This is a genomic window from Nannocystis sp. RBIL2, assembly GCF_026626745.1.
GTDB lineage: Bacteria > Myxococcota_A > Polyangia > Nannocystales > Nannocystaceae > Nannocystis.
Map to the genome: position 1 here is coordinate 114,416 of NZ_JAPNJW010000002.1, position 57,671 is coordinate 172,086.

The following is a 57,671-nucleotide window of genomic DNA, read 5'->3' on the forward strand; positions in this document are numbered from 1 at the left end:
GGCATGAACACGCTGCTGTTCCAGGAGATGCGCGAGGCCCGGGGGTTGGTCTACTACGCGTGGGGCGTGCTGTTCGCCGGCTCGCGGCCGACCGACGCGTGGGCGCTGCACGGCGGGCTCGGCACGCAGTCGGACAAGACCTCGGAGGCGCTCAAGGTGTTCTTCGAGCTGCTCGGCCGCCCGCTCGACGCGGTGCGCCTGGGCTCGACGCGGGCCGCCATCGAGCAGGAGTACCGCAGCAGCCGCGTCGACCCGCGCGCGAGCGCGTGGATGGTCCACGCCTGGGACGAGCTGGGCGAGAAGTCCGACCCGCGCCCGTGGGTGTGGCAGACGATCGGGGCGATGACGCAGGAGCAGCTGCAGGGCTTCGCCACGAGCTTCGCCACGGTGCCGCCGATCGTCGGCCTGGTCGGCAACCGCGAGCGCGTCGACCTCGAGGGGCTGAAGAAGATCGCCGACGTGGTCGAGGTCGCCCCGGCGGCGCTGTTCTCGTACGGCAGCTTCCCCAAGGCGCAGGCGGGCGCGGTCGCGGCGCGCTGAGTGTCCGCGAGGGCATGTCGCAGAGGGCATGTCGTGCCGGGCATGTCCTATCCGGCATGTCTCGGAGGACATGTCCGAAGGCACAGTAGTTTCAGCCGCGGCGGCCGAGCAGGGCCTGGACGCGGTGGCGGTGGCCCCGACTGGTGGTGAGGCTGGTGCCGTCGCGCAGGACGACCTCGTAGTCGCCGCCGAGCAGGCTGCGGACCTCGTGGATCCGCTCGACGCGGACGATCGTGGAGCGGTGGATCCGGGCGAAGCTGCGCGGGTCGAGCTCGGCCTCGAGGGTCGAGATCGACTCGCGCAGGACGTGGCTGGCCGCGCCGGCGTGGACGACCACGTACTTGCCGGCGGCCTCGATCCAGTCGATCTCGGCCAGCGGGACGAACAGGGCGCGGCCGCCGTCGTGGATCACCAGGCGCTCGGGACGGGCCGGGGCGCGCTCGGCCAGCAGGGCGGCGAGGCGCGCGTCGAGGCCGTCGCCGGCGGCGTCGAGGCGGGCGACCGCGCGAGCGAGGCGCCGGTCGTCGAACGGCTTGAGCAGGTAGTCGAGGGCGTGGACCTCGAAGGCCTGCACCGCGTAGCGATCGTGGGCAGTGACGAACACGACCCTCGGCATGCGTGCGGCGCCGACGGCGGCGACGACCTCGAAGCCGTTCATCTCCGGCATCTGCACGTCGAGGAAGACGACGTCGGGGGCGAGCCGGTCGATGGCGCGCACGGCCTCGGCGCCGCTGCGGCACTCGCCGACCACGGCAACTTGCGGGTGCGCGGCCAGCATCTCGCGCAGGAGGTCGCGCGCCAGCGGCTCGTCGTCGACGATCAGCGCCCGGATGGCCATGTGGGTCGGCATCGAGGTTACCCGCGGCGAAACGGCAGGTCGATGTCGACGAGCGTGCCGCCGTCCGGGTGCGGCGCGAGCGAGAAGTGGTGGTCGCCGGGGTAGGACTTCTCGAGCCGCGCGCGGGTGTTGCCGAGGCCGACGCCCTCACGCGCGCGCGGCGAGAGGCCGGCCCCGTCGTCGCGGAGGCGGAGCAGCAGGCGATCGCCGCGGCGGCGGGCCGCGAGGCCGACCGTGCCGCCGCCGGCCCGCGGCTCGACGCCGTGGCGGATCGCGTTCTCGACCAGCGGTTGCAGCAGCAACTTCGGTACGCGCGCGGCATGGGCCTCGGGATCGACGTCCAGGGTGATCGTGAGGCGATCGGCGAAGCGGGTCTTCTGGATGTCGAGGTAGAGGCCGAGGATCTCGAGCTCGCGCGCGAGCGGGACGTCGTCGTCGTCGTCGTCGAGGGAGACCCGCAAGAGCTCGCTGAGGCCGGCGATCATCCGCCGCGCGCCGGCGACGTCGCGGGTCATCAGCGCCGAGACCGCGTGCAGGGTGTTGAAGAGGAAGTGCGGGTGCAGCTGCATGCGCAGGCGGTCGCGCTCGGCGCGGACGAGCGCGGCCTCGAGGGCGGCGGCGCGGCGGTCGGCGTCGCGGCGGAAGGCCAGGGCGTGGGCGACGGCCACGAGGGCGGCGTAACCGACGAGGTGTGGGCCGACGGCCCGCGGGATGGTCTGGCGCACGCGTTCGAGCAGCTCGCCGAGAGGCGCCGCGTCGACGCTCACGAGCGCGGCGAGGACGACCCCGAGGAGGATGTGGGCCAGGGCCAGCGCGACGCCGACGCCGAGCAGGATGAGTACGTGACGCGCGCGGCCGGGGCCGACCAGCGGGAAGCGCCGCGCGGCGAGGAAGGCGAGCGGCGCGAGCGGGAGCCACGGGGCGAAGGTGAGCAGCTCGCCGGCGAGGATGTCGGCGAGCGGCGCGGCGCGATCGACGAGGCGCAGCGACAGCCAGGTCTTGGCGGCGAACACCGCGACGATGGCGAGCCACAGGCCGAGAGCGCGGAGCACGGGGCGCACGACGGCCATGTTACTTGCGCAGGAGCAGGCGGTCAGGGCTGTCGAAGCCGGTGAGGTAGAGATCGAGGTCGCCGTCGCCGTCGTAGTCGGCCGCCTCGACCTCGACGCCGGCGCCGATCGCGGTGGCGGGCAGGTGGGTCTCGGTGACGTCGGTGAACACGCCGGCGCCGTCGTTGAGGCGCAGTCGGTAGCGCTTGCCGGCAGGGATGATGGCCTGCACGAGGTCGAGGTCGCCGTCCTTGTCGATGTCGACGAGGTCGGTGTCCATGGTCCACCACTTCTCGACGCCGAGCCGCTCGAGGGTGGCGTCGGTGAAGGCGCCGGCGCCGTCGTTCAGCAGCAGCCGATCCTGCGGATCGCGGCCGGGGATGAAGCCGACGTTGGAGAAGTAGAGGTCGAGATCGCCGTCGCCGTCGAGGTCGCCGAGATCGGCGTTGCGGGTCTCCTCGGGCTTCTCCGGCGACGGGAGGCGGCCGTCGGTGGCGTCGGTGAAGTTGCCGGCGCCGTCGTTGAAGAACAGGCGGTTGCCGTCCTCGTTACCGAGCACGAGGTCGAGGTCATGGTCGCCGTCGAGGTCGGCGAGAGCGACGTCCTGGGTGACATCGGTGGCCGGGGCGATCCGCACCGCCGACTCGTCGCTGAACACTGCGGCGCCGTCGTTGACGAAGATCCGCTCGGCGCCGTCGCAGCCGAACACGAGGTCGAGGTCGCCGTCGCCGTCGATGTCGGCGGCGGCGACCGCGTTCGACTTGCCGAGCTGCGGCAGGCGATCGGAGGCGTCGACGAGCTGAGCGTGGCCGTCGTTGAGGTAGAGCTCCTTGGCGGCGTCGTCCTCGCTGGCGACGACGAGATCGAGGTCGCCGTCGCCGTCGAGGTCGGCGACTGCGATGCCCTCGTGATCGTGGACGGCTTGCGGGATCCGCTCGGAGGCGTCGGTGAAGTGACCTGTCCCATCGTTCAGGAGCAGGGCGTTGGGCTGCCACTCCTTGGCGAGCAAGAGATCGAGGTCGCCGTCGCCGTCGAGGTCGGCGGCCCGCGCCTCCATGGTCTGGCCGGTGGTGGAGGGACCGGGGAGAGTGGAACGACCGCGGCGGCGGCACGAATCGACGCGGGCGCGGAACGAGGCGCTACTAGCGAGGGCGCGCCCCGTCCTCGACGATCCGCTCGATCACGCGGCCGCGGCGCAGGGCGGCTTCCCACGAGGACCGCATGGGCTTGCGCTGATACAGCAAGTAACGCGGTTGGCCGGCCACCTGGAGCGCCACGGCCATCGGACCCTCGTCCTGATAGGGCTCCGAAGCGGCGGTGACCGAGAGCACCGGGACCCGGGCGAACGCCAGCCGATCCTGGGCGTCGGTGACTTGCGGCGAGAAGTGATGGGCGCCGCCGAGGCGAGCGACGCGATCGCCCGCGGCGAGCCGCGCTCCGAGGTCGCGCTCGAGCTCGGCGCGCGCCAGCAAGGGACGACGCGGGACGGCGAAGTGATCGCCGAGGTCGTCGAGCCAGGCGCTGGCGAACACGACGTGGCCGGTGTCCTGGCCGACGAACCCGCGCTGCGGAGCCCGCTCCAGATCGGGGTGCGTCAGCCACGAGGCCTGCTCGCCCGGAGCGATGCCCAGGATCAACTCGCCGAGGTGATCGGCAGCGAGCGGGCGGATCGGGTGCTCGGAGGGGGCGAACCGGCGATCGACGCGGACGAGCTCGCAGGTGTGCGCGACCGGGTGCCGATCTGTCCGTGGGGACAGGCGAACCTCGCCGCGCACGAGGTCGAGGTGGGCGAGGTCGCCCGGCGTCGCCAGCTCGCACGCGACGTACTCGGGCGCGGTGAGGGAGCGTCGCAAGCCGCGCCAGTACGGCTCGGTCGGCGCGCGCAGGACGAGCAGCTCGTCGGGCGAGGGATCGAGCGAGAATTCCGGCGCGGCAGGGCGCGCGGGAGCCTCGACCGCCGGCGTTCCGGGGTCCGCAGCGGCGGGAGGCTGGGGCTCAGGGTGCCGCGCCGGTTCCGGCGCAGAGGCAGGCGCAGCCGGCTCGGCGCGTTCCGGCGCGCAGCCGGCGAGGACGAGGAGCGCGAGTGCGAGGCGCATGCAAGGTCCGCTACGCGCTGCGACCGCGCGATGTTCCAGGGAGCTGCGCCTGCGTCCTCTGCCAGCGCGCCGAGGGGGCGACATGCCGCTCGCTGGACGTCACGAGCCCGCAGCGGCGGCGCTGCGGGCTCGGGCGAGTCAGCGGCTCGCGCCGATCACAGGGTGTTGCAGTGACCCTCGAAGCAGGCCTGACCGGCGCCGCAGTCGGCATGCTCGGCGCACTCGACTCCGGCGGAGCACAGGCCGAATACGCAGATCTGGCCGGTGTCGCAGTCCTTGTTCTTGACGCACATCTTCGGCGCGAAGCACTCGCCGAACAGGCAGAACTCGTTGGCGGCGCACTCGGCGTTGGTCGTGCATTGCGGCGAGCCGGTGCACACGCCGGCCTGGCAGGTCTGGCCGGTCGCGCAATGGGCGTCGGTCTGGCAGTCACCGATGAAGGTGCAGGTGCCGGCGATGCAGACCTCGTCGAGGGTGCATTCGTCGTTGCTGACGCACACGGGCGGCGGAGCGTCGACGCACTGCTGGTTGGCGTCGCAGATCTGGCCGACCGGGCAGTCGTCGTTGTCGATGCACTGCGGCGGCGGAGCGTCGACGCACTGCTGGTTGGCGTCGCAGATCTGGCCGACCGGGCAGTCGTCGTTGTCGATGCACTGCGGGACGATGGGGACGCACTGCTGGTTGGCGTCGCAGATCTGGCCGACCGGGCAGTCGTCGTTGTCGATGCACTGGGGGACGATGGGGACGCACTGCTGGTTGGCGTCGCAGATCTGGCCGACCGGGCAGTCATCGTTGTCGATGCACTGCGGAGGCGGAGCATCGACGCACTGCTGGTTGGCGTCGCAGATCTGGCCGACCGGGCAGTCATCGTTGTCGATGCACTGGGGGACGATGGGGACGCACTGCTGGTTGGCGTCGCAGATCTGGCCGACCGGGCAGTCGTCGTTGTCGATGCACTGCGGAGGCGGAGCGTCGACGCACTGCTGGTTGGCGTCGCAGATCTGGCCGACGGGGCAGTCGTCGTTGTCGATGCACTGCGGGGGCGGAGCGTCGACGCACTGCTGGTTGGCGTCGCAGATCTGGCCGACCGGGCAGTCATCGTTGTCGATGCACTGAGGGACGATGGGGACGCACTGCTGGTTGGCGTCGCAGATCTGGCCGACGGGGCAGTCGTCGTTGTCGATGCACTGGGGGACGATGGGGACGCACTGCTGGTTGGCGTCGCAGATCTGGCCGACCGGGCAGTCGTCGTTGTCGATGCACTGCGGCGGCGGGGCGTCGACGCACTGCTGGTTGGCGTCGCAGATCTGGCCGACCGGGCAGTCGTCGTTGTCGATGCACTGCGGCGGCGGGATCAGCTCGCACAGCTTGGTCTGCTGGTTGCAGAACTGTCCCGGAGGGCAGTCGACGTCGGCCATGCAGATGGGAGGCGGCGGGTCCTGGCAGTCGCCGTCGACGCACAGCTGACCGGGCGGGCAGTCGACGTCCTCGATGCACTCGGGCGGGAAGAAGCACACGCCGTTGATGCACTGCTCGCCGGGCGGGCAGTCGGCGTCGCTCATGCACAGCTGGCCGGGGATGCACACGCCGCCCTGGCACTGCTGCCCGGGCGGGCAGTCGAGGTCGGTGTTGCAGCCGGCGATCGGGACGCACTGGCCGTTCTCGCACTCGTTGCCGGGCGGGCAGTCGGCGTCGATCTGGCACATGCCCCCGGGGACGCACTGGAAGTCGATGCACTGCTCGCCGGGGTCGCAGTCGGTGCTGTCGAAGCAGAACTGGGCCTGGCAGAAGCCGTTCTCGCACACCTGGTTGGGCGGGCAGTCGGCGTCGATGCTGCACTCGCCCTGGACGCAGGCGCCGTCGATGCAGACCTCGCCGAACGGGCACTGGTCGTTGCTGAAGCACTCCGGCTGGCAGAAGTTGTCGACGCAGACCTGGCCGAAGGGGCAGTCGAAGTCGTTCTCGCACTGGCAGAAGTCGCAGCCGACCGGGACGCACTGGCCCTCGACGCACTGCTGCTCGAACGGGCACTCGAAGTCGAACTCGCACTCGCCGGCGGAGGAGCATTCGCCGTTGATGCAGACCTGGCCCTCGGGGCACTCGAAGTCGTTCTGGCAGGCGGGCGGGTCGACCGGGACGCACTGGCCGTTGCCGTCGCACTCGGTGCCGACCGGGCAGGGCGGGCAGGTCGGCGGCGGGCCCTGGCACACGCCCATGTCCTCGCCCTCGGGGATGACGCAGATCGTGCCCGGGGGGCACTCGAGGTTGTCGTCGCACACCTGGGGCCCGACGCACTCGTAGTTGAGGCACTTTTCGCCGTCGGGGCAGTCGTCGTCGACGACACACTCGCCGCCGACCTCGATGCACACGCCGTCCTGGGCGCAGATGTAGCCGGTGCCGCAGTCGGCGTCGCTGGCACAGGGGCCGAGATAATCGCTGCGGCCGCAGCCCACGGCCACCAGCAGGCCGAGGGTGAAGCCGCGGAGCCACTCGCTGACGGGCAGCGGTCGGGCCTGTGTCGTGCCGCCCGCCGACGCGAGCGCCTCCGACGAACCGTTCAAACCTTCCGCGCGCGCGACGCGGAACCATCGAGAAAGCGAAGTCATGGCGTAAGCTCCGGCGGGACCCGCCATGACGACTGTAGAGCCCGGCCCGGGCGGTGGGCAAGCTCGTGGCGGGAAACGGGGGGCAAACCCGCGCCGGACGCCGGGTGAGCGGCTGGCCCTGGTGCGGTGGGGAGAGGTCGGGCACTCTTCAGGCAGGCGGTGGCTGGCCCCAGAAGAGCGCGGTTGTCCAGTGGGCTGCTCGCGCCGTGGTTGGTCGGACTCGCGGTCGCGACGGCGACCCCGGCCGTGGAAGCCCACCCGTGGGCGGTCCGACGCGCGCCGTCTCTGTCGTCGTCGCCCGCGGGCGAGGGCGACGCTTCACATCCGTCGGACCTGTCTTCGCCGCAAGCTCACGCGCCGTCGGACCTGCCGACCGGACCGCCTTCGGACCCGCTGCCGACGGCCGCCCCGACGAGCAACGACCTCGCGGTGACGGCGGTCGAGGTCCGCCTGGAGGTGGTGCGCGGCGGAGAGCGGCTGCCGAACGGCAGACGGGTGCCGCTCTCGGGCGGCGCGGCCGTCGGCCACGCGACGTACAAGCTCAGCCGCCCGGCCCGCGCCGGCGAGCAGCTGGTGCTGCTGAACTTCGCCGAGGCGCTCGAGCGCGAGCCGTTCGAGCTCGACGAGGTGGCCAAGGCGACCTACCTCGACGGACCGTTCCGCCGCGGCCGGATGGTGGTCGGCGGGCACTCCGGCGCGACCGCGGTGCGGCAGGTCAACTCGCGCCGCGACGTCGAGGTGACCCTGTCCGAAGGGACAGACACGCTCACGCTCGAGTACACGGTCGAGGTGCCGCGCCGCTACTGGCCGTTCGGCTGCTCGCGCCGGCGCTGCAGCCTCAGCGGCGCGGTGGCGCCGTTGCCGAGCGCGAAGGCCCGCGGCGGCTCGCGCCTCGACCCGGACGCGCGGGTGGTGACGCCGGCGCGCTGGACGGTCGACGCGCGGTTCGCCGCGGTTCCGACATGGTCTCCGGGACATGTCCCGACAGACAGAGAGGCGAAGCTGCTGGGGCGCGACGAGCTGGTGGTCGCCAGCGGCGCGGTCGGGGCGGCCGAGGTGGCCTACCCGGAGGTGTTCTGGGGCCCGCGCTGGAAGCGGGCCCGCGAGACCTGGCGCGGGGTGGAGATCGAGGTGCTGCACATGTTCTGGCGGCCCGGCGACCAGGTGCCCGACGAGCGCAAGCTGCAGCTGTACCGCGACGTGCCCGGCCACATGCTGCGGATCGCCCGCGAGGCGATCGACGTGGCCACGCTCGCGGGCCTGGAGCCGCCGCCCGACAGCCGGATCACGGTGGTGCAGGGGCCGCTGCGGGCCGAGATCGCCCAGGCGCACCCGTCGGCGGTGCTGGTCAGCGACCAGTTCCTGCAGGTGTCGCCAGGCCGGCGGTTCCAGGGCTTCCATCAGGCGGCGGCGGCCCGGGCGATGCTCGACGAGATCATGTACGGGGCCTACGTCGGCCGCCACGACCCGTCGACCGATCTGTGGCTGTACGACGCGACCGCGACGGCGCTGCTCGACGTGTGGCGGGCCCGCCGCGCTCAGGGCGACGAGTTCGCCAGCGACATCCTGCGGCGGATCACGTTCGTGCCGATGGTGGACAACTTCCTCTACACCGGCCAGGCCGCGTTCGCGCAGAGCTACTTCCGCGGCAGCGAGGACGTGATGCCGCTGCGCCTGCACCCGCTGTACTTCTCGCACCCGCTGCCCACGGGGCGCCGGATCCACGAGAAGATGGTCGACCTGCTGACGCCGAGCCAGCGCGAGGCGTTCTACGAGAAGGTGGTCCGCGAGCGCACCGCCGATCCGGTGGCCGCGGCCGAGGCGGCCTACGGGCACTCGCTCGGGTGGTTCTTCGATCAGTGGCTGGCGACGTATCCGGAGGTCGACTACTCGGTGCACAAGGTCGACAGCGAGCAGCAGGGCGACGGCCGCTGGCGCCACACGATCACGATCCGCCGCGAGGGGGAGCACGCGGCGATCGAGCCGGTGCAGGTGCTGGCGACGGAGCGCGGCGGGCAGCGTCACTACCTGGTGTGGAACGGCTCGACCGGGTCGGGGACGAACATCGAGGTGTCTCCGGGGACAGGCACGATCGACCACGTGTTCACGCTCGAGACGCAGCACAAGCTGCGGTCGGTGATGGTGGACCCGCGCACGCGCCTGCTCGAGGAGCCGCAGGGGAAGCAGCGCAACGTCGACCCGCTGTACAACAACCGCTCGCCGCCGAGCTTCCGCTTCGTCTACACGGGGTTCGGCTTCGAGGTGTCGGCGTCGGAGTTCCTGGCCGGAAACACGCCGGCGGCCCGGCTGCAGGCGCTGTCGGGGCGAGTGCTGTTCGAGATGAGCCGGCGCCGCGATCTCAGGTCGATCGGGCACCTGCAGCTGCACCGCGACCGCGAGTCGGCGGCGGCGATCGGCGGCGGGGCGACGGTGTGGTTCGGCGAGAAGGTCAACCGCCGGCGCCGCCGCGGGCGGGTGCGCCTGTTCGGCGAGGTCCACTCGCTGACGGCCCGCGGGCTCGACGGGGTCGGAGGGGTGCGCTTCGCCCAGTCATTGTCGATCATCGACGACACGCGCAAGTTCAGCCTGTGGCCGGATCGCGGGCACCGGCTGGCGTTCGGGCTGTACGCGCAGGAGACGCTGCGCACGGGGGTGCCGGCGCCCGACCATCGCCACGGCCTGACTGCGTCGGCGTCGTGGGTGCACATCTGGCCGCTGGCGCACCAGCACACTCTGGCGAGCCGGCTCGAGCTGACGATGATGGTGCCGATCGTCGGCCGCCCGGAGTTCCGCAGCCTGGTCCGGGCGGGCGGGGTCGACGGGCTCGGGGCGTACGGCGGGAACGAGCTGTTCGGCCGCGGGGTGGCGCTGGCCCAGCTCGAGTACCGCCACATGTTCTGGTCGAACTTCAACGTGAACCTGGTGCACCTGTTCTGGCTGCGCGGGATCGGGGGGACGCTGTTCACGGGGGTGGCTTCGGTGTCCCCGTGCGACACGCTGCGCGGGTGGTTCGGGAAGGAGAGCTGGTACGGGCAGGTCGGCTACGGGGTGACTGCTTTCCTGCAGCTGCTCGGGGTGACGCCGCAGTTCGTCCGCTTCGATGTGGCGGTGCCGCTGGTCCGCCGCCGCACGACTTGCCTCGACGAGGTGCTGCCGGATTATCTGGCGGACTATCAGGGGGTCGCACCGGGGGACTTTCAGTTGCCGCGGGTCGGGGTGAACTTGACGTTCTTGCAGCCGTTTTGAGGATTCGATGGCCGGAGGCATGTCCTCGCGGGCATGTCTTCGGGGTCATGTCCTTTCGGTAATGGTGGATGGGACATGTCCTTGGATGATCGAGAGGTCGACGGGGCTCGACCTCGACGATTGCGGGGTGGCGCTTCGCATATTGCCGACTGCGCCTCGCGGGGGGTCCGGGGAAGGGCCGGCCGCGAGTTAACCGGCGGGATGGACGCTCGTTCCTCGCGCCCATCTCGCCTCTAATTCGCGGCCGGCCCTTCCCCGGACCCCTGGCACGGCTGCAGCCGTGAGAGGCGGCCTCGCCGTCGTGGGCTTCGATGCGGGATGTCCCCGGGAGCAGGTTGCGGGGCGCCTGTTCGACGGCCAGGACTGGCCGCCGAACAGACGCCTTCTCGCGTCCCTGACGGCGTGGCATCTTTGGCGGGGAGCTCTCAGGTGCTGGAGACGAGAGTCGCGGGGTGCTTGCGGTGAAGGTGGCGGGTCCCGACGGGGAAGGAGTCACGGATGCTGAGGGCGCGGCTAGCCGATGAGGGCCAGGGTGGCGGGTGCTGATGGCGAGGCTTGCGGGGCTGACAGCGAGGCTCGCCGGTGCTGACGGCGAGCCTCGCCGGTGCTGACAGCGAGGCTCGCGGTACTGAGGGCAAGGCTCGCCGGTGGTGACGAGGTGCGCTGACGGCGAGGCTAGCGAGGCTAGCTGAAGGCAGAGGTGCGGTGCTGCTCGGTGGCGCAGCGGCGCGCGGTGTCGCGGATGGACGGCCTTGGGATAAAATGGCCGGGTGACGCCGATGCGCTCGCGGTTCCGCTGTCCTCGCTGCGGCGAGGTGCTGACGCCGTGGTCGCGCGAGCTCGAGCTGGCGGAGGCGCTGAATCCGTTCGAGAGTCAGACGTGGCTGCTGCCGGCGCAGTGGTTCGTGCGCTGGGATCACCCGGGGCTTCGCGATTCGTACCTGGGGGGTCACCCCGCGAGCTATCCGTGGTTGTTTGCGCCGCTGACGAGGTGGTGGGTGCAGGTCCACCCGGACTCGCGGCGCACCGCGGGCTGCTGCGGCCTGGCCTACGGCGGCTCCGGCCCGCCCAACCTGGTGTGCGCGTGCGGCCTCGAGATCGGGGTCGGCCACCGCGATTGCAGTGGGCCTCACTGGTACGCGCTGCACGAGTCGGTGGTGCACGAGCAGGAGGTCGATGCGACGCCGCTACAGGCGACTGCGGGCCGGCTGGCCCGGCTGCGCTACCGCGTGGGGCGGCCGGTCGCGCGTCCGGGACATGACCCCGGCGGCGGGAACGTGTGGCACCACGAGCGCGCGACGTGGAACGAGGCGCTGCGGCTGCGAGAGTTGACGATCGACTGCGGCGGCGGGATCGAGGACCCGGCGCTGGTGATCGAGTCGCCGCAACTACCGCCGGGGGCGCAGCTGGTGGTGCCGCTGCCGTGGTGCCAGCTGGTGCGTCTGGCGGCGCTGGGCGAGCAGCCGTGGGGCGAAGCAGAGTCGCCGCTGACGTGGATGAGCGGGCTGCGCGAGGGGCCGCACGTGTGCGTGTCGCGGTACAGGCGGCGGGTGCTGCTGACGGCGTGGGGACCGGATCCGACGTCGTGGGCGGTGACGATCGAGGTGCGCGCCTGGGCCGATGCGTGGGCGTGGCTGTGATGGCTGAGGCTCGCGGGCCGAGGCGTGGGGAGCGATATGTCTCTCGGGGCAGGTCGTCCGTGGTCGGCGAGGGTCTGCCAGCGCTCGGTGGGGCCAGCTGTGCGGCCGAGGGCTCGCGGGTGGAGGCGTCGGGAGTGAGATGTCTCTGGGGACATGTCGCTCGCGGATGTCTCTCGGGTCAGGCGGCGGCGAGGGCGGCGACGTCGTGGACGATGGCCTGGAGGCGGGGGAGCGAGCTGCGGTAGTGGGTGCCGTGGAAGAGGGCGTTGATGCCGGTGCCGGCCTGGACCTGGACCTTGAGGCAGTGGACGTGACTGCTGAGGGCGGCGAGGCGGGCGGTGAAGTCGGGGCGGGCGAAGTCGGCGAGGTCGGCGTCGCGCGGGGCGTCGATCCGGCAGACGTCGAAGATCGGGTCGGGGCCGCGCCGGCCGCCGCCGCCGAACCACCGGGCGAGCTTGTCGGCGAAGCTGCGGGCGCGACACTCGCCCTCGAACTTGAGGTGGTTGCCGGTGACGAACACTTCGAGGACGTTGGGGATGTAGTGGTAGCCGCGGGCGGCGAGGAAATAGTGCGAGTGATACGAGACGACCACGGCCCGGCCGTCGAGCTTGCCGCGCGCGTGGACGGCCTGGCACTGGACCGTGCGGTTGTTACCCGTCTCGACCTCCGACTGATCCTCGTCGATGTGATCGTCGGTCAAGCTGCGGCTGAATTGGTACAGCGTTTCGTATACAGGCCCGCTCATCGTCGCAGCCTATCGCCGCGCATGGCGACTGTCACGGGCAGGCGAGGTCGAGGATCGCGGGGACGGGATCGTCGACGTGATCGAGCACTGCGACGACGGCCTCGAGATCGAGCAAGGGGCTGCAGTGGAGTTCGAAGAGGCCGCCGACGCGCGTCAAGGCGCCGTCCGGGCCGCCCAGGCCGGTGATGTCGGCGAGGGCCGGGTTCTCCTGCAAGATCAGGCTGCCCTCGACGGTGTGCAGGGCGGCGAAGGCGTCGAGGGCGACGAGAGCCTGGTTGCAGGCGATGGCGAGGGTGCCGTCGACGCGCTCGAGCGCGGACAGGCCGGTGAGGGCCGCGAGGCCGTCGTTACCGCCGGGCGCTTCGGGGTCGGTGCAGGGGAGGTCGAGGTCGCTGACCCGCCGGCGGCCGAGGACGAGGTCGCCGACGACGTGGCGCAGCTGCTCGAGGCCGGTCAGGTCGTGCAGGCCGTGGTTCTGCAGGATTGCGAGGCCGCCGGGGAGCGCCGCGAGGCTGGCCGGGTAGCCGGTGAGGCGCCCTAAGCCCTGGTTGTCGGCGACGACGAGGCTGAGACCGAGGCGATCGATGCCGAGCTGGAGGCCGTCGGGCAGGCCGGCGAGGTCGACGAGGCCGTGGTTCTGGCCGATCTCGAGGCTGCCGCCGATCTTCCGCAGGTCGCCGAAGAGCCCGGATAGATCGCTCAAGCCGGGGTTGCCGACGATGCGCGCGCTGCCGGCCAGGGCGGTGATGCCGGCGGGCAGGCCGGCGAGGTCGAGCAGGCCGTCGTTGGCCTGGATGCGCAAGCTGTCGCCGCTCTCGGAGTCGATGCCGAGCTGGAGGCCGGCGGGCAGGCCGGACAGATCGACGAGGCGATCGTCGTCGCGGATCTCGAGCACGCCGGCGACCTGCAAGCCTTCGGGCAAGCCGGACAGGTCGCGCAGGGCGGGGTTGCTGCTGATCTCGAGGTCACCGCCGACGATGAGGAGGGACTCGGGGAGGCCGTGGAGCTGCTCGAGGGCCGTGTTGCCGCGGATCTCGAGCGGGCCGTCGATGCGGTCGAGGCCCGGCGGGAGGCCGCCGAGATCGCGCAGGCCCAGGTTGTCGGCGACGACGAGGCCGCCGTCGCCGATGGCGGTCAGGCCCTCGGGCAGGCCCGCGAGCGAGTCGAGCGCGGGGTTGCCGGCGACCCGCAGGCCGCGGACGCGCGTGAGCTTGGGCGGCAGCGCGGACAGGCTGGCGAGGCGCGCGTTGCCGACGATCTGGAGGTCGCCCTTGAGCTCGCCGCCGCCGTCGGGCAGGCCGGCGAGGTCGACCAGCGCGTCGTTGTTCTCGATGACGATGCTGGACTCGTCGACGGCGACGCCGAGCGCGGCGTCGACAGGCAGGCCCGTGAGTGTCTCGAGCCTGGGGTTGCGGGCGACGACCAGGCCGCCGCCGATCGCCCGCACGCGCCCGAGGCCGCTCAGGTCGACGAGATCGGGGTTGTCGGTGATCTCGATCGACTGCGTCACGCCGCACAGACACGGCAGCTGGAGGTGCTGGATCCGCGTGCCGTGCACGATCAGCGCGTCGACCTCGACGCCGAGGGTGTAGGCGCTGCAAAACGAGTCCATGGTGGCGCCCGCGCCGTCGCCCGAGAGCTCGAGGGCCTCGCCGTCGACGGGCGCCTGGCAGTCGAAGGCGGGCTCGCAGCCGGGCGTGAAGGCGGCCGCGGCCGCGAGGGCGCCGGCGAGGAGCACGGCCGCGCGGGCGGGGACGAGCGAGCGGGCGGCGCGGATCACGAGGCCTCGCGGGCGCGCGGAGGCGCGGGACGGGGGCGTGCGAGCATGGCCGAGAGGACATGCTCGATGGGGCAGGTCGTGAGGGACATGGCGCGAGGGGCAGGTGCGGCGGGTCGGCGGCGGAGGCCGGGCGCACCCTCGGGCTGCGACATGGCCCGAGCGGGGGCGATCTGACGCGCCTGCTCGAAGGGGCAGGTCACGAAGGACATGGCGCGAGGGGCAGGTACGGACGCGCAGGTCGGGATGAGCATGTCCTGCAGGACATGTTCTTCGAGGCAGGCGCGTCGGCGGCGGGTGGGCATGCCGTTCAGCTCGGGCGGACGCGGACGGTGAAGCGGACGCTGGCCTGCTGCTCGCGCAGGCGGAAGCCGCGGGCCTCGTCCTCGACGCAGGTCTTGAAGGCGGCCAGGCGGGGCGCGGGGACGCGGGTCTTGGGCGGCTTGGGCTCGACGCCGGCGAGGCGGCCCTCCTCGAAGCGGAGCTCGACGTCGACGGCCTCGCCGGCGCGCAGGGGGGTCTCGAGCTCGGGCAGGCAGCGGACGAAGCCGAGGGCGAGCGCCTCGGCGCGCTTCTGGTCGCCCTCGGGCAGGAGCGGTTCGGCCGGGGCGCCGGGCGGCGGGGCGGGCAGGACCAGGCCGGCGCTGGCGGTCCGCGGGAACAGGTTGGCGCGGACGTCGAGCTTGCGGCGGGCCTCGGCCAGCGTCTTCTCGGGCAGGTCGGCGGGCGGCGGGGCGGCGGCCGGGGTCCAGGCGACGACGTCGAAGCGCCGCTGCGGGCCGCCGACCAGCGCGCGCAGCAGGTCCTGCAGCTGCTGGTAGAGCACGTCGTCGCCGAGAGTGAGGGTCACCATGCGCTCGCGCGGGTAGGCGCGATCGAGGCGGGCGAGCTGGGCGTCGAGGTCGGACGGGCCGGGCAGGAGGTCGAGCCAGCCGCCGTCGACGGCCAGCCGCGGGCCGCGGCCGCTGAGGTGGACCCGCACGCGGGCGCGCGAGAGGACCTGCGCGGCCGGGCCCTGGTCGCTCGGGCGCACGACCTCGAACGGGAGGGTGGCGACGATGTCACCTGTCCCTTCGGGCAGCCGGGGCTCGCGCACCGCCGACTCGATGCGGGCGACGCGGGCGTCCAGCAAGGTGCGGAGGATCGAATTGAGGGCGGGCGAGGGCAAGAGCGGCGGGGCGACCAGGAGCACGGCGCCGCGGCCGTCGCGGGCCAGGGCGGCCTCGACGGCGCGCACCAGCTCGGGCGCGCCGCGGGTGCTGCGGCGCGCGCCAGGGCGGCCGAGGTCGACCGTGACGTCCTCGCCGGCGATGCCGACGACGGGGGCGAGGCTGTCCTGGCGGCCAGTCCCGGCGGGCACGCGCTGGAGGTCCCACGCGGGGTCGCGGGCGGCCGGGAGCGCGGCGAGGAAGGTGTCCTGAAGGACAGCATCGTCGCGGTCGCGGCGGGCCAGGGCGCCGCGCCAGCGCGGCAGGGCGGCCAGGGCGTCGCGCTCGGCGCCGAGCAGGCCCCACAGCTCGGACGGCGGCGGCCACGGGGCCTGGGCGTGGACGGCCCGATCGTCGAGCCAGGCGGCGAGGCTGTCCTCGCGGACATAAAGGCCGTGGACCGCGACCTCGAGCCGTCGGTCGGGCACGGCCGCGGCGGCGCCGGCGAGACAGCCGCGCACGTGGTCGTAGAGCCGCCAGCGGGCGTTGTCGGCGGCGCGCGGGTGGCCGTCCTCGGCGATGTTGCGGTAGGCGGCGACCCGCACCGAGAGGTCCTCGCTGCCGGCGACGAGCCCGAGATCGGCGGACAACAGGGTGATCGCGCCGGCGACGAAGCCGCGCGCGTCGTCGTCGAGGTCGGGCTTGAGATCGAGGGCCAGGGCCTCGGTGAGCAGCCGCGTCTCGGCCTCGCGGGTGGCCTCGGGGCCGCGGCCCATGGCGGCGCCGCCGAGCGCGGTCCACAGGGCCTCGCGCGCGCCCTCGTCGCCGGTGAAGCGCGCGGCGTCGAGGAGGTCGAGCAGGCGATCGAGGCGCGCGACGGCGGCGCGCGAGGAGGCGTTGGCGGCCGGGATCTCGGCCGGCTTCAGCGGGTCGGCGTCGATCCACGCGACCGGGCCGGTGGCGTCGGGCGCGGTGGTCGACTGCGGCCGACAGGCGAAGAGCGCGAGGCCGAGGCCGAGAGCGCCGAGGCGGGCCCTGCGCCGCAGCGCGGGCGCGGCGGATCGCGTCGACGAGGTCGTGACGCCAGGGAGTACGAGCGGAGCGGCGGAGCCCAAAACAGCGCTGGAAGAGGGGCGGTCGGGAACTGCGAGCGGAACGGCGGATCCGGAGGGAGCCGCGGAGCGGGAGGTCGGCGCTGGGGCGCGCGAGCCGGAAGTCGCGAACCGGGACTCGGGCGCGGGTTCGCGGGCGGAGCCGGAGTCACGCGAAGATGAAGTCGCGGTCATCGTCGCCGGGATCGATGCGGGGAGCGGCGCAGAGACTCCGGCTGCGTGCGCAGGTCCGACGGCGGAGGGGTCCGTGCGCGCGGCGCCGGGTCGCAGCGCGGCGGCGGAGCGAGGGGAAGGCGCGGCGGACCTGGGTCGTGCGAGACGGGAGCGCGGCAAAGGGTGGCCCTGGGGCGAGTGGTGGTGACGGCGATCGGCCGAGACCGAGGGCCGGCGGATGGCTTAGCATACGAGCGATTGCTGCGGGCAGGGGGATCGATCGCGCACAGCGTCGCCGGCGCGCCGGGCCGGGGGCGCGTCCGGGCCCTGCCGCTCGCGCTGGCCGCGGTGATCGCTGCGACCCCCGACGAGGCCGCCGCGACCGAGGTGCGCGCGGTCGCCCGCACTCTCGGCGAAGGGTACATGGTCCAAGTGCCAGGTCCCGAAGGACAGCTGCTGTCGCGGCGCCGGCTGGTCCAGTACGTCAACCTCGGGGTCTACGAGCTGCTGCCGCCGCGCGCGGCCGACGAGAAGCGGCGCGCGTGGGAGGACGGCCAGCTGCGGATCGTGACGTCGATGCGGCTGCGCCACGACTTCGGCAGCTACGTGCGCCCGGGCGACGACCGGGCGGCGCGCCTGGTCAACGCGATCGACGGGCGCCAGATCGACGTGATGTTCGCTTACCTCGAGGGCGAGAACCTCGGCAACCGGGTCGACTTCAAGCTCGGGCGCCAGTTCGAGTTCAGCGGGCTCGACTGGTACGCGTTCGACGGCGGGTGGGCGCGGGTGCGGATCCCGGCCCACCTCGCGCTCGAGGCGTTCGGCGGGCTGCAGGTCGACGGCACCGCGGTGTTCGGCCTGCCGACGTTCGAGCTCGACGGCACCCAGGGGACCGCGGCCGACCGCGCGTTCTCGCCGATGTTCGGCGCCGGGGTGTCGCTGTGGGGGCTCAAGTGGATCGACGCGCGCGTGGCCTACCGGCGCACGTTCTCGCCCGCGAGCGTCAACCGCAAGCTGGTCGACGACGACGGCAGCCTCGGCCTGCCGTCGGGGGTCGACCAGGAGGTCGTCAGCGCCAGCTTCGCCGGCAACTTCGCCGGCGGGCGGGTCAGCCCGTACGGCGCGCTGCGCATGAACCTTGGGACAGGTCGCCTCGACGACGTGACCGCGGGGCTGCAGCTGGCGTTCACGCAGCAGCACCTGCTGCGCGCGCTGTACATCCGCACGCTGCCGATCTTCGACCTCGACTCGATCTTCAACGTGTTCGCGCTGACGCCGTTCGAGGACGCGCGGCTGGTGTTCGAGGCGCGGCCGATGCCGCGGATCTCGCTGCAGGCGCGCGGCCAGATGCGGTTCTTCCGCAGCGAGACGACGGCGGCGCTCGGCACGTCGCCGGTGAAGTCGCTGCAGCTCGGGGCCGGCGGCGGGGCCTCGGCGGCGTACCGCGGGCGCCGCTTCTCCGGCAGGCTCGACGGCTACGGCCTCGGCGGCGAGGGCGGGACGCGCGCCGGCGGCAGCCTCGACACGCGGACGATGGTGTGGTGGGACCGCCTGGCCCTCGACGCCCGCATCTACGGCGTGTACTACCGCGACGAGGTGACCGAGGCGCGGCGCGGCTACAGCGTGGCGCTGCAGCTCGGCTTCAACGCCCAGCTGTGGCGCGGCATCCATCTCGCGGTGCTCGGCGAGGAGATGTTCACGACCTTTTACTCGCAGGCCTTCCGGCTGTTCGGCGCGCTGACTGCCGACTGGTCGATCCGGGTGCGGAGGTGAGCATGACGCGGCACACGAACACGACGCGGCGGGAAGGGCGAGGCCAGGGGCGGTTCGCGGCGGTCGCGGGCGTGATTCTTGGGCTGGCCTTCGGGACAGGTCTTTACGTGCAGGCGGGCGGCGGCCTCACGGTCGGCGAGATCCCGGCGACCGCCCCGGTGACGCACGGACCGATGCGCGGCGGCAGCCCGGTGTACCCGGAGCAGGACATCCCGCTGCGCTTCAACCACGGGCAGCACCTCGGGCTCGGGCTGGCGTGCGCGCGCTGCCACACCAAGATCGGCGAGAGCGACAAGGTCGCCGACTTCAACTTCCCGACCGGGGCGGTGTGCGACAGCTGCCACGGGCCGCAGCACCCGCGGCCGGCGACCGAGCCGGCCCGCTGCGGGCAGTGCCACACGCGCCTGTCCGAGGGGCGGGTGACCGCGACCCTGCGCGCGCCCAAGGCCAACCTGCAGTTCTCGCACAAGAAGCACCTGGCGGCCGGGGCCAACTGTCAGTCGTGCCACGGCGACATGTCGAAGGTGCGCATGGCGACGGTGCTGCAGCTGCCGAGCGAGGCGTCGTGCTTGACCTGCCATGACGGGCGCAAGGCGAGCAGCCGCTGCGCGACCTGCCACCCGGCCGACACCAACGGCAAGCTGGCGACGCGCAGCTTCAGCGACCGCGTGATGCCGGCGCTGGTGCCCCGCGGCAAGAGCTCGTGGGGCGCGGCGCACGACCTCGCGTTCGTCGAGGACCACCGCGGGATCGCCAAGGCCAACCCGAAGCTGTGCGCGCAGTGCCATGACGAGACGTTCTGCACCGACTGCCACGCCGGCGCGGTCCGGCCGATGCGGATCCACGCGGCCGACTACATGACGACGCACGCGCTCGACGCCCGCGCGAACACGCAGGACTGCCAGTCGTGCCACCGCATGCAGACCGACTGCCTGGCCTGCCACCAGCGGCTCGGCATGGGCGACGGGCCGGACGCGAAGTTCGGCGTGGGCTCGTCGCTGCGGTTCCACCCGATCGGCTGGGAGGGCCCGCCGGACTCGCCGCAGAGCCACGCGTTCGCGGCGCAGCGCAACATCGCCACCTGCGCCAGCTGCCACACCGAGGACAGCTGCCTGGCCTGCCACGCGACCACCAGCGCCGCGATGCCGGGGCTCAACGTCAGCCCGCACGGGCCCGGGTTCGCGGCGTCGATGCGCTGCTCGGCGCTGGCGGCCCGCAACCACCGCGTGTGCCTCAAGTGCCACGAGCCGGGCGACCCGCGCAACGAGTGCCTGTGAGGCGCATGTCGTCATGGGCATGTCCTACGTGACATGTGTGAAGAGGCATGTCGTGGCGGACATGCCCCTTCGAGCGCGACGAACCGCGACTCAGGGCAGCGGCTCGACCTCGGCTGCCTGCACCGCGAGCGAGCCGCCGGCCTGCTCGACCAGGTCGTGGTAGGCGACCTGGCCGCGCTCGAGATCGACGACTGCGAAGCCGCTGTCGTGGTCGGGGTGCAGGGTGCCCGGGTTGATGAACACGAGCGGAAGACCGACCGGGCGGGCGAAGGCGCGGACCATGCGCTGGTGGGTGTGGCCGCCGGCGGCCAGCGGCAGCGACGGATCGGCGAGCAGATCGCCGAGGGCGAAGTTGGCCTCGAGGTCGTAGCCGGTGTGGTGCGGGCGCAGACGCACCATGTCGTCGTCACCGACGCCGTGGCCGAGCAGGAGATCGCCGCGCACCGTCGCCAGCCGGCGCGTGGCGGGCAAGGCCGACAAATAGGCGAGCGTGGCCGGGGCGAGGTCGACGGCCTGGTGGGCGTAGGTCAGGCCGCGGAGCTCGTCGCCGAGCAGCCAGCGGTCATGGTTGCCGCGGACGGCGAGGACCCGGTGCGCGGCCAGCAAGGCACAACAGCGGTCGGGTCGCCGCGGCCGTCGCAGAGGTCGCCGACGGCGAGGACGGCGTCGAGAGCCTGTCCTTGGAGCCAGGTCAGCGCGAGGGCGAGGCGGCGATCCTCGGCGTGGATGTCGCCGAGCAGGGCGAAGCGGCGCAGCACGGGGGGTCCACGAGTATGCCACGCGGGTGAGCGAGCGGCCCGCGTCCGGGGGCGGTCCGGGGGTCACGGCGGGCAGCGCGGCCGGCGGTCGCGGCCGATTGCGCGCGCGACGGGCGGCGCAATCGGATGTCGTTTCGGGCTGCCGGCGCTCGGGCTGGCGCCGACGGGCCGGGCATCGGTGAGGCGGTCCGCGGGGACATGTCCTCGCGTTCCTGTCGCTACGAGCATGTCACCGAAGACATGTCCTCGAGCCCTGGCCACGGGGACGCTCCGGCGACCTCAGATTTTCGAGGGGGTGCTGAAGTCGACGGCGAACCACAGCACGTGGGCGGCCCGGCCGTCGTCGCGCTTCCACATGGCGGGGCCGAGGTACAGGTCGGGGGCGACCTCGCGGATCTCGTCGCGGATCCGGGCGATGAACCACGGGTTGCCCGGCTGCTCGTAGTCGAGGTAGACGCACGGCTCGCCGTCGACCACCGAGGGTTCGACGCGGGTGGCGAAGGGGAACCACTCGAAGCGGCGGACGACCAGGTTGACGCGGTTGATCCCGCGGCCCTCGTCGGCGTCGGCGGGGAAGAAGCTCTTGCCGTCCCACGGGAAGCGCGGGTGGCGGGCGAGGGCGCGTAAGAAGCGGCAGGCGGGGCCGTGCTCGAGGCCGCGGACGGTCAACATGCGGCCCTTGGGGCGACCGTCGAGCGCGGTGAGATCGTCGGGCACCGAGCCGCGGGCGTAGAGGCCGCGCAGTGCGTCGCTCGAGAGAGCGGCGAGACGATCGAGGGAGAGGATCCGCTCGGGGGCAGCGGCGCGCGGTTCGACTCGATTGGCGGCGGTCATGCGGCTCTCTGTCGGTGAATGGAGACGAGCGGTCCGGGCGAACGCTGGCGGTGCAGCCCGCCAGAGACGGTACGGGAGGTGGACGGGTCGGTCAATCGCACGCGCTGCACGAGCGGCCGCAGCTGCCCGTGTAGATGCTCGAGGCCGCTGGCGGTGAAGGACGTTCCGGGGGCCGAGCGAGCGGCTGTGAGGGCGGCTCGGTCGAGGCCGCTGTCGCATGCGCGAGAGTCCTGGCGGTGATGGAGCGGCCGGCGTGTCGGGATGACTCGAGTCGTTCGCATCGCTGCGCGTTGCGAGGACCACCGGACGCGCGTCTCGAGCTGATTCCCTCGTCGCGCTCATGAGCGATCGAGCGTGGGGCGAGGTCAGGTCCGTCAGCGATCTGCGCTCCGTGATGCGCCGGCGTGCTCTCGAGCACTGCGAGCCGCGAGGCGCAGGTCCGCGAGGCGACGCGTCGCGCCGCCGCGATTCGCACGCGCGCTCGCTCGCCGCGGGCAGGGCAGGCGAGCGAGCGCGAGGGCAGGAAAATCAGCGAGAGGCCGCCCGACCGCGGCGGTGGTGAACATTGCGGGATTTGAACCCGCGACCTTTTGATCCGAAATCAAACGCCCTACCCAACTGGGCGAAGTGCTCTGGCCTCGGCCCACGTGGCGGCCTCTCGCCCGCGAGCGTAGCCCCGAGACCGCGATCTTCACAAGCGCCGCGGCGCTTGGCTCGCCGGCGCGCGTGGCCTACCCTGGCGGGGCCATGAACCTCCATCGACTCGCACTCTCCGTCTCGCTCGTCTGCGCCCTGGGGTCCATCGCAACCACCGCAGAGGCAGCCAGGGTCGCGCCGAAGGGCAAGGTCCGCGTCCACCTCGACACCGAGGTGCTGTCGTGGACGCACGGCCGCCCATACTACGACCCCGGCGAGGCGCCCAACCCGGCCAACCCGCGCTGGAACGTCATCGGCTTCGGCGCCGGTCGCCCGGTGACGATCGACGGCAACCCGATCGGCGGCGCGTCCGTGATCGCGCTCGGCGTCGGCTACGGCATCCATCGCCACCTGATCCTCGGGGCGCGCTTCGGCATGAACCTGAGCCACTCGTTCGATCGCAACAACAACCCCGACGACGACTCCAACGACGACTCGCAGACCGCGTTCATCGGCACGTTCACGCCGTACCTCGAGATCCTGCCGATCGCCGAGGGGCCGGTGCTGCCGTTCATCCTCGTCCGCACCGGCTTCACCGGCGGGACCGTGACGAACAACGACGGGCCCAACTGGGTCCGCACCGGCGCGATGGCGCCGCTGCTCGGCGTGGGCTTCGGCGCGCACGCGTTCGTGACGCAGTACTTCTCGATCGACTTCGGCCTGACGTTCGACTACCGGTGGGTCCACGGCATCGGCCGCGCCGGGGGTCCTGGGGTGCCGCCGGCGCCGGCGCCGGTGTGGGGCCGCACCGCCCAGTCGTTCACGCTGGCCGGGACGCTCGGGATCTCGACCTGGTTCTGAGGCTCGACGGGCGAGCCGGACGCGCTCGTTGCTCTTCGGACATGCCTTGAAGGGCATGTTCGATGGAACATGGGCGAGAGGACATGTCCTCGAGGCATGGTCGGCTCCCGCGGGGCTCATCTGGGGTCGCGGAGGAGGCGGCGCAGCAGGGCCTCGGCGGGGCCCTGGCGGCCGCGGCGGCGCAGCAGCTCGGCGAGCACGACGGTCAGCGCCCACACGCCGACGCCCACGGCCGCGGCGGTCAGCGGGCGCAACTGGCCGCCGAGGCCGGCCCAGTAGGGCTCGAACAGGAGCTGCCAGGCGAGCGACTGCGCGAGGTAGCAGCTCAGGGAGCGCTGGCCGCAAGCGACCAGCGCGGTGACCACGAGGCCGCGCCGCTCGCCGAGCCGCGCCGCCGCGAGCGCCACCAGGGCCGCGTAGCCGAAGCCGCCGGCGTAACCGGTGAGGGTGTGCAGGGCGGTGGCTGCGATCTGCGGCGCCGCGCCGTCGCCCCATCCGGCCTGCACTGCGAGCAGCGGCAGGGCGCCGAGCGCGGCGAGGCCGATGCCGATCGTCGCGGTGCGTCGGAGGCATGGCAGGTGCGAATCGGGGCGCTCGAGCACGCCGTGGCGCGCGGCCCAGAGGCCGAGCAGGAACGGCCCCGCGGCCATGACTGCGAACAGCGGGGTGGTGGCGATCCAGCCGATCATTCGATACGCCGCGGAGATAAGTGGGTCGGTCACGAGCTCGGCGTCGGCGCCGTCGGGGATGAAGCGGGCGGCGATTCCGAAGGCGAGCGCGCCGGCGACGAAGCAGACCCCTGCGCTTGCGAGGAGCACGCGCTCGCGGCTGCGCGTGGCCGCGACGAGGAGCAGCACCAGCAGGCCGTAGGCGGCCAGGATGTCGCCGTGGAACAGCAGCAGGGCGTGGGCGCAGCCGAACAGCACCAGGCAGCGTCCGCGCCGGCGCAGCCGCCCCCGGACGGAAGGCCAGTCGGCGCCGGCGCGACGGTGGCGGGCCACGAGCTGGGCCACGCCGTAGCCGAACAGCGCGGCGAACATCGGGTAGCCGCGACCCTCGACGAACAGGGTGTGGAAGGCGGCGACGACCTGGTCGGCGAGGCCGAGCGGCGCGCCGGCCAGGACCGGCGCGTGGGCCAGGGCGATGATGAGGAGCATGACGCCCCGGCCGAGGTCGGGCGCGAGGGCGCGAGGAGCGGGCAAGGGAGCGTTTTCGGCGGACATTTGCGGAGAGCCTCGGTTTTGGCTACGCAAACGTATCTAAAGGTTGTCGATTAAGCTACGTAACCGTATCTTAAATGGAGGAGAAGATGACCACTCAGGCGACACGTAGGCGAGGGGACGACCTGCTCCGCAGCATCCACGAGGCGGTGCTCGCCGAGCTGGCGGAGGTCGGCCTGGGCCGGCTGACGATGGAGGGCATCGCCAGGCGGGCGCGCACTGCCAAGACTTCGCTGTATCGCCGCTGGAGCTCGCCGCACGAGGTGCTGCTGGACGCGATTCACAGCGAGCACCCGGAGGAGGTGCCGTCGCCCTCGGCCGACGACCTGCGCGGCGACCTGCTGCGGGCGCTGCGACAGCTCGTCGAGTGGACGCGCTCACCGACGGCGGCCGCGGCAGCCGCGATCCTGGCCGAGCGCAAGCGCTACCCGGAGCTCGCGGCTGCGCTATACGAGCGGGTGTTCGACGCCCGCGGCGGCCGGTTCACCCTCACCGTGCTGCGCCACTACGCGGCCCGCGGTCACATCGATCCGGCCCTGATCACGCCCGTGGTGGCCGACATCGGCGAGGCGCTGGTGCTCAAGCACAGCCTCGACGCCGACGCGCCGCCGAGCGAGGAGACTCTGGCGGCGATCGTCGACCAGGCGATCCTGCCGGCCGTCGGCCGCGGGCGGGCGGCTCGCTGACGGCTGTCTCCGCGGACATGTCCTTGCAGGCATGTCTTCACGGACATGGCCTCGCGGGCATGTCCTCGCGGACATGCCCAGACGGTCAGTCCTTGAAGTACAGGGTCGCCGAGGGCATGCCGGCGACCGGCTCTTCGCCGTTGCGGGCGTCGACGTTGCGGCTGGAGATGCCCGGGGGCCGGTGGAGCGGCAGGTTCTCGTGCGGGATGCCAGCGACCACCCCGGCCATGAACTGCGTCCACATCGGGGTCGCAGTGGTGTAGCTGGCGTCCTCGTCGCCGAGGGAGCGCTCGTAGGTGTCGTCGCCCATCCACGCCGCGGTCATGTGGCGCGAGGTGAAGCCGACGAACCAGGTGTCGGTGGTGTAGGCGTTCTTCGACGCGGTGCCCGACTTGCCGCCCGCGGGCACGCCGATCTGCGAGGCGCGGCCGCCGATGCCGGCGGTCACGACCTCGCGCATGAGGCGGGTGATGAGGAAGGCGGTGCGGTCGTCGACCACCTGGCGCGGGCCGTGGATGGCGAGGGCGGCCATGCGATCGAGGCGGCCGGCGACGTCGAGGCCGGCGTCGAGCGGGTGGCGCTGGTCGAGCAGGGTCTGGCCGCGCTTGTCGATCACGCGGCGGATGTAGACCGGGTCGACCCACGAGCCGCCGCGGACGAAGATCGAGAAGGCGCGCGACAGCTCGTCGGTGTGCACGCACGAGGCGCCCAGCGACAGGGCGCGGTCGGCGATGAGCTCGGTGGTGAAGCCGAGCCGGCGGGCCCACGCGACCACCTTGTCGGCGCCGAGGCTGACGAACAGGCGGATCGACGGCAGGTTGAGCGACTTGATCAGGGCGGTGCGCAGCAGGACCTTGCCGTCGAGCGTCTGGCCGATGTTCTGCGGGTTCCACAGCTCACCCGGCTCGGGCACGTAGGGCTTGTCCTCGAGCACCGAGCCCATGGTGTACTGGCCACCGTCGAGCGCGAGCGCGTAGTAGATGGCTTTGAACACGCTGCCCGGCTGGCGGCAGGCCTGGGTGGTGCGGTTGAACTGCGAGCGGTCGTAGTCGAGGCCGCCCTCCATCGCCTCGACCTCGCCGGTGTCGTGCGCCATGGTGTAGATTGAAGCCTCGACCCGCGGCAGCTGGCCGAGCTCGACCTGCGGCAGGCCGGTGGCCTCGTCGACCGGCTCGAGCGCGACTGTCCCTCCGGACATGTCCCCGGATTCATTCGCGGCGCTCTCGGCGGCGGCCGCCTCGTCGTCGATCTCGGCGATGACGCTGCGCCGCTTCTGCGCCGGCCGCACCCACACGACGTCGCCGGCCTCGACCGCCTCGTCGACGCGGGTGATCTTGACGTCGTTGACGCCGGTGTTGCGGTCGTAGCGTGAGGCCCAGGCCATCTTCTTCAGCGGCAGCAGGGCCTCGACCTTGCCGACGCGGACCTTGGCCTGCTTGGCGGTGACCTCGGTGACGAGCGCGAGCCGCCAGCGCTGCGGGTCGGCGGTCATGGCGTCGTCGCCGTACTCGGCGCCGGTGCGCTCGAGCAGGGTGGTACGGGCTGTCTCGTCGGACAGGTGCGCGACGGGGCCGCGCCAGCCCTGGCGGCGGTCGATGCGGCGCAGGGCCGAGTCGATCGCGGCGTGGGCCTGGGCGCCCATCTCGATGTTGGCGGCGGTCTCGATCTGTAGGCCGTCCTGCAGCACCGCTGCCTCGCCGAAGCGAAGGCCGGCCTCGCGGCGCACGTGCTCGGCGTAGTAGGGGGCGCGCAGGCGGAACACGTCGGGCGGCTGCGCGGCCAGCTTGAGCGGCTCGTCGTCGGCGGCGTCGCGCTCGGCCGGGGTGATCGCGCCGGCCTCGACCATGTCCTGCAGCACCACGGAGCGCCGCTTGAGCGCGCGCTCGGGGCTGGCGATCGGGCTGTAGCGCGAGGGCGCCCGTGCGAGCCCGGCGATCAGCGCCGCCTCGGCGAGGGTCAGCTCGTGCAGCTCCTTGCCGAAGTAACGGCTCGCGGCGGCGGCGACGCCGTAGGCGCCGTGGCCGAGGAAGATCTTGTTGAGGTAGATCTCGAGGATCCGCCACTTGCCGAGGCGGCCCTCGATCCGCAGCGACAGCAGCGCCTCCCGCAGCTTGCGGTCGAGGGTGCGCTCGTCGCTGAGGAAGCCCTTGGCGACCTGCTGGGTGATCGTGCTGCCGCCCTGGATGACGGTGCCCGAGCGCAGGTTGGCCAGAGTGGCGCGCGCCAGACCGCGCCAGTCGAGGCCGGCGTGGGTGAAGAAGCGGCGATCCTCGACCGAGAGGAAGGCCTGGATCAGGCGGTCGGGGATCTCGTCGATCGGGGCGTAGGCCCGGTGCTCGCGCGCGAGCTCGGCGAGGACGCTGCCGTCGACGGCGTAGATCCGCGTGACGCCGGGCGCGAGCGCGTCGTACTGCTCGACGTCGGCGATGTCGGGCAGGGCGGCGTCATAGGCGCGATAGACCCGCACGCCGACGTAGCCCAGGGCCACGGTGATGCACGCGGCCGCGAACACGTAGTAGCGCACGAGCCAGCCGAACAGGCCGGCGCGCGCCGGATTGACGACCCACAACCGCGAGCCGACGACGAGCGGCGACGGACCTGCGGGCCCGGAGCGCCGCGGCGATGCCGGCGGCGGCGGAGGACCCGGAGGCGCTGCCCCTGCAGATCCGGCAGGTCGCGAAGGGGCAGCGTCGCCGGCGACGAGGCCGGCAGGTGGGGCGGGCGGCTGTGCTCCCGACTGCACTCAGTCGGCGCCAGGATCGGCGGGCCCACCGCCGTCGATGTTCGGATCGTCCGAGTAGCTCTTGAGCGCCTTGAGGGCGCGACCCTCGGCCTTGGACATCTCCTCGAGGCGCGCCTTGACCTTGGCGAACAGCGAGCCGGCGACCAGCTTGGCGTTGTTCTCCGGGTTCAGGCCGACGATGTAGCCGTAGATCTGCGTGTCCGCGGACAGCGGCAGGACCTGGCCGTCGTCGGAGCCCCTGGCGGCGACCGTGAACTCCTGGTTGACCGCGTCGCGCACCTTGTAGCCGGTGGCCTCGCCCTCCTTGCCCTCGGCACAGGGAGCCTCGCCGCACATCGGCTCGCCGCGCTCGACCAGCACTGCGCCGTCCTTCTTGAACTTGACGGCGAACAGCCGCGGGCCGCCGGTCTCGGTCAGCGCCTTGGCGTTGCCGGCGACGAAGTTGACGAGGTAGCCGAGGTCGAGGCGCAGGCCGTTGGCCTCCTCGTAGAGGTCGAAGGTGCGGCGGATGCCCTCGGGCCCGATGCCCGCGAGCTGCCAGCCGAACAGGTCGTCGACCTTCGGGCTCTTCTCGAAGTTGGTCTTCATCAGGTTGGCCAACTCCTCGGCGCCCTTCGCCGGATCGGTCGAGACCAACTTCTGCAGCTCGTCGATCTTGAGCGAGATGCCCTTGCGCATGTCCGAGACCTTGGTGGCCTCGGTGAACATGTCGGAGCCCTTCTTCTGGGCGACGGCCTTGACCTCGCCCTTCGAGGTGATCTGATGGCCGATCCAGCCGAGCGCGACGCCGAAGGCGAGGGCGGCGCCGGCGGCGAGGATCACGAGGCCGCGGTTGCCCTTGGCCTGGACCTCGCCGGAGTCGATGATGCCGGCGTTGGGATCGAAGGAGCCGGCGGTGCTGCCGAACGGCGTGCCGTCCTCGAGGGACTTGCGCGACGCGGGCACGGCGGCGGCGACAGGCTGCGCGGCGACCGGCGCGGGCTGCGGCGGCAGGGCGACCTCGCCGGGCGCAGGGATGTCGATCGGCGCAGAGACTTCACCGGGCGGCGGAATGTCGATCGGCGCAGACTCTCCCGGCGCCGGAAGGTCGGCCGGCGACGGCGCCTTCTTGAACGGCGGGCGAGCCGGCGGAGCCGCCTTCGGCGCTGCGGGAGCGGCTGCCGGCGGAGCGGCCGGCGCTGCCGGCTCGGCGGGAGGCGGTGCGGCCGCGTCCGTCTTCTTGGCGAGGCGCGCTTTGAGGGCGCTGAGGTCGGTTCCTGGTTTCTTGGGTGCGTTCAAGGCCGGATCCCCTTGGTAGTCACGCTACAGGCCCGATGGGCCGGGAAGAGCAGAAGCAGGCCGGTGGGCCGTGGCCCGGAAAGGGCCGAAAGTGCAGGCCCGGAGGCCGTGAAGTCCAGGCCCGAAGGGCCGTGAAGAGAGCAGTGGCCGGAGGGCCGTATCGCTGGCGTGCCGAAGTGATACGCCAGAGATGTTGCCCGCGAGGATAGAGACAAGGCAAAGCAGCGTCAATGCTCCTCTGGGGGCACGGGACCGCGTTTTACCGAACTTTTCCTGCGCGCGCGAGCCCGCTGACGCCAATCGCGGGCAAAAACGTGGGCACACGTGAGCGGATCTCGCCGCAGTTCACACGGCGATCATTCGACCTGGGCGCGCGTGGGGCCGCCCTCGGGCCACTGCAAGGTGCGACCCAGCTCGGCGAGCGCCCGAGGCGAGAGGGCGACCGCGAGGACCTGCGGTTGCGGGTCGGTCATCGGCACCAGCTCGCCCTCGATGCTGATCACGCCGTCTCGCGGATCGACCGCCGGCGCCAGCAAGGTGACGGCGAAGGCGCCGTGACCCGCCCGCGTGGTGCCTCGACGCGCGCTCGGCTGCGAGGCCCAGCTCGAGAGATCGGCGACGACCCGCGGGGCGAGGAGACAGCCGCCGATGGTGGCGAGCGGCGAACCGGGCCGGTGAATGGCGCGCGGCCGCAACGGAGCGCCGAGCAGGGGGGCGATCCGGGCCAGCAGGTTGCGGCCCCGATCGCGGAGCTCGGGGTTGAGGCCGGGGCTCAAGAGGTCGAGGAGGTGGACGAGCAGGCCGGTCGGCGCGACGGACAGCGTGTGGACGAGGGCCCAGCCGTGCGCGGTCGAGAGGCCGAGGAGGGCCCGCCGGACGGTGTGGACGGAGGAGATCAGGCGCGCGCTGCCGTGGTCCAGGGCGTCCTGGGCCTGAGCGTCGCCGCGGCGACGGCTGCGGCGATCGAGGCCGTGGGTGTCGCCCTGGTCGCGCTGCAGCAGCCGCAGCGGGGAGAACTCCTCGACCGGCTCGTCGCCGCCGACGCGCGTGCCGCGAGGCAACAGCGCGGTGTCCCAGAAGTTGGGGCTGACAGTGGGCGAAGGGATGGGCGCCAGAGGATCGCGCATACAGGTAGGATGCCAAGCCCCGGCGAGCGGCCCAAAAAAGCGGCGAATCAAGGCGGGAGATCCCACGGAGGGGCGCGCCCGCTCCGGCCGCGCGCTCGCCCGAGAATTTGAGGGCGGCGCCGCGGACCGTTATAGCGGGGGCGTGCTCGCTCATGATGTGTCTGAAGGAGCAGGTGCCGGCGCGCCCGCGGTGAAGTCTGGGCTCGACCGCCTGGCCGCCGGCGAGGGCCCGCGGCTGCGCGACGTGCCGGTGGCGCTGCTGTGTCATCCGGCGTCGGTGACCGCCGAGCTCGAGCACGCGACCGTGGTGATGAGCCGGATCGGGGCGCGCGTGGTCAGCCTGCTCGGCCCCGAGCACGGGCTCGACGCGGCGGCGCAGGACATGGAGGTGGTGGGCGGAGAGGCGCCGCGCGCGGCGATCCCGGCCTACAGCCTGTACGGCGAGACGTTCGCCAGCCTGAGCCCGACGCCGGAGATGTTCCACGGGGCGGACTGGCTGGTGATCGACCTGCAAGACATCGGCAGCCGCTACTACACGTACGTGTGGACGGCGGTGCTGGCCGCCGAGGTGGCGCTGCAGGCGGGGGTGCGGGTGCTGATCCTCGACCGCCCGAACCCGATCGGCGGGACGCCGGACCAGATCGAGGGCGGCGGGATCGCTACCAACGAGGAGAGCTTCGTCGGGCTGCACGACGTGGCGGTCCGCCACGGGATGACGCTCGGCGAGCTGGCGCGCATGGCGATCCTCGAGCGCGGCCGCGTCGAGGCGGAGCTGCTCGAGGTGCTGCGGTGCGCGGGCTGGCGGCGCTCGATGCTGTTCTTCGAGACAGGTCTGCCGTGGGTCCTGCCGTCGCCGAACATGCCGACGATGGGCGCAGCGCTGATCTACCCGGGGCAGTGCCTGCTCGAGGGGACGAACCTCAGCGAGGGCCGCGGGACGACGCGCCCGTTCGAGCTGTTCGGCGCGCCCTGGCTCGAAGGACAGGCGCTCGCGGCGGCGCTGTTGGCCGACGACGCGGCGCTGCCGGGGCTGCAGGTGCGGCCCGTCGGGTTCAAGCCGATGTTCCAGAAGTTCGCGGGGCGCCGCTGCGGAGGGGTGCAGCTGCACGTCCGCGAGCCGAGGGCGGTCCGCTCGCTGCGCACGAGCTGGGCGGTGCTGCGCGCGACCTGGCGCTTGGGACAGGGAGCGATGCGCTGGCGCACCGAGCCGTACGAGTTCGTCGCCGACCGGCCGGCCATCGATCTTCTGGCCGGCGGACCGTGGCTGCGCGAGGCGATCGAGGCGCAGACGTCGCTGGCCGAGATGACGGCGAGCCAGGAGCCGGGGCGCGCGGCGTTCGTGGCCCGGCGCCGCGAGTTCCTGCTGTACCCGGAGTGAGTCGGGCGCGAGCTCGGGGCTCGACGCCGCGAGGCTCGCGGAGTGAGCGGGAGGCGGTGTGCCGCGCCACCGGAGGGAGTGGCGCCCGACGCCGCGAGTGGTTGCTGTTCGCGGAGGGATGGCGTGCGGTCGACGCGGAAGGGCGCGCGTGATGCGGCAGGCGTGATGCACCGGAGCGGCGGGCGCTCGCGGGTGCGCGGCGCGAGCGGCGACTTGCCGCGGCCGGCGAAGGCTGGGACGCTCGCGGGCACATGGAGCGTCCCGTCCTCGCCGTCCTCGGCGGCAGCTTCGATCCGCCGCACCTCGGACACGCGCTGATCCCGACCTATCTGCTGGCGCGCGGGCTCGCCGATCGCGTGCTGGTGGCGCCGTGCTGGTCGCACCCGTTCGCCAAGCAGATGATGCCGTTCGCCGATCGCCTGGCGCTGACGCGGCTGGCGATGGCGGCCCAGGCCGAGATGGTGGAGGTGAGCGACGTCGAGGCGAGGCTGGCGGCCCGCCGCGGCGGCGAGGGGCCGAGCTACAGCTACGACCTGCTGCGCGCGGTGGCGGAGGAGCACCCGGGCTTCGCGGTGCGGCTGGTGGTCGGCTCGGACATCGTCGTGCGCGGGGAGCTGCAGCGCTGGCACCGAGCGGCCGAGATCGCGGCGGAGTTTTCGCCGATCGTGGTGCCGCGGGTCGGGTTCGCCGACGCGGAGGACTGCGCGCTGCCGGAGATCAGCAGCACTGCGGTGCGCGCGTGGCTGGCGGCCGGCGCCGATCCGGCGGCGCAGGAGGCCCTGACGATGGCGGTCCCGGCCGCAGTGCTGCGTCGGCTCCGCGCCGGCCACGTCGGCCACGTGTGGCTGATCGGCCGCGGCAACGTGTCGGCCCACGCCGAGCCGTGGCTGCGCGAGCGCGGGTGGTCGACTGCGATCGGGTCGACACGCGAGCTGGTCGAAGGGACAGGAGAGCTGCCCGAAGGGACACCCGACGCGATCTGGCTGCTCGGACAGGATCGCAGGCTGGGCCAGATGGCGGCGGCGCTGGTGGCCCGCGGAGCGCCGCGAGTGCCGGTGTTGCACGCGGCCGGGGCCGTGGTGGCGCGCGAGGGGCTGGCGGCGGCGGCGGCGGCGGGCCATCCGGTCGGGACGCTGCACCCGATCTGCAGCCTGCGCCGCGAGCGGCCGCAGAGCCGCCTGGGTTCGTGCGTGTTCGGCCTGGAAGGCGACCCGGAGGCGCGCGCAGTGGCGCTGCGCTGGCTCGGGCCGCAGCGCCACCTCGACCTGCAAGGGCTCGGCGCAGAGCAACGCACGCGCTACCACGCGGCCTGTGCGCTGGCGGGGAATCACCTGGCAGTGCTGGGCGAGCGCGCGACGGAGACGATGCGCTCGCTGGGGTTGCCGGGGCCGATCGCGAGCGAGGCGATCGGCGAGCTGCTCCGCTCGGCGCTCGAGAACCTGCTGGCGCTCGGAGTCCCGCACGGGGTGTCGGGACCGGCGGCCCGCGGGGACCTGGGGGCGCTGGCGCGGCACGAGGCGGCCCTCGAAGGGGCTGCTTCGGCGCTGTACCGGATGCTCAGCGGGCAGCTGGTCGAGCTGCTGCAGGCCGGGCGGGGCGAGCCGCGCTAGCGTGGCGCGGCTGGAGCTCCCGGGGCGGGCAGGTCGCGGAGTGGCGATGCCATGAGATGTCCTTCGGGACATGTCCAAACGAGCATGGACTCGAGGACATGGCGATCAGAGAATGTCCTGATGGACATGTTTAAAAGACCATGTCACGGCACGCCGACCGAGCTGAGGGCGAAGCCGGTCATGTCGCTGTAGGTGTAGGCGCCGACGAGGCCGCCGATCGTCTCGAAGCTGCCGTCGGCCGGATCGAGGCGGTAGGCCTCCGAGCCCTGCGACACGCCCCAGACGTAGCCGTAGAAGTCGACGCTGATGCCGTGGATGTGCTGCGGCAGGGCGTAGGTGTGCTTGATCGCCAGGGTCGTGGTGTCGATGGCGACGATGCCGCCCGGGGTGGCCTTGTAGAGGGTGCCGTGGCCGTCCTCCATGCAGCCGCCGTACTCGCCGGCGAGGACGCGCTGCCAGGTCTCGGTCGCGGGGTCGAAGCGCGAGGCGTTGCCGGAGCACGTCCACACGTAGCCCTGCGAGTCGACCGTGATGCCATAGGCGCCGACCTCGAGGTCCCAGCTCTTGTGCTCGAGGGTGTCGTAGTCGACGAAGTGCAGCTTAGCCTGGCCGACCTGCGAGCCCCAGAAGTTGCCGTGCGCGTCGACGGCCCCGCCGTAGATGCCGTAGCTGTCGACGTAAGCGTCGTCGATGGTGACCTTGGCCTCGAGCGCGCCGGTGTCGCCGTCGAGGCGGAGGATGTCGATCACGCCCGGGGTGTTCATGCCCGCGGTCCACAGCTTCTGCTCGCGGAAGCTGCAGGTGTCCGGGTCGAACACGCCCTGCGTCCAGGCGACGGGGCGCTGGCTGACGTAGGTCATCGGCGTGTACCAGGCGATGCACTCCTCGACGCCCCACGGCAGAAAATCGGGGCCGTCGGCGGTCTGGATCCCGGGCGTCCCGTTGCTCTCGGCGCAGCGCTCGGGCAAGGCGTGGATCTTGGTGATGCCGCCGTTGCGGTTGGCGACCGCGACGTCGCCCGACAGGTTGACGGAGGTACGCGAGGGGTTGCCCGCGGCGTCGGGGCGCACGACGTAGCGGCCGCGCTCGGCGAGCGAGACCGTGTCGATCTTCGAGACCGTGCCCTGGGTGCTGTTGGCGATCCAGATGTACGAGAGGCCGAGGTCGCCGTTGTGCAGGCCGCAGTCGACGTCGCCGACGTCGAGCATGCCGAGGTCGAAGCGCATGGCCTCGGTCGGGATGACGGTGATGCCGACCTCGCTGGACGCGGTGCTGCTGGTGCGACCGTCGCTGCCGACGTCCTGGACGTCGTCGGCGCCGCAGCCGAGGAGCAACCCGCACGCCGCGAGCTCGCGTCGCATCCTCCCCAGGATAGCGGCGGGGGGCCCGCGCGGCGCGGTCAACGAGCCCGGGCCAGCTCGAGGCCGGCGGCGAGGGAGCGCGCGAACGGGGTGTCGTGGGCGTCGAAGCCGATGCCGGCGAGCGCGGCGGCGAGCGCGGGACCGATGCCGGTGAGGATCGCTCGGGCGCCGAGCAGACGGATCGCCCGCACCAGCCGCAAGAGCCGATCGGCGCTGTCGCGGTCGCCGGCGACGGTGCCGGTGAGGTCGAGCAAGACTGTGGCGACGCGACGCTCGCCGATGGCGTCCAGGACGCGCGCCTCGAGCTCGGCGGCGCGCTCGCCGTCGAAGGCGCCGATCAGCGGGACTGCGAGGGTGTGCGCGTCGATGTCGAGGAGCGGCGCGGACAGGCCGACGATCTCGCGCCGCTGGCGATCGACGAGGGTCAGCGTGCGGTCGAGCTCCTCGGCGAGGCGTTGATGCCGGGCCGCCTCGACCTCGGCGCCGTGGCGCACTGTCTCGTCGGTGTGATGGACGAGGGCCATCATCTCGCCGGTGACTGCGTCGCGGATCGGTCGCAACTCGACGCCGTGGAGCCGCTGGCCGGTCGCGGTGGCGACGAGGTGCTCGCGGCGCAAGGTCTCGCCGGCGGCCGCGGCGGCGAGCATGGCCTCGGCCTCGCCACGGTCGACGAACCACGCCGGCCAGTCGTCGGCGAGGCGCCCGAAGGTAGCGATCGCGGCCGGGTTCTTCATGACGATCCGGCCGCCGAACTCGACCAGGCCGACGATCACCGCGGTCACGGACAGGGCCTGAATCCCGCGCAGCTGGGCCGGGTCGGGGCCCTCGTCGCGCGGGAACACGTGCTGCAGGACGCCGATCCGCCCGTCGCCGAGCGCGACCGGGGCGAAGTGCAGCTTCACCTGCACGGGCACGCCGCGGGGGTAGACCGTCCACTCGTCCCACAGCGTGCGGCCCTCGCGGACCGTCTCGACGGCGGCGAAGAGGCGAGTGCGCATCGCGTCGAGGCCGACGTTGAAGTCGCGGGCGAACAGCTCCTCGCGGCTGTCGGCCCGCCACATCACCAGCGCGGGGGCGTTGGCCCAGCGGATCCGCATGCGGTCCGGATCGAGGACCCAGACCGGGACCGGCGAGTGCTGGAGGCCCCGGAGCTGCTCGTCGAGGTACGCCGCGTCGAACTCCGCCATCGACACCCGCCACCAGCGTCGCTCATTCGCTGGAGCCGCGCCAGGTCGGGGAGACGATGTTCAGAGCCGGGTGTCCGCTGCGACCTGTCGGATGAGGCAGGTGATGAAGGACATGTCGCAGAGGACATGCCCCTAAGACCGGCCAGGACGGCGCGCGAACGGGCGGGGCTCAGGCCGCCTGCTTGGTCGAGCAGTCGCGGCGCTGGGCGTCGGTGCAGCCGCAGTTGGCGTTGGCGATGCCGCCGCACGAGCCCTTGAGGTACTTGCCGGCGAAGATGGCGCCGACGGCCATGCCGAGCATGACGGCCCCGAGGACGGCGATGGTGAGCAGGATCGTGGGCATGTCAGGGATTGAGGTTGGCGGACGGGGACCCCGCGCGCAAGGCCGCGAAGGCCGCCGTGGCGCGCGGCGCGAAGCCGGCGCCGTCGCGCACGAGGAACAGGGCCGGCAGCTCCTCGCGCTCGGCGAGGGCGAAGCCGTCTTCGGGGCCGAGGACGTTGAGCGCGGTGGCGTAGGCGTCGGCGAGCGCGGCAGTACGGTGGATGACCGTGACCGAGGCCAGCTTGTGATCGATCGGACGGCCGCTGCGGGGGTCGATGGTGTGCGAGATCCGTCGACCGGCTTCCTCGCGGTAGTTGCGGTAGTCGCCCGAGGTGGCGAGCGCGGCGTCGCGCAAGGGGACGACCTCCTGCACCACGCGCTCCTCGACTGCACCGTCGGGGCGCTCGATGCCGAGGCGCCACGGGCCCTCGGGGCCGTCGCCGCGGGCCCGGAATTCGCCGCCGACGTCGACGAGGTGGCGGGCAAAGCCGAGCTCGACGAGGCGATCGGAGATGACGTCGGCCGCGTAGCCCGGGGCGATCGCGGACAGGGTGATCGTGAGGCCGGGCTTGTCTTTGCCCAGGGTGCCGGCGCTGCGGTCGGCGTGCAGCGACTGCCAGCCGACCTGCGCGCGCAGGGCCGCGAGCTGCTCGTCGGTCGGCGGGCTCGCGGCCTTGTCGCGGCCGAAGCCCCAGGCGTCGACGAGCGGGGAGACAGTGACGTCGAACGCGCCGCCGCTGCGCTCGCTGACCTCGTTCGCCTGCGCGACGACCTCGACGAGCGCGGCCGGGGCGGGGAAGGCGGAGGTGTCGGTCCGGCGGTTGAACTCGCTGATCGCCGAGTCGTCGCGCCAGGTCGACATCTGCTGATCGATCTGCGCCAGCTCGGCCTCGATCATCGGCAGGATCGGGGCCACGTCGCGGCCCTCGTGGACGACGGTGACGCGCCAGGTGGTGCCCATCGTCGGGCCCGAGAGCACGTGCACCGGGCCGCTCGCGGGCGCGGCGGCGGGCGCACCCGCGGGTGGGGGAGTGACCTGTCCCGAAGGCCAGAGGCGCCAGGCGCTCAGGGCCACGAAGGTCAAAAGACAGAGCGGGAGCAGGACAGAGGCCCTGCTCCCGTACTTTTGTTTCAGCGGATCCGTCACGAGGGGTGGCCCTGCGTGGGTGCGGCGCGAGCGAGGCTCAGCCGCCGAAGTCGTCCATCATGATGTTCTCGGGCTCGACGCCGAGGTCGGTGAGCATCTTGATGACGGCGGCGTTCATCATCGGCGGGCCGCAGATGTAGTACTCGCAGTCTTCCGGGGCCGGGTGCATCTTGAGGTAGTTCTCGAGCAGCACCTGGTGGATGAAGCCCTTGTAGCCGGTCCAGTTGTCCTCCGGCTTGGGCTCGGACAGCGCGAGGTGCCACTTGAAGTTGGGGAACTCGCGCTGGATGCCGTCGAAGTCCTCGACGTAGAAGGCCTCGCGGAGGCTGCGGGCGCCGTACCAGAACGAGACCTTGCGGTCGGTCCGCAGGCGCTTGAACTGGTCGAAGATGTGCGAGCGCATCGGCGCCATGCCGGCGCCGCCGCCGATGAAGACCATCTCGTTCTTGGTCTCGCGGGCGAAGAACTCGCCGTAGGGGCCGGAGATGACGACGGGGTCGCCCGGCTTCCGGCTGAAGATGAACGAGCTCATGATGCCCGGAGGGGCGTCGGGGACCTTCGGCGGCGGGGTAGCGATCCGGATGTTCAGCATGATGATGCCGTACTCCTCCGGATAGTTCGCCATCGAGTAGGCGCGCTCGACGTTCTCGGTGCAGTTCGAGACGTAGCGCCACAAGTTGTACTTGTCCCACTCGTCCCGGTACTTCTCCTCGATGATCATGTCCTTGTAGTTCGCGACGTGCGGCGGGCACTCGATCTGGATGTAGCCGCCGGCGCGGAACGGGACGACCTCACCGGGCGGGAGCTCGATGACGAACTCCTTGATGAAGGTGGCGACGCCGTTGTTCGAGCGGACCTTGCAGGTCCACTTCTTGATCTCGAAGATCTCGTGCGGCAGCTCGATCTGCATGTCGCCCTTGACCTTGACCTGACACGACAGCCGGCAGCCCTCGCGAGCCTCGCCTTTGCTGATGTGACCGGCCTCGGTCGGGACCATGGAGCCGCCGCCGCTGTGGACCTTCACCTTGCACACGCCGCAGCTGCCTTTGCCGCCGCAGGCCGAGGGGATGAAGATCTTCTGGTTGGCGAGGGTGTTGAGCAGCGTGCTGCCGGCGGGGACCCGCATCGCCAGGGTGGGGTCGCCGTTGATGCCGATCGTGACGGCCTCGGTGTTGACCAGCTTCGCCTTGGCGGCGAGCAGGATGAACACCAGGGCCAGGATCACGAACGTGAACATGGCCACGCCGAGGATGATGATGGTGGTCATAAGGTGGTGCTCCTCCGCGGGTCAGAGCTGGATGCCCGAGAAGGCGAGGAAGCCGATCGCCATCAGGCCGGTGAGGATGAACGCGATGCCGAGGCCGCGCAGACCCTCGGGGACGTTGCTGTAGCGCATCTTCTCGCGCAGGGCGGCGAGCGCGACGATCGCCATCGCCCAGCCGATGCCCGAGCCGAGGCCGAACACGGCGGCCTCGCCGAGGCTGTACTCGCGCTGCTCCATGAACAGCGAGGCGCCCATGATGGCGCAGTTGACCGCGATGAGCGGCAGGAACACGCCCAGCGCGTTGTAGAGGGCCGGGGCGTAGCGGTCGACCGCCATCTCGACGACCTGGACGACGGCCGCGATGCTGCCGATCTGGACCAGGAAGCTGAGGAAGGTGAGGTCGACGGTGGCGAAGCTCGGGTGGATCCAGGCCAACGCGCCCTCCTTGAGGAGGGACACGATGATCAGCTGGTTGAGCGGCACGCACACCGCGAGCACGAAGACGACGGCGACGCCGAGGCCGAGGGCCGTCTCGACCTTCTTCGACACGGCGAGGAACGAACACATGCCCAGGAAGAACGCCAGGGCCATGTTCTCGACGAAGATCGACTTCGTCAGGAGGCTCAAGTAGTGCTCGAGCATGGGTTCACTCCTTCTCCTGCTGCGAGGGCTTCACGGTGCGGATGATCCAGATCATGCAGCCGATCAGGAAGAACGCCGACGGTGACATGACCATCAGGCCGTTGGTGATGTACCAGCCGCCGTCGTTGACGGTCTGGAAGATCTCGACGCCGAACAGCTTGCCGGAGCCGAACAGCTCGCGGATGAAGCCGATCAGCAGCAGGACCATGCTGTAGCCGAGGCCGTTGCCGATGCCGTCGAGGAAGCTGATGCCCGGCTTGTTGGCCATCGCGTAGGCCTCGGCGCGGCCCATGACGATGCAGTTGGTGATGATGAGGCCGACGAACACGCTGAGCTGCTTGCTCACGTCGTAGACGAAGGCCTTCAAGATCTGGTCGGTGATGATGACGAGCGAGGCGATGATCGTCAGCTGGACGATGATGCGGATGCTCGACGGGATGTAGTTGCGGATCAGGCTGATCGCCAGGTTGCTGAACGCGGTGACGACGGTCAGCGCGAGCGACATGACGAAGGCCGTCTCGAGCTTGGTCGTGACCGCCAGCGCCGAGCAGATGCCGAGCACCTGCAGGGCGATCGGGTTGTTGTTGAACAGCGGGTCGAAGAGGACGCCCTTGGTCTGCTTGTCCATGACTTACTTGCCCCCCGCCGCCTTGGAATGTTGGATGTAGGGACCGAAGCCTTCGGGGCCGAACCAGAACCTGACCAGGTTGGTGACGCCGTTGCTGGTGATCGTGGCGCCCGACAGGCCGTCGACGCGGTACTTGTCGGTCTCGGCTGGACCGGCCTTGCCCTTGACGACCGCGATCTGCGGCTCGCCCTTGTCGCCGTAGATCTTGCGACCAGGCCAGAGGTCCTTCCACTTGGGGTTGTCGACCTCGCCGCCGAGGCCGGGGGTCTCGCCGTGCTGGTAGAAGGTGATGCCCTGGACGGTGTTGGCGTCCTTGGCGTCGAGGGCGATGTAGCCGTACAGCGTCGACCACAGGCCGTAGCCCTCGATCGGGAAGATCAGGGTCTCGACGGCGCCGCCCTTGACGACCTTGTAGACCAGCGCGTTGTTGGGCAGGCGCAGGACCTTGGCGGCGTTCGCCGGGGCCTCGCGGCTCTGCGCCGGGTCCTTCTGGGCCTTGCGCTGGTCGAAGCTGATCGGGTCGATGCCCTGCGCCGCGACGCCGCCCTTGAGGTCGACGACCTCGGGCTTGATGTTGTCGGCGAAGCGCTTCTTGACCTCGTCGGGCGACAGCTTCTCGCCCGCCTTCATCAGGCCGGCGACCACGAGGACCTGCTTCTGCTGGTCGAGCTTCTTGTTCTCGGCCTGGCGGTCGGCCAGCGCGACCGCGGCGCTGGCGATGCCGACCCCGCAGACGACGCAGACCAATGCGGCGAAGCCGATGGTGTAGCCGGTACTATGCTGCGCCATGACGAGCGAGCCTCCTCTTGATGTTGGCCTGGACGAAGAAGTGGTCGATGAGCGGGGCGAACATGTTCATGAACAGGATCGCCAGCATCATGCCCTCGGGGTAGGCGGGGTTCACGACCCGGACCAGGACGACGAGGGCGCCGATGCCGAAGCCGTAGATCAGCTTGCCGGTGTCGGTGAAGGCCGACGAGACCGGGTCGGTGGCCATGAACACGGTGCCGAAGGCCCAGCCGCCGAGCACGATGTGCCACTCGAACGGCAAGTTGAACAGCTGGTTGGTCTGGCTGCCGATGGCGTTGAACAGGCTCGACAGCGCGAGCGTGCCGAGCACGACGCCGAGCATGGTCCGCCATGAGCCGACCTTGGTGATGATCAGGACCGCGGCGCCGATCAGGCAGGCGAGCGTCGAGGTCTCACCCATCGAGCCGGGGATGGTGCCCACGAAGCAGTCCCACCAGGTCGCGGTCCAGTCGCCGGTGTGGTTCATGACCACGCTCGGGTCGCTTGCCGCACGGCCCAGCGCCGTTGCGCCGGAGACGCCCTGGGGCAGCGTAGCGAGGTTGGCGGCCACCCACGGCTGGTCGCCCGAGATCTGGGCCGGGTAGGCGAAGAACAGGAACGCGCGGGCGGTCAGCGCCGGGTTCAGCACGTTCATGCCGGTGCCGCCGAAGACCTCCTTGCCGATGACGACGCCGAAGGCGATGCCGAGCGCGACCTGCCACAGCGGGATGGTCGGCGGCAAGGTCAGCGGGAACAGCAAGCCGGTGACGAGGAAGCCCTCGTTGATCTCGTGCTTGCGGACGACCGAGAAGATCGCCTCGCAGTTGCCGCCGATCGCCATCGTGATGGCGTAGACCGGGAGGAAGTAGATGGCGCCGTGCAGGAAGCAGGCGAGGAGGTTGGCCGGGTCGAAGCCGAGGCCGAACATCTGGAAGAGCGCGGTCTGCCAGTTGTCGAGCGGCGCGGCGCCCTTGGCGATCATCAGGTGCGCCTGCAGGCCGGTGTTGTACATCGCGAACAACACGCACGGGATCAGCGCGATGACGACGGTGGTCATCATGCGCTTGAGATCGAGGGCGTCGCGGACGTGGGAGTCGCGCTTGGCGACGTCCGGTGGCGTGTAGAGGAAGGTGTCCGCCGCCTCGTAGAGCGGGTACAGCTTCTCGTGCTTGCCGCCCTTCTCGAAGGAGTGGGCGAGCTTGTCGAGCATCTTTCGCAACATCTGCGTCAGCCCTCTTTCTCGATCTCGTTGAGGTTGTGCCGGAGCACGGCGCCGAAGTCCGACTTACCCGGGTCGACGAAGGTGCACAGCGCCAGGTCCTCCTCGTCGAGCTCGAGCGCGCCGAGCTCGACGGCCCGGTCGGTGTCGCCGACGAGGAGCGAGCGGAGGAGGAAGGTCGGCAGGATGTCGAGCGGCATGACGCGCTCGTACATGCCGATCGGGACCATGGCCCGCGGCGAGCCGTTGGTCGTGGTGGTGAGGTCGAACTTCTTGCCGAACAGCTTGGCCAGGTAGCCGAAGTAGACCGGGATGGTGCTGTACTTGCGGCCGCCCGGAGCGAGCCAGCCGAGCAGCTCGCGCTGCCGGCCCTCGGCCAGGGCGGTGACCTGGTTGGCGTAGCGGCCGAGGTAACCGTCGAGCTCGCCGACGGCCTTGCGCCCGCCGAACACCGAGCCGCTGATGACGCGGTTCTCGCCGGCAGGCGAGGTCTTGAGCTCGCCGGCGGTCAGCTCGTCGAGGCTGGCGCCGCTGCGCGTGCTGAGGAGGCGCGGCCGCTGGACGGTCGGGCCGCCGAGAGCGACGACGCGGGTGAAGTCGAGCTCGCCGGTGGCGAACAGACGGCCGACGGCGACGACATCTTGGTAGCCGATGTGCCAGACGACCCGCTCGCGGTTGACCGGCTCGAGCACGTGGATGTGCGTGCCGACCAGGCCGGCCGGGTGGGGACCCTCGAAGGTCTCGACGCGCGCGCCGGCGGCGGCGCCGGCGTCGAGGTTGAGGCCGGCGCCCTTGCACACGTAGGTCTTCGGCGCGAGCTTGCTCAGGACGGCCAGGCCGCGCTGGAAGTCGGCCTCGTGACCCTTGAGCACCACCGCGACGTCGGCCGTCAGCGGGCTGGTGTCGATGGCGGTGACGAACAGGGCGCGCGGGGTCGACTCGGGGCTGGGGACGCGCGAGAACGGGCGCTGGCGCAGGGCCGTCCACAGGCCCGATTCGACCAGCAGCGCCTTGACCTCGTCGGCGCCGAGCTGCTCGACCGGCTTGCGCGTGTAGCTGGCGAACGTGACGCTGTCCTCGGGGCCAGGTTGACCGGCGAGCTCGCGCTCGTTGAGGGCGATGACCAGCGAGACGAAGGCCCGCTTCTCGCCGCGGTGAACGGCGACGACCGAGCCGGCGCCCGGGGCGGTGAAGCGCACGCCCGGGGCCTTGCGATCCTCGAACAGGAGCTGTCCGCGCTTGACGGCGTCGCCGACCTTGACCTCCATCTTCGGCTTCATGCCCACGTAATCGGCGCCCAACAGGGCGACGTGACGTACGGGCGTGCCGGCCTCGATCACCTGCTGCGGCGTGCCGGTGATCGGGAGGTCGAGTCCCTTTTTGATCCGATGTACTGTCATGGTGCGGGTTCTTGCGCGGACCGAGTCGGGCCTGAAGGCTTTCGCTGGGGCAGATCCGGTGCGTGAAGTTCGGAGCCCGGAGGCTCGTGGAGTGAGGCGGCCCGAACCGGTCCGAAAGACCGCTCGGATAGCCCTGGGGGGCGTTTACTATGTTCGCGGGATTTTTCGGAGTGCAGCCGGCCGTCCGCGGACGTGCGAGGGGTCACAAGACCCCGAGGTCACCGCAAGCGGCGGCCGGCGCGGCGACCGGCGCGCCGGCCGACGGAACGCTGGGCAGACGGTCGTAACGCATGTTCCGGCGCGCGGGGACGAAGCCGGCGAGCCGGATGTGGGCCTCGATCTCGGCGGCGCTCATCATGAACCGCGCGCCGGCCTGTGAGACGACGTTCTCCTCGATCATGACGGACCCGAAGTCGTTTGCGCCGAAGCGCAGGGCGACCTCGCCGATCTCGGGCCCCAGAGTCGGCCAGCTGACCTGCAGGTTGGGGACGTTGTCGAGGTAGAGCCGCGCCAGCGCTTGTACCCGCAAGTACCGCAGCGGGCTGGTGTCGTCGCGCAGCTTGAGCCGGGTGCCGTCGGCCTGGAACGGCCAGGTGATGAAGGCGGTGAACCCACCGGTCTCGTCCTGCAGACTGCGCACCCGGTCCATGTGGTGGACGAGCTGCTCGGCGGTCTCCTGGAAGCCGAACACCATGGTGGCGGTGGTCTTCATGCCAAGGGCGTGGGCCTCGCGCATGACGGCCAGCCATTCGTCGGCGGTGTTCTTGAAGGGCGAGATCCGGGCGCGGATCTCGTCGTCCAGGATCTCGGCGCCGCCGCCCGGCAACGAGTCCATGCCGGCCGCGCGCAGCCGGACGAGGACGTCCCGGATCGGCAAGTCCTCGAGCTGGGCGATGTGGATGATCTCGGTCGGCGACAGCGCGTGCAACGCCAGGCTGAAGTTGGCCTTGGTCCAGCGGAAGAAGTCCTCGTACCACTCGAGCCCGAGATCGGGGTTGAGGCCGCCCTGCAGGAGGATCTGGACGCCGCCCAACTCCTCGGTCTCACGGAACTTGCGGGCGAGCTCCTCGCGGCTCAGGACGTAGCCGCCACGACCGCCGGGCGGAGTGTAGAAATTGCAAAACTTACAACGCGTTACGCACACGTTTGTATAGTTTACATTACGGTCGATGATGTAGGTGACGACGCCCTCGGGATGGAGCGCCGCGCGGCGCGCGTCGGCGGCGGCGCCGAGCGCCATGAGGTCGGCGTGCTCGTAGAGGAAGATGCCCTCGGCGAGGTCGAGGCGGCCGCCGGCAGCTGCGCGCGCGAGTAGTTCGTCGGCCGCGAGCGGCGGCCGTGGTCGGCGGGCGGCGACCAGCGCTTCGGGCGCGGCGCCGCCGGCGAAGCGGATGTGGACCGGATCCTCGGGGTCGTGGCCGGGGATCGCGAGGAGGCCGGCGGCCGTGGCCCGCGAGAGGAACTCGACGACGCCCTCGCGCTCTTTGGTGGAGAGGCTGTAGCGGATCGCCCGCCGGAGGTAGTTGGCGTAGGCGTTGTCGCTGAGGAGGTCGCGCGCGGGCAGGCCGGCCTGGAGCTGCTGCTCGCGGAAGGCGTGGGCGAGCTCCTCGGCGTGCTTGAGGCCGTAGGCGCGAGCGTCCTGCAGGGCGGTGACGTGGGCGGGCGTGAGGAGGCCGGGCCGCGCGGCCCAGACGGCGAAGACGAACGGGAGGCCGGTCTGGGCCAGCCACATGGCGCCGAGGTCGAAGACGTGCGGGAAGCGATCGTGCAGCGCCATGGCGGCGTCGCCGATCACGAGGGCGGCGTGGGTGCCCTGGACCAGGCCGGCGCCCTCGCGGTGCGGGGCGTGGACGCACTCGGGGCTGAGGCCCTGAGCGCGCAGGAGCAGCTGCACGAGGATGACGGAGGTCCGTGAGGCGGCGTCCAGGTAGATCCGCTCGATCTGCGGCAAGGGGACGGCCGAGACCAACAGGACCGAATGCACCGGACCGCGACAGCCGATGCCGACCTCGGGCACGACCTCCCACTCGGGGTGCGCCGCGCAAGCGGCGACCGGGACGAGGGCGACGTCACACTCGCCGGTCTCCAAACGCCGCGCGCACTCGCTGGGGAGCACGAGGCTGAGGTCGAACAGCGGGGTGCCGTTCGGATGGCGCGGGACCTTGTCGGCGGAGAGGTGCTGGCCGACGAGCGGCTGGACGAGCGGCCAGGCGTTGAGGAACGAGACCGCACAGGCGCGCAATGGGGCGGGCATGGCGGGCGGATTGTACGAGAAAGGAAGGCGAGCGGCGAGGCGCGTGCGCTTGCTCGCAGGGGGCGCCGGAGGAGCGGTTCGGGGCGATGGGCTGGCCTTGAGGACAGGTCAGAGGGGGAGCTCGAGGTTGGCGGCGGGCAGCGCGACGTCCTCGTAGAGGTCGACGAGCGCGAGCTTGACGCCGGCGGTCTCGAGAGCGAGCTCGTCGTGCGGGCGCGGCAAGATCTCGGTGAGCCAGCGACGCTCGTCGAGGCGACGGTGCAACTCGACGAACATGCGCTCGCTGTCGACGAGCAAGACCTCCCGCACGCTGGCGATGGCCCGGTACTCGGGGACCTTGCACCGGCGATCGAAGAGCTCGGTGCTCTCCGACAGGACCTCGCACACGAACAGCGGCGCGGCGACGGCGCGGTCGCCCGGGCGCGAGGGCTCGCAGGTGACGAGCAGGTCGGCCTGGTAGTAGGAGCGCTTCAACCTGGTGTTTGGGACAGGTCAGCCGGCGGCTTCTTCGGCGGGGAAGACGACGCGGCGGTAGAGGTCGTCGAGCGCGAGATCGAGGCCGACGCTGTCGAGGTGGAGGACGTCGGTCGGGTCGCGCAAGATCTCGCTGAGCCAGCGGATGCCCTCGAAGCGGCGGTAGAGCTCGACGTGCATGGCCTCGCTGTCGATGAGCACGACCTCCTGGACGCTGGCGAGCTGGCGGTAGTCGGGCAGCTTGCGGTTGCGATCGATCGCCTGGGTGCTCGGAGACAGCACTTCGACGAGCAGGAGGGGGGCGCGGATCGTGCGCTGGCGGGGCTCGGGCGGCTCGCAGGTGACGAGCAGGTCGACCTGGTAATAGGTGTGTCGCCGCAGCGACGGGACGACTCCCGCTTCCGTAAGAACCTCGCAACAGTCTTCGAGGATGGGGCCGATGGCGTGACTGAGCGTGGTCACGAGGCTGTGGTGGGCGCGCATCGGCGGGGCCATGGCGACGACGTGGCCGTCGTGGAGCTCGTGGCGGGCGCCTTCTGGCCAGGTGATGGCCAGGAACTCGTCGACGGTCAGCGGGTCGGGGAGCTTGCGCTGCGGTTCGCCCATGCCACGATCAGCGTAGCAGAGGTCGCGCCGCCCTGGTAGCGGCCGCGCGGGGCGTCCGGCGGGCTGGCGGAAGCGCTGGCCTTTCGGACATGTTTAGAAGGACATGCGGAACGGCAGGCGTGCGGCGGGCTGCTGTTTGCGGCGGGCGACGTCGAAGTAGACGGAGAGGCCGACGTCCCAGTAGGGGCTTACCTCGTTGCCCTCGCGGTTGTGGAGGCCGAACAGGCCGCCGCTGGCGAAGATGTCGACGTGGCGGGCGATCCGGAATTGCATGCCGCCGTGGAGGGAGCCGAACAGGGTCGAGGGCAGGCCCTCGGCGGCGGTGGCCTGCAGGCGGCCGCGGGCGTAGAGGGCGAAGAAGCTGAAGTGGTAGCCGGCGCCGCCGCCGACGTAGCCGCCGAGAGCGGCGCGCTCGGTCCAGCCGCGAGTGTCGGCGCACCGCGAGTCGGGGCAATAGAAGCGGCCGCCGACGCCGCCGCCGACGCCGAGCTCGCCGTCGAGGGCGCCGTGGAGCTTGCGGTCGCGACGGGGCGCGTAGGTGAAGCGGCCGCCGAGGTAGCCGAGGGCCCACTGGCGGAACGAGAAGTCGGCGCCGACCTCGACGCTGGCCCAGTCGCGCACGCCGTAGCCGATGAACGGGCCGCCGCTGCCGGGGCGACCCGGGTGCGCGACGGCGCCGCCGAGCTCGAGCTGACCCTGGCGGATCCGGCCGGGAGCGCCGTAGCCGGGGCTGCGCACGGGCGGGCCGTAGGACATGCAGGCCGGACAGGCGAGCAGCACGGCGAGCGCGGGCAGCCGACCGATCGAGCTCGCGTTGCGAAGCGGTGACACGCCCATCGCCGCCGAGGATGGCAGGAGGCGACAGGACCGGCAACCACGGGAGCCGGTCGGAGTCGGGCGTCGGCGAGGACATGACCTTCGAGACATGTGATGGCCCGCCCGGCGGTCGCGCGCTCGCCCGCGCGGGACGAACGGGTTATCATGCCGGCCATGACGCGTGCCTGGGCGACGCTGTGGACGAGGAGTCAGGCGGCGGCGGCCGACCGCCACACGATCGTGGAGCTGGGGACGCCGTCGCCGGTGTTGATGGAGCGGGCGGCGCTGTGCTGCGCCCGCGAGGCGCTGGCGATGCGCGGGGACCTGCCGGTGTGGGCGCTGTGCGGGCCGGGCAACAATGGCGGCGACGGGGTGGCGGTGGCGCGGATCCTCCACGGGTGGGGGGTGCCGGCGCGGGCGTTCCTGCTGAGCGAACGCCAGAGCCCGGAGCTGGCCCAGCAGGTGGCCTTGGCGGAGAAGCTGGGGGTGCCGATCGAGCGCGGGCTGCCGCAGGGACCAGCGGAGGCGCTGATCGTCGACGCGATGCTCGGGACGGGGGCTGCGCCGCCGCTGCGCCAGCCGTTCGTGGCGGCGGTGACGTGGGCCAACGCGCGCTCGGGGCCGAAGCTGGCGATCGACATCCCGACCGGGCTCGGCGCCGACACGGGGGCTGTGCCCGGGCCGGTGTTCACCGCCGACCGCACGGTGACGTTCGTCCGCTCGAAGCCGGGGCTGCACGTGACGCCCGGGCGCGCGGCCGCGGGCGAGGTGGTGGTGGCCGACATCGGGATTGTCTCTCAGGACATGTCGGATGAGACATGTCTGATCGATCCGGGCGAGGTGGCCAGGAGCATCGCGGGGCTGAAGCCGGGTTCGCACAAGGGGGAGCGCGGGCACGTCGGGATCGTCGGCGGCTCGGCGGGGACGCCGGGGGCGGCGGTGCTGGCCGGAGCGGCGGCGCTGCGGGCCGGGGCGGGGCTGGTGACGATCGCCACCGACGATCGCGAGGTGCAGGCGCAGCTGCTGGCGCACCGGCCGGAGTTGATGGTGCAGCCCCGCGGCGACGAGCCGGTGCCGGCGGCGAAGGTGCTGGTGGTCGGGCCGGGGCTGGTGCGCGAGGCGGACCGCGCGGGGCTGGCCGAATTGTGGCTGGAAGACCGGCGGCCGGCGGTTTGGGACGCGTCGGCGCTGGCCGAGATCGAGGGGCGCTCGACGATGCCGCGGGTGATCACGCCGCATCCGGCGGAGGCGGCTCGCTTGCTGTCCGCGAGGACAGGTGAGACGTGGACCGCGGCGCGGGTGCAGGCCGATCGCCCGCTGGCGGCGCGGTCGCTGGCGACGGTGACGGGCGCGGTGGTGGTGCTGAAGGGCGAGGGGACGCTGGTGGCCGAGGGCTCGCGCCTGGGCGTGTGCGTGAGCGGCGGGCCTGCCCTGGCGACCGCGGGCAGCGGTGACTGCCTGGCTGGAGCGATCGCGGCGCTGCTCGGCCGCGGGCTGTCGCCGTGGGTTGCCGCGACGGTCGGGGTGCATGTCCACGGGGTGGCGGGCGAACGGCTGATCGTGGGAGCGGTGGCGCTGGACATCGCCGATGCGATCGCGGCGGTGCTGGCGGCGCCAGAGGAGACGCACCCGCGATTCCCGCGGCGCGTGCTCGGCTGACGCGATCGTCGGCGGCCTGACGAGCGGACGGCTGCCGGGTCGTCAGTCGGTTCGAAGAGTCACCGCCTTCGCTGGCGGGTCCGGGGCCTGGACGCCGAGCTCGGCGGGACGATGCGGTCTCTGGTGGCGCTCGCCCAGTCGCTCGCTGCCTCGAGGTCACTCGAGAATCGAGGCCTGCGATTGGCGCTGCGGCCTTTGCTGGGGCTCACCGCGGCGTCGGCTGCTTCGAGGTCGACGGCGGGTCGCTGCGATCTTCCCTGGCGCGAGAGACGGTCGGCGGGGGCGATGCATGGGCGGGTGTTCAAGGGGCGGGACCTGTGGCACCTTTCCGGCGTGCAGCAGCGAACGGGTGCGCGGGAACCGAGTCGACGAGGGCGTTGTCCCGTGGCCATGCGAACAGTTTCGGCGTGGTTGTGCGCGGCGGTGCTCCTGGGACTCGGTGCTTGCGGGGAGGGGCAGCCGCCGGCGCCCCCGCCGAAGCCGCGCGTCGAGGGGAAGGCCGCCCCGGAGGCGAAGGCGGGGCCGACCGACGAGTCGCGCGCCGAGCTGTACCTGCAGGCGAAGGAGCGGATGGCGGCGCTGCTGCCCGAGGACAAGGATGGGCCGCAGCGGATCGTGGCCGAGCTCGGGCCGGGGCTGCGCGAGATCGCCGACAACGCGAGCGACGCGCCGCTGAGGGCCAACGCGAGCCTGCTGCTGGGGACGCTGCACGAGCGCGCGGGCGACCGGCGGACGGCCATCTCCTTCTACCGCCAGACTCTGGCGCTGTTGCCGAACGAGATCGAGCCGCGGCGGGTGCTGGCGCTGGCGCTGGCGGCCGACGGGCAGTTCGAGGCGGCGATCCCCGAGCAGGAGGCGGTGGTGAAGGACGACCCCGACGACCTCGAGGCGTGGCTGCTGCTCGGTGAGGTCAACGTCAAGGCGGGCCGCACGGAGGAGGCGACGAAGGCCTACGCGGCCTACGAGATGCGGCGCCGCGGGCTCATCGACGGGCTGACGCTGCAGAACAAGGACGGCACGTACGTGATGCCGGTCGACCAGCGGGCCGCGTGCGCGCGGGCGCTGATCCCGGCCCGCGACAACGGGACGGGGCTGGCGCTGCTCTACGCGCTCTCGCGGGAGCCGGACCCTGTCGTGCGCCAGGCGCTGGCGGAGGCGATGGGCAGCCAGCGGCTGACGGGCTACAAGGCGGCGCTGACCGAGGCCGCGGCCAAGGAGGGGCACCCGGAGGCGAAGGCGGCGATGCTGTGGGCGGTCCAGGAGATCGAGCGCGACCCGCTCGAGTCGCGGCCCGGGCCGGCGCCGACCGAGGGGGCGCCGACGGGCGATGTGGCTCAAGGGGCAGGTGCGAAGGGACAGGACGCGAAGGACCTTGCCCAAGGGGCAGGTGCGAAGGGACAGGACCTGAAGGACAGCGCGGGCGCAGCAGGTGCGGGCGCAGGTTCGGCGGGCGCGGGTGCAGGGGCGGACGGCGGCAAGGCCGGGGCAGGCGCGGGCAAGGGCGAGCCGGCCGCGGCGAAGGGCGAGCAGGGCGCCGGGGCGCCGGCGACGAAGCGATGAACCGCGCGCCGGCCTCGCTCGCGGTCGACCACCTGTCGCACCGCTACCCGGGGGCGCACGCGCCGGCGCTGCGCGACGTGTCGTTCCGCGTGGCGCCGGGCCAGCGCGTGGGGCTTTTGGGTCCGAACGGGGCCGGGAAGTCGACGCTGATGCGGATCGTGTGCGGGTTCTTGCCGGTGCAGCCGGGCCAGAGCACGAAGGTGTCGGTGGCCGGGCTCGACGCGTCGTCGCAGTCGCTGCAAGTGCGCGAGCAGGTCGGCTACCTGCCCGAGCAGGTGCCGCTGTACGTCGAGCTGCGGGTGCGTGAACACCTGGACTTCCGGGCGGCGATCAAGCGGGTGCCCCGGCGCGCGCGGGCGGCGGAGATCCGCCGGGTGGCCGAGCAGACGGGCCTGGGCGAGATGCTGGAGCGGCCGATCGCGCACCTGTCCCGCGGCTACCGCCAGCGGGTCGGGATCGCCGACGCGCTGCTCGGCGCGCCGCCGCTGGTGGTGCTCGACGAGCCCACTGTGGGGCTCGATCCGAACCAGGTGCTGGAGATCCGGGCGATGCTCAAGTCGCTCGGCGGCGGGCAGACGCTGATCTTTTCGTCGCACATCCTCGCGGAGGTCGAGGCGCTGTGCGACCGCGTGGTGGTGCTGGCGCAGGGCCGCTGCGTGGCCGACGAGTCGGTGGCCGAGGCGCTGCGCGCGAGCGAGGTGCTGGTGCGCTGGGACGGGCCGCCGGCGCGCGCGGCGGAGGTGCTGGCGCTCGCCGGAGCGGCGGGTCCGCAGGTCGAGGGGCCGGTGGCCGACGGCGCCGGCTCGCGCGCCCGGGTCCGCTGCGCCGACGCGGGCGAGGCGGAGGCGCTGGCGACGGCGCTCGGGCGGGCGAGCCTGCAGGTCGGAGTGCCTCCGGTGCAGCTCGAGATCGGCCGGCGCAACCTCGAGGAGCGGTTCTACCGCCTGACGAGCGGCGAGGCGGATGGCCTGAAGGACATGTCCGAAGGGCGAGGTGAGGCGTGAGCGCGCTCGGCTGGTGGGCGCGCGGGGCGTGGCACGTGGCGCGCAAGGAGCTGCTGTCGCTGTTCGTGACGCCGCTGGCGTACCTGGTGGCGACGCTGTTCCTGCTCAACCAGGGCTACAACTTCGCGCTGCTGCTGCGCGTGCTCAACGACCCGCTGGCGGCGCCGGGGCCGGTGATGCAGTTCTACTTCGGCGGCAGCTTCTTCCTGTTCTGGCTGCCGGTGATCTTCATCTGCGCGGCGCTGAGCATGCGCCTGGTCGCGGAGGAGCGGCGGCTGGGGACGCTCGAGGCGCTGTTGACGGCGCCGCTGTCGCCGGGGCAGCTGGTGGCGGGCAAGTTCGTCGGGGCGTATGCGTTCTACGCGGCGCTGTGGCTGCCGACGGCGGCGTTCTACGTGCTGCTGATGGGCGCGGGGGCGCGACCGGAGGCGGGGCCGGTGCTGGCGGGGTACCTCGGGGTCGGGCTGGTCGGCGCGAGCTTTTTGGCCGTCGGGCTGCTGGCCAGCGCGATCGCCCGCAGCCAGCTGGCGGCGGCGGTGATGACGTTCGTGGTGTGCACGATCGCGGTGATGAGCGGCTTGCTCGAAGGACAGGTGCAGTCCGAGGCGGCGAGCCGGGCGATCCAGGCGACCAGCCTGCTGACGATGATGCAGGAGCTGGCGCAGGGGATCGTCGACCCGCGGTGGTTGTACCTCCACCTGGCGGTGACGGCGTCGCTGCTGCTGGCGGCAGTAGTGGCAGTGAGCCCGCGCCGGCGCTTCGAACACGGGCTGCAGGTGGGGCTGGCCGCGTTCACGCTGGCGAACTCGGCGGTGCTGGCGAGCCGGCACGCGGAGCGCGGCGACTGGACGGGAGGGCACGTGTACTCGCTCAGCGAGCGCGCGCGCGAGGTGCTGGCGGGGCTGCCGGCGGCGGTCGAGGTGACGGTGATCGTGCCGTCGACGATCGGCGGCGGGCGGCCGAATCCGCTGCAGGCGGAGCTGCGCGAGGTGCTGGCCCGCATGACGACGGCGGCGCCGGAGCGGCTGCGAGTGCGCTTCGTCGACCCCGACCGCGATCATCAGGAGGCGAGCGCGGCGATCGGCGACTACGCGCTGACCGGCCGCGAGCTGGCCGACGGGGTGGTGCTGATCCGCTCGGGCCAGGGGGCGGGGCTGCGCAAGGCGCATCTGCTGCCCACCGACCTGGTGTCCTTCTCGACAGGTCCCGATGTCCAGGTGACGGGGCCGCGGGTGAAGGAGTTCCGCGGCGAGGAGGCGCTGCTCGGCAAGTTCCTGGCGGTCACCGATGCGCGCCGGGTGGTGGTGTGCGCGACGCAGGGGCACGGCGAGCCGGCGCTCGACAGCCTCGAGCCGTACAGCGGTTACGCGCACCTGCGCGACCTGCTGACCGACGCGGGGCTGTCGGTGCGGATCGCCGACCTGTCGGGGCCGGAGGGGCTGTCGGGCTGCGACGTGCTGCTGGTCGGCGGGCCGCAGGGGCCGCTGCCGCCGGAGCACGTGAAGGAGGTCGAGCGCTTCTTGGCCGGCGGCGGCGATGTGTTGCTGCTCGTCGGCGCGGTGATCCTGCGCGGGAGCAGCGGGCTGGCGCCGAACGGGCTCGAGGAGCTGACGGCGCAGCGGGGGATCCGCTTCGGCGAGCGCGTGGTGGTCGATCCGTCGCCGATGGCCGGGGCGACGCCGTTCCTGGCGTTCACGCTGCAGGAAGGCTGGGGCGACCACCCGGCGACGGCGCGGCTGGTCGGGCAGCCGATCTCGCTGCTGCAGGTGCGCGAGCTGACGGCCGAGTCGCCGGCGACGACGCTGATCCAGACGAGCGAGCGCGGCTGGGCGGAGGCGGACATCCTGGCGTTCACGCGCGGCGAGGCGCCCCGCTTCGATCCGGCGGTCGATCGCGAGGGGCCGGTGCCGATCGCGGCGGCGGCGGAGCTCGGCGGGTCGCGCATGATCGTGGTCGGCTCGGCCGACTTCGCCCTGAACGCGCTGCTCCGCGAAGACGTGGTGTACGACCGCGGCCGCGACTTCTTGCTCAACGCGGTCGGCTGGCTCAGCGAGCGCGACGCGCTGCTCGGGCTGCGGCCTCGTCCGCGCGAGCACGTGAAGCTGGTGCTGCAGGAGGACCAACTGGCGCAGATGGTGTGGATGTGCCTGGTCGGCCTGCCGGGCTTCGGGGCGGTGCTCGGGCTGTGGGTGCTGTGGAGGCGGCGGGTTTGAAGGGACATGGGTTAAAAGACATGTCCTCTCGGGCAGCTTCGTGGTATGCGCGGGCGCTGTGGAGGCGGCGGGTATGAAGGGACATGTTTTAAAAGACATGTTCTCGCGGGCAGCTTCGTGGCGGCCGCGGCCGCTGACTCTGGGGCTGGCGGCGACGGCGATCGCCAGCGCGGCGCTGCTCCGCTTCGATCCATGGGCTGGCGGGCCGGCGGCGCCGATGATCTACAGCGCCCAGTCGGCGGCCCGGCGGGTGTTCCCGGAGCTGAGCGAGCCGGAGCTGGCGCGGGCGACGATCACTCTGGCGCAGGCCGGGCAGCCGCCGGTGACGCTGACGCCGGCGGACAACGGACAGCACGCGGTGTTCATCGGTGAGGCGCCGCTGGGGCCGGCCGACGCGGAAGGGCTGGCCGGGCTGTGGAGCTCGTTGCGGATGGCGACGACGCTGCGGGCGGTGGCCGAGGACAGCGCGCTGGGGCCGGTGCGCGGGGAGATCGCGGTCGAGGTCGAGGGCCGGCGCGCGGCGGTGACGCTGCACGGGGCGGCCAGCGACGGGGTCGGGGACTACGGGACGATCGCGGGCGCAGGGGCGTGGGTGGTCGAGCCGGAGCTGGCGGCGGCGCTGGCCCAGCCGGCGTCGGCGTGGCTGTCGCGGCGGCTGGTGCCGATCGAGGCCAGCGAGGCGGCGGCGGTGCGGGTGGGGCCGCTGGAGCTGGCGCGCGGGGCGGACTCGCTGTGGCGCGTGGTGACAGGCGCTTCGCCGCAGATCTTGTCGGAGCCGGCGGTGGCGCTGCGCCTCGATCGCATCGTGGCGGCGGAGTTCGAGCCGGCGCCGGCGGAGGCAGCGGAGCTGTCCGTTTCGCCCTGGCTGGAAGTACAGGACCGATCGGGCAGGCGCTGGGAGGTGCGGCTGGGGCCGCCGTGTCCGGGGCCGCCAGGGCGCGTGGTGGTGGACCGCGGGGCGGGGACGCGAGGCTGCGTGGAGGCGGAGATCGATGCGCCGTGGCCGATCGACGACCCCGACGGAGGGCTGGTCGAGCCGCAGCTGGCGCCGTACGCCTACGGGCGGGTGCTGGCGGTGCAAATGGAGGCGCCAGAGCGTCGCCGGCTGCGTCGCCTGGGCGGCGGCTGGGTGGTCGAGGAGGACGGGGCGCTGCACGAGGTCGCGGAGCCGGAGGTGTTCCGCTGGTGGACGTCGGTGCAGCAGGCGCCGGTCGAGCTGCCGGCGCGGCCGCTGACGGGGTTCCGGCCGGAGGTCGATCTGACGATCGAGTCGGACAGCAGTCAGCGGCTGCGGCTGCGCTGCGGACCGGCCGACGGGGTGCCGCTGGCTTGCCGACGCGACGAGGCGCCGCCGCTGGTGGTGGCCCGCGAGGAGCCGCTGGCGCTGGCGTTCACCCGCGAGACGTTCGCGGAGCGCAGGCTGCTGGCTTTCGGGACAGGTGAGGTGCGCGAGCTCGAGATCCTGCCCGGGCGCGGGAGCGATGCGGTGCGCCAGAGCGTGCGCCTCGATCTCGGGGTGTGGCGCCTCGACGCGCCGGTCCACCCCGATGGGGCGGCTGCCCTCGACGAGGTCCGGCTCGAGGCGATGCTGGCGGGGCTGCAGGCGGCCCGCGCGGAGGCGTGGACGGATCGCCCGCTGACGGCGCCGCTGCGGACGATCCGGGTCGAGCGGACGGGCAGCGAGGCGGCGACGCTGGAGCTGCACCCGGACTGCGTGGCCCACGTGCCGGGCCAGCCGCGCGCGGCGCTGCTGCCGAAGTCGACCTGCGCGGCGCTGGCGGACGATCTGCTGTACTCGGATCCGCTGCGCTTCTGGCTCGGCCAGGCGCGTCGCATTGAGCTGTCCTCAGGGACAGGTTCGGCGACGGCGACGCGCGAGGGGGTCGAGGAGGCGACGTGGTCGACGGCCGGCGACCCGGCGCTGCTGGCGGGGCTGCCAGGCTGGGAGTCGTTCCGGGCGGTGCGCCTGCTCCAGGGCGCGCCGCGTGGGGAGCCGACGACGGCGAAGATCCTCCGGCCCGGGGCGGCGACGGTGACGGTCGACGTCGGCCCGACGATCGAGGAGGCGCCCGCGTGGGTGCGCCTGCGCGGGGCCGACTGGTACTACGCGGCCGAGACGGCCGAACGTCGCTGAACCGGGCGAAGGACGGGGCGCGTCGGAGTCGCTAGCTAGGCGGGCGAGCGAGTCACCCGCGGCCGAGAGCGACTCGGCTGCGCGAGGCGTTACTCGCGACCGAGGGCGGCTCGGGCCGCGCGAGGCGTCGCTCGCTCGCGGTCGGTTGGTTTGCGCAAGGCGTACTGGCGGCCGAGGGTCGGTCTGCACGAGGCGTCGCTCGCTCGGTCGGTTGGCTTGCGCGAGAGGTTACTCGCGGCCGCGCACGGCTCGGTCCGCGCGAGGCGTCGCTCGCTCGCGGTTGCTTGGCTGGCGCGAGGCGTTACTCGCTGCCGAGGGCCGCGCGAGGCGTCATCCGCCGGCGGCGATCTCGGTGCACTCCTTGCCTTCGGGCATGGTGCAGATCTTGGCGTAGTCGAGGCGGAACACGCCGCCGACCTCGACGCACTCTTGCTGCCGGGCGCAGTCGTAGAACTCCTTGCACTCGGCGTCGACCGAGTCGCAGAGGTTGGCGTCCTTGTCCTCCGAGCTCGTGTCGCTGCCGTTCTTGGCGTCGCACGCGGCGCGCGCCTCCTTGAACTGCTCGCACGACTCCACCTCCGGCGCGGTGCAAGCTCCGAGGGTGAAGGCAGCGGCGAACGCGAAGGCGGTGACGAGGAAGAATCTGTGCACGGTGAGCCTCACTGGACCGGTCTCGGCGAGCGTTGCACGTCTCGCCGCCGCGGGGCAACCGCTGCGCGCGAGGGGTGAAGTCGAGCAGGCCGCGGGCGCTCGCGGTCGTGGTCGCAACGCCACGGTCGCGTGGCGAAGCGTCGTGGTCGCAGCGCGCGCTGGGCGAGGCGCGAAGCGATCGCAGCGCAAGGCGGAGGTTGCAGACGACCGTCGTCGCAGAACGAGAGGGTCATGGGCGCGATGAGTTCGTCGTCGCGGAACGAGAGGTCACGATCGCCATGAGGGCGCGACCGATCGAGCGAGAGGGCATGACGGCGCGCGGGCGTCGTCGCGGAGCGAGAGGGGCGACGCCGGGAGGAGGGGTTCGCCGCGAGCGCGGCCTTTCGAAACGGCGAGGGCGGCCGCAGCGGAATGCCGGGGCCGCCCTCAGGCGCGTCGCGGGGAGTACGGGACTACTCGTCCTCGTCTTCCTCTTGAGGGACCCGGAGGTCGTCGTCCGTGCACTCCTTGTCCTCCGGCTGCGGGCACAGCGTGCGGTAGGACTCGATCGGGCAGCACTTCTTGCCGCACTCGGGGTCCTGGCTGCGAGGGATGCACGCCTTGCCGCTGACTTTGGCGTCGACGTTCTCCCGCCCGAGGATCCACGTGAAGTCCGGGTCGGGTACGCACGCCAACGCGGTGGCGCAGTCGTAGAACTGCTTGCACTCCGGGTCGACGTTGTTGCACAGGTCGTAGTTGACCGGCTCGTACGCGAAGGCGTTGTTGCCGTCGCAGCTGCCGCGGACCTCCCGGAATTCCTCGCACGACCCGGCCTCGGGCGCCTGACAGGCGGCGAGCGAGAAGGCGAGAGAGAAGCTGAGGAGCGAGCCCAGGAAGATCTTGTGCACGGCGAGCCTCACTTGCCCTTCTTGTTGCCCTTGTTGACCTTCTCGACCAGCTTGCGCTGCTCTTCCTCGACGCGGAGCAGCTCGATCGGGTGCCAGGCCGCAGCCTTCGGCGCGATCCAACCCTCGGTGCCCGTGGTCGGGTCGATGGCCTTGTAGTACGTGAAGTCGAGCAGGCCGCGGGCGTCGGCGAACCCCTGGTCGGAGAAGCGCTTGAACTTGCCCTTGAAGGTGTACTGCTTGCCCTTCTCGAACACCACGTCGGGGACCTTCTCCCACCGCTTGGCGTCGTAGTCGGGGATCGTGAAGCGGTAGCCGACGACCAT

The 57,671-nt window shown here is 72.1% G+C and carries 45 protein-coding genes and 1 tRNA gene (2 of these 46 running past the window's edge); 14 read left to right on the forward strand and 32 right to left on the reverse strand.

Annotation, left to right across the window (positions count from 1 at the left end; all coding sequences use genetic code 11):
• Window positions 1-540 carry the end of a M16 family metallopeptidase gene (locus OV090_RS25675; RefSeq protein ID WP_267707244.1) on the forward strand. 2,466 nt of this gene lie to the left of the window's left edge, so 540 of the gene's 3,006 nt are visible here — the last part of the coding sequence; the start codon falls outside the window, past its left edge; its stop codon occupies window positions 538-540.
• A 91-nt stretch (window positions 541-631) separates the two neighbouring features.
• On the opposite strand, the gene OV090_RS25680 is transcribed toward OV090_RS25675, so the two are convergent.
• The 5 genes from OV090_RS25680 to OV090_RS25700 form a co-directional block, all read right to left on the reverse strand.
• Window positions 632-1,378 carry a response regulator gene (locus tag OV090_RS25680; protein WP_267707245.1) on the reverse strand — a complete coding sequence of 249 codons (747 nt, stop codon included), beginning with the start codon at window positions 1,376-1,378 and terminating at the stop codon, window positions 632-634.
• Window positions 1,379-1,395: 17 nt separating this feature from the next.
• Window positions 1,396-2,439, reverse strand: a complete 1,044-nt coding sequence (locus OV090_RS25685; protein ID WP_267707246.1) for a histidine kinase — start codon at window positions 2,437-2,439, stop codon at window positions 1,396-1,398.
• A 10-nt stretch (window positions 2,440-2,449) separates the two neighbouring features.
• A complete protein-coding gene (locus OV090_RS25690) occupies window positions 2,450-3,484 on the reverse strand; it encodes a VCBS repeat-containing protein (protein ID WP_267707247.1) in 1,035 nt (344 codons plus the stop codon).
• An 85-nt stretch (window positions 3,485-3,569) separates the two neighbouring features.
• A complete protein-coding gene (locus tag OV090_RS25695; RefSeq protein WP_267707248.1) occupies window positions 3,570-4,523 on the reverse strand; it encodes a hypothetical protein in 954 nt (317 codons plus the stop codon).
• 155 nt (window positions 4,524-4,678) lie between these two features.
• Complete coding sequence (locus OV090_RS25700; RefSeq protein WP_267707249.1) at window positions 4,679-7,129, reverse strand: hypothetical protein; 2,451 nt, start codon at window positions 7,127-7,129, stop codon at window positions 4,679-4,681.
• Window positions 7,130-7,312: 183 nt separating this feature from the next.
• On the opposite strand from OV090_RS25700, the gene OV090_RS25705 reads away from it, so the two are divergent.
• Together OV090_RS25705 and OV090_RS25710 are read left to right on the forward strand one after the other, a co-directional pair.
• Window positions 7,313-10,375, forward strand: coding sequence for a hypothetical protein (locus OV090_RS25705; RefSeq protein WP_267707250.1), 3,063 nt, complete (start codon window positions 7,313-7,315; stop codon window positions 10,373-10,375).
• A 770-nt stretch (window positions 10,376-11,145) separates the two neighbouring features.
• Window positions 11,146-12,015, forward strand: a complete 870-nt coding sequence (locus OV090_RS25710; protein ID WP_267707251.1) for a hypothetical protein — start codon at window positions 11,146-11,148, stop codon at window positions 12,013-12,015.
• Between the two features lie 178 nt (window positions 12,016-12,193).
• Here the strand turns inward: OV090_RS25710 and OV090_RS25715 are convergent, their stop codons facing one another.
• The 3 genes from OV090_RS25715 to OV090_RS25725 all read right to left on the reverse strand — a co-directional run bounded on the left by OV090_RS25715 (window position 12,194) and on the right by OV090_RS25725 (window position 16,800).
• On the reverse strand, window positions 12,194-12,760 hold the full coding sequence (locus tag OV090_RS25715) for a hypothetical protein (protein ID WP_267707252.1): 567 nt from the start codon (window positions 12,758-12,760) through the stop codon (window positions 12,194-12,196).
• A 31-nt stretch (window positions 12,761-12,791) separates the two neighbouring features.
• Window positions 12,792-14,540, reverse strand: a complete 1,749-nt coding sequence (locus OV090_RS25720) for a hypothetical protein (protein ID WP_267707253.1) — start codon at window positions 14,538-14,540, stop codon at window positions 12,792-12,794.
• Window positions 14,541-14,847: 307 nt separating this feature from the next.
• Complete coding sequence (locus tag OV090_RS25725; protein ID WP_267707254.1) at window positions 14,848-16,800, reverse strand: hypothetical protein; 1,953 nt, start codon at window positions 16,798-16,800, stop codon at window positions 14,848-14,850.
• Between the two features lie 408 nt (window positions 16,801-17,208).
• On the opposite strand from OV090_RS25725, the gene OV090_RS25730 reads away from it, so the two are divergent.
• Together OV090_RS25730 and OV090_RS25735 are read left to right on the forward strand one after the other, a co-directional pair.
• Window positions 17,209-18,723: a hypothetical protein gene (locus OV090_RS25730; protein ID WP_267707255.1), complete on the forward strand. Its 1,515-nt coding sequence runs from the start codon at window positions 17,209-17,211 to the stop codon at window positions 18,721-18,723.
• Between the two features lie 2 nt (window positions 18,724-18,725).
• Window positions 18,726-20,000: a cytochrome c3 family protein gene (locus tag OV090_RS25735; protein WP_267707256.1), complete on the forward strand. Its 1,275-nt coding sequence runs from the start codon at window positions 18,726-18,728 to the stop codon at window positions 19,998-20,000.
• 90 nt (window positions 20,001-20,090) lie between these two features.
• Here OV090_RS25735 and OV090_RS25740 read toward each other — a convergent pair whose 3' ends face one another.
• The 3 genes from OV090_RS25740 to OV090_RS25750 form a co-directional block, all read right to left on the reverse strand.
• Window positions 20,091-20,606, reverse strand: coding sequence for a metallophosphoesterase family protein (locus tag OV090_RS25740; RefSeq protein ID WP_267707257.1), 516 nt, complete (start codon window positions 20,604-20,606; stop codon window positions 20,091-20,093).
• A gap of 431 nt (window positions 20,607-21,037) precedes the next feature.
• Window positions 21,038-21,592, reverse strand: a complete 555-nt coding sequence (locus tag OV090_RS25745; protein WP_267707258.1) for a hypothetical protein — start codon at window positions 21,590-21,592, stop codon at window positions 21,038-21,040.
• A gap of 556 nt (window positions 21,593-22,148) precedes the next feature.
• Window positions 22,149-22,225 (reverse strand) — tRNA-Arg (locus tag OV090_RS25750).
• Between the two features lie 114 nt (window positions 22,226-22,339).
• Between OV090_RS25750 and OV090_RS25755 the strand changes: the two genes are divergently transcribed.
• Complete coding sequence (locus OV090_RS25755) at window positions 22,340-23,089, forward strand: hypothetical protein (RefSeq protein ID WP_267707259.1); 750 nt, start codon at window positions 22,340-22,342, stop codon at window positions 23,087-23,089.
• A 116-nt stretch (window positions 23,090-23,205) separates the two neighbouring features.
• On the opposite strand, the gene OV090_RS25760 is transcribed toward OV090_RS25755, so the two are convergent.
• The gene (locus tag OV090_RS25760; RefSeq protein ID WP_267707260.1) at window positions 23,206-24,291 is read right to left on the reverse strand and encodes a DUF418 domain-containing protein; all 1,086 of its coding nucleotides are present in this window, start codon (window positions 24,289-24,291) and stop codon (window positions 23,206-23,208) included.
• Window positions 24,292-24,398: 107 nt separating this feature from the next.
• On the opposite strand from OV090_RS25760, the gene OV090_RS25765 reads away from it, so the two are divergent.
• A complete protein-coding gene (locus OV090_RS25765) occupies window positions 24,399-24,995 on the forward strand; it encodes a TetR/AcrR family transcriptional regulator (protein WP_267707261.1) in 597 nt (198 codons plus the stop codon).
• 85 nt (window positions 24,996-25,080) lie between these two features.
• Here OV090_RS25765 and OV090_RS25770 read toward each other — a convergent pair whose 3' ends face one another.
• The 3 genes from OV090_RS25770 to OV090_RS25780 all read right to left on the reverse strand — a co-directional run bounded on the left by OV090_RS25770 (window position 25,081) and on the right by OV090_RS25780 (window position 30,143).
• Window positions 25,081-27,564, reverse strand: a complete 2,484-nt coding sequence (locus tag OV090_RS25770; RefSeq protein WP_267707262.1) for a PBP1A family penicillin-binding protein — start codon at window positions 27,562-27,564, stop codon at window positions 25,081-25,083.
• A gap of 174 nt (window positions 27,565-27,738) precedes the next feature.
• The gene (locus OV090_RS25775; protein WP_267707263.1) at window positions 27,739-29,016 is read right to left on the reverse strand and encodes a hypothetical protein; all 1,278 of its coding nucleotides are present in this window, start codon (window positions 29,014-29,016) and stop codon (window positions 27,739-27,741) included.
• Between the two features lie 356 nt (window positions 29,017-29,372).
• Window positions 29,373-30,143, reverse strand: coding sequence for a hypothetical protein (locus OV090_RS25780; RefSeq protein ID WP_267707264.1), 771 nt, complete (start codon window positions 30,141-30,143; stop codon window positions 29,373-29,375).
• A gap of 190 nt (window positions 30,144-30,333) precedes the next feature.
• Between OV090_RS25780 and OV090_RS25785 the strand changes: the two genes are divergently transcribed.
• Both OV090_RS25785 and OV090_RS25790 read left to right on the forward strand, forming a co-directional pair.
• Window positions 30,334-31,521, forward strand: a complete 1,188-nt coding sequence (locus tag OV090_RS25785) for a DUF1343 domain-containing protein (RefSeq protein ID WP_267707265.1) — start codon at window positions 30,334-30,336, stop codon at window positions 31,519-31,521.
• Between the two features lie 251 nt (window positions 31,522-31,772).
• On the forward strand, window positions 31,773-33,131 hold the full coding sequence (locus tag OV090_RS25790; protein ID WP_267707266.1) for a DUF2520 domain-containing protein: 1,359 nt from the start codon (window positions 31,773-31,775) through the stop codon (window positions 33,129-33,131).
• A gap of 143 nt (window positions 33,132-33,274) precedes the next feature.
• On the opposite strand, the gene OV090_RS25795 is transcribed toward OV090_RS25790, so the two are convergent.
• The 14 genes from OV090_RS25795 to OV090_RS25860 form a co-directional block, all read right to left on the reverse strand.
• Complete coding sequence (locus OV090_RS25795) at window positions 33,275-34,492, reverse strand: hypothetical protein (protein WP_267707267.1); 1,218 nt, start codon at window positions 34,490-34,492, stop codon at window positions 33,275-33,277.
• Between the two features lie 38 nt (window positions 34,493-34,530).
• Window positions 34,531-35,679 carry an STAS domain-containing protein gene (locus tag OV090_RS25800; RefSeq protein ID WP_267707268.1) on the reverse strand — a complete coding sequence of 383 codons (1,149 nt, stop codon included), beginning with the start codon at window positions 35,677-35,679 and terminating at the stop codon, window positions 34,531-34,533.
• A 169-nt stretch (window positions 35,680-35,848) separates the two neighbouring features.
• Entirely contained in the window at window positions 35,849-36,022 is a 174-nt protein-coding gene (locus OV090_RS25805) for a hypothetical protein (RefSeq protein WP_267707269.1), read from the reverse strand.
• Between the two features lies 1 nt (window position 36,023).
• Window positions 36,024-37,076 (reverse strand): FAD:protein FMN transferase, encoded by a 1,053-nt coding sequence (locus OV090_RS25810; protein WP_267712086.1) that lies wholly within the window; start codon window positions 37,074-37,076, stop codon window positions 36,024-36,026.
• A gap of 109 nt (window positions 37,077-37,185) precedes the next feature.
• Complete coding sequence (gene nqrF, locus OV090_RS25815) at window positions 37,186-38,415, reverse strand: NADH:ubiquinone reductase (Na(+)-transporting) subunit F (RefSeq protein WP_267707270.1); 1,230 nt, start codon at window positions 38,413-38,415, stop codon at window positions 37,186-37,188.
• Between the two features lie 21 nt (window positions 38,416-38,436).
• Window positions 38,437-39,054, reverse strand: coding sequence for an NADH:ubiquinone reductase (Na(+)-transporting) subunit E (gene nqrE, locus OV090_RS25820; RefSeq protein ID WP_267707271.1), 618 nt, complete (start codon window positions 39,052-39,054; stop codon window positions 38,437-38,439).
• A gap of 4 nt (window positions 39,055-39,058) precedes the next feature.
• Window positions 39,059-39,682 carry an NADH:ubiquinone reductase (Na(+)-transporting) subunit D gene (locus tag OV090_RS25825; protein ID WP_267707272.1) on the reverse strand — a complete coding sequence of 208 codons (624 nt, stop codon included), beginning with the start codon at window positions 39,680-39,682 and terminating at the stop codon, window positions 39,059-39,061.
• A 3-nt stretch (window positions 39,683-39,685) separates the two neighbouring features.
• A complete protein-coding gene (locus OV090_RS25830; protein ID WP_267707273.1) occupies window positions 39,686-40,471 on the reverse strand; it encodes a Na(+)-translocating NADH-quinone reductase subunit C in 786 nt (261 codons plus the stop codon).
• On the reverse strand, window positions 40,458-41,693 hold the full coding sequence (locus tag OV090_RS25835) for an NADH:ubiquinone reductase (Na(+)-transporting) subunit B (protein WP_346660401.1): 1,236 nt from the start codon (window positions 41,691-41,693) through the stop codon (window positions 40,458-40,460). Before OV090_RS25835 ends, OV090_RS25830 begins: the two co-directional genes overlap by 14 nt.
• A 5-nt stretch (window positions 41,694-41,698) precedes the next feature.
• Complete coding sequence (locus OV090_RS25840) at window positions 41,699-43,090, reverse strand: Na(+)-translocating NADH-quinone reductase subunit A (RefSeq protein ID WP_267707275.1); 1,392 nt, start codon at window positions 43,088-43,090, stop codon at window positions 41,699-41,701.
• Window positions 43,091-43,292: 202 nt separating this feature from the next.
• A complete protein-coding gene (mqnC, locus tag OV090_RS25845; protein ID WP_267707276.1) occupies window positions 43,293-45,344 on the reverse strand; it encodes a cyclic dehypoxanthinyl futalosine synthase in 2,052 nt (683 codons plus the stop codon).
• A 108-nt stretch (window positions 45,345-45,452) separates the two neighbouring features.
• Window positions 45,453-45,818: a Uma2 family endonuclease gene (locus tag OV090_RS25850; RefSeq protein WP_267707277.1), complete on the reverse strand. Its 366-nt coding sequence runs from the start codon at window positions 45,816-45,818 to the stop codon at window positions 45,453-45,455.
• Window positions 45,819-45,836: 18 nt separating this feature from the next.
• Window positions 45,837-46,424 (reverse strand): Uma2 family endonuclease, encoded by a 588-nt coding sequence (locus OV090_RS25855; protein WP_267707278.1) that lies wholly within the window; start codon window positions 46,422-46,424, stop codon window positions 45,837-45,839.
• A gap of 93 nt (window positions 46,425-46,517) precedes the next feature.
• Window positions 46,518-47,261, reverse strand: coding sequence for a hypothetical protein (locus OV090_RS25860; protein ID WP_267707279.1), 744 nt, complete (start codon window positions 47,259-47,261; stop codon window positions 46,518-46,520).
• Window positions 47,262-47,414: 153 nt separating this feature from the next.
• Between OV090_RS25860 and OV090_RS25865 the strand changes: the two genes are divergently transcribed.
• The 5 genes from OV090_RS25865 (at window position 47,415) to OV090_RS25885 (ending at window position 55,810) form a co-directional block, all read left to right on the forward strand.
• On the forward strand, window positions 47,415-48,899 hold the full coding sequence (locus OV090_RS25865) for an NAD(P)H-hydrate dehydratase (RefSeq protein ID WP_267707280.1): 1,485 nt from the start codon (window positions 47,415-47,417) through the stop codon (window positions 48,897-48,899).
• A gap of 423 nt (window positions 48,900-49,322) precedes the next feature.
• Window positions 49,323-50,459 carry a tetratricopeptide repeat protein gene (locus OV090_RS25870; protein ID WP_267707281.1) on the forward strand — a complete coding sequence of 379 codons (1,137 nt, stop codon included), beginning with the start codon at window positions 49,323-49,325 and terminating at the stop codon, window positions 50,457-50,459.
• The gene (locus OV090_RS25875; protein WP_267707282.1) at window positions 50,456-51,463 is read left to right on the forward strand and encodes an ABC transporter ATP-binding protein; all 1,008 of its coding nucleotides are present in this window, start codon (window positions 50,456-50,458) and stop codon (window positions 51,461-51,463) included. The genes OV090_RS25870 and OV090_RS25875 overlap by 4 nt, the downstream gene beginning before the upstream one ends.
• The gene (locus tag OV090_RS25880) at window positions 51,460-53,676 is read left to right on the forward strand and encodes a Gldg family protein (RefSeq protein WP_267707283.1); all 2,217 of its coding nucleotides are present in this window, start codon (window positions 51,460-51,462) and stop codon (window positions 53,674-53,676) included. Before OV090_RS25875 ends, OV090_RS25880 begins: the two co-directional genes overlap by 4 nt.
• A gap of 58 nt (window positions 53,677-53,734) precedes the next feature.
• Window positions 53,735-55,810, forward strand: coding sequence for a hypothetical protein (locus tag OV090_RS25885; RefSeq protein ID WP_267707284.1), 2,076 nt, complete (start codon window positions 53,735-53,737; stop codon window positions 55,808-55,810).
• A gap of 330 nt (window positions 55,811-56,140) precedes the next feature.
• Here the strand turns inward: OV090_RS25885 and OV090_RS25890 are convergent, their stop codons facing one another.
• From OV090_RS25890 to OV090_RS25900, 3 genes are all read right to left on the reverse strand, one after another.
• Window positions 56,141-56,461 (reverse strand): hypothetical protein, encoded by a 321-nt coding sequence (locus OV090_RS25890; protein ID WP_267707285.1) that lies wholly within the window; start codon window positions 56,459-56,461, stop codon window positions 56,141-56,143.
• A 452-nt stretch (window positions 56,462-56,913) separates the two neighbouring features.
• On the reverse strand, window positions 56,914-57,348 hold the full coding sequence (locus tag OV090_RS25895) for a hypothetical protein (RefSeq protein WP_267707286.1): 435 nt from the start codon (window positions 57,346-57,348) through the stop codon (window positions 56,914-56,916).
• Between the two features lie 8 nt (window positions 57,349-57,356).
• Window positions 57,357-57,671, reverse strand: partial view of a hypothetical protein gene (locus OV090_RS25900; RefSeq protein WP_267707287.1) — the 3' end only. The gene runs 357 nt beyond the window's last position; 315 of the gene's 672 nt are visible here — the last part of the coding sequence; its start codon lies beyond the right edge, outside the window — the gene reads right to left on this strand; its stop codon occupies window positions 57,357-57,359.

Coding starts and splice junctions, on each gene's coding strand:
- OV090_RS25680 (WP_267707245.1), bottom strand. CDS start 1,378: ATGGCCATCCGGGCGCTGATCGTCGACGACGAGCCGCTGGCGCGCGAC.
- OV090_RS25690 (WP_267707247.1), bottom strand. CDS start 3,484: ATGGAGGCGCGGGCCGCCGACCTCGACGGCGACGGCGACCTCGATCTC.
- OV090_RS25695 (WP_267707248.1), bottom strand. CDS start 4,523: ATGCGCCTCGCACTCGCGCTCCTCGTCCTCGCCGGCTGCGCGCCGGAA.
- OV090_RS25700 (WP_267707249.1), bottom strand. CDS start 7,129: ATGACTTCGCTTTCTCGATGGTTCCGCGTCGCGCGCGCGGAAGGTTTG.
- OV090_RS25715 (WP_267707252.1), bottom strand. CDS start 12,760: ATGAGCGGGCCTGTATACGAAACGCTGTACCAATTCAGCCGCAGCTTG.
- OV090_RS25735 (WP_267707256.1), top strand. CDS start 18,726: ATGACGCGGCACACGAACACGACGCGGCGGGAAGGGCGAGGCCAGGGG.
- OV090_RS25745 (WP_267707258.1), bottom strand. CDS start 21,592: ATGACCGCCGCCAATCGAGTCGAACCGCGCGCCGCTGCCCCCGAGCGG.
- OV090_RS25755 (WP_267707259.1), top strand. CDS start 22,340: ATGAACCTCCATCGACTCGCACTCTCCGTCTCGCTCGTCTGCGCCCTG.
- OV090_RS25765 (WP_267707261.1), top strand. CDS start 24,399: ATGACCACTCAGGCGACACGTAGGCGAGGGGACGACCTGCTCCGCAGC.
- OV090_RS25780 (WP_267707264.1), bottom strand. CDS start 30,143: ATGCGCGATCCTCTGGCGCCCATCCCTTCGCCCACTGTCAGCCCCAAC.
- OV090_RS25790 (WP_267707266.1), top strand. CDS start 31,773: ATGGAGCGTCCCGTCCTCGCCGTCCTCGGCGGCAGCTTCGATCCGCCG.
- OV090_RS25795 (WP_267707267.1), bottom strand. CDS start 34,492: ATGCGACGCGAGCTCGCGGCGTGCGGGTTGCTCCTCGGCTGCGGCGCC.
- OV090_RS25800 (WP_267707268.1), bottom strand. CDS start 35,679: ATGGCGGAGTTCGACGCGGCGTACCTCGACGAGCAGCTCCGGGGCCTC.
- OV090_RS25805 (WP_267707269.1), bottom strand. CDS start 36,022: ATGCCCACGATCCTGCTCACCATCGCCGTCCTCGGGGCCGTCATGCTC.
- nqrF (WP_267707270.1), bottom strand. CDS start 38,415: ATGACCACCATCATCATCCTCGGCGTGGCCATGTTCACGTTCGTGATC.
- nqrE (WP_267707271.1), bottom strand. CDS start 39,054: ATGCTCGAGCACTACTTGAGCCTCCTGACGAAGTCGATCTTCGTCGAG.
- OV090_RS25825 (WP_267707272.1), bottom strand. CDS start 39,682: ATGGACAAGCAGACCAAGGGCGTCCTCTTCGACCCGCTGTTCAACAAC.
- OV090_RS25830 (WP_267707273.1), bottom strand. CDS start 40,471: ATGGCGCAGCATAGTACCGGCTACACCATCGGCTTCGCCGCATTGGTC.
- OV090_RS25835 (WP_346660401.1), bottom strand. CDS start 41,693: ATGTTGCGAAAGATGCTCGACAAGCTCGCCCACTCCTTCGAGAAGGGC.
- OV090_RS25840 (WP_267707275.1), bottom strand. CDS start 43,090: ATGACAGTACATCGGATCAAAAAGGGACTCGACCTCCCGATCACCGGC.
- mqnC (WP_267707276.1), bottom strand. CDS start 45,344: ATGCCCGCCCCATTGCGCGCCTGTGCGGTCTCGTTCCTCAACGCCTGG.
- OV090_RS25855 (WP_267707278.1), bottom strand. CDS start 46,424: ATGGGCGAACCGCAGCGCAAGCTCCCCGACCCGCTGACCGTCGACGAG.
- OV090_RS25860 (WP_267707279.1), bottom strand. CDS start 47,261: ATGGGCGTGTCACCGCTTCGCAACGCGAGCTCGATCGGTCGGCTGCCC.
- OV090_RS25865 (WP_267707280.1), top strand. CDS start 47,415: ATGACGCGTGCCTGGGCGACGCTGTGGACGAGGAGTCAGGCGGCGGCG.
- OV090_RS25875 (WP_267707282.1), top strand. CDS start 50,456: ATGAACCGCGCGCCGGCCTCGCTCGCGGTCGACCACCTGTCGCACCGC.